Here is a 57671-nt window from a genome sequence, read left to right as displayed (position 1 = left end):
TCAAAGTAGGACCTATACCCCTGCGTATGTTAATGGGTTTTTGCCAGAGATCAACTCCAAAATCACCGATCAATCGATTTCTATGGGAATTAAAGGTGTGATTTCAGATTGGAATGTTGATTTTAGTAATACATACGGAAAAAATGCTTTTTTATACACTATAGGAAATACATTCAATGCCTCATTGCTTAATGCTTCACCGACTATTTTTGATGCCGGGGGGTTCAATTTTATGCAGAATACCGTCAACCTGGATATTTCAAAATTCCATGATGATATTATGTCCGGTTTGAATATTGCTTTTGGGGCGGAATATCGTTTGGAGAATTATGAGATCGTTGCAGGGGAAGAAGCATCATATGCACAATATACAGCCAATGGACAGGCAATAACAATTGCTACACAACAAGCTTCCCAGGACTTTTTTGGGGCTTCAAGGCCTGGGGGTTCGCAAGTATTCCCTGGTTTTAGTCCAGGCAATGAATTGTCTAGGGGAAGGAGTAGTGTCGCTGGATATTTTGATGTGGAAGCGGATATTACGGATTCATTTTTGGCGAGCTTCGCAACACGTTTTGAAAATTATTCAGATTTTGGGTCAACAATCAATTTCAAATTGGCAACCTTGGTCAAGGCTACCGAAAACCTGAATCTGAGGGCGGCATTGAATACCGGGTTCAGGGCACCATCCTTACATCAGCTTAATTTTAATTCAACATCAACTATTTTTGATCAAGCGGGAAATCCGCAAGAGGTTGGCACCTTTGCGAACGATAGTAGGGCGGCACAGTTACTTGGGATTCCTCAATTAAAGGAAGAAACCTCCAAAAGTATCAGTGTTGGTTTAACCACTAAATTTCCAGAGGCCAATGTAACGGTTTCCCTAGATGGTTATTTTGTCAGTATTGATGATCGGGTGGTTTATACAGGTCAGTTTAGTGGTCCGGGAACCGGAACTGAATTGGATAACCTTTTGCGACAGGCAAATGCCACGGCGGCATCCTTCTTTGCCAATGCAATCGATACCGAATCGAAAGGAATTGATGCTGTCGTAACTTGGGACCTTGTAGTGGCCCATAATGCGAAATTGAAAAACACATTATCCGCTACCTTGTCCAAAACGAAACAGGTGGGCGATATTAAAGCCTCGCAGGTTTTGAAGGATGCAGGTTTGGTCGATACCTATTTCCCAGAGGATAGTAGGGTGTATCTTGAGGAAGCCGTTCCTAGGACCAAACTCAATCTTTCCCATATGGTAAATGTCGATAAGTTGAATATCTTTTTAAGGAATGTTTATTTCGGTAAAGTTACTGAGGCGACAACCAATGTGGGCTTACAACAGGAATTCAGTTCCAAAGTAGTAACGGATTTGTCCATTGGTTATAATTTATCTGAAAGTACTACCATAACGATTGGTGCAAACAACTTATTGGATATATTTCCGGACAGGGCCGAAGAATCCATAAGTTATATAGATTCGAACGGAAATCCCCAAACCGGTACCAATAGAAGTAGTGGACGTTTTGATTGGTCACGTAGGGCACAACAGTTCGGAATAGGAGGAAGGTTCTTATTTGCTCGATTGAGTTTCACCCTTAAATAGGCGTAAAATTATTTGATAGGTAAAGGCCGCCATTTTGGTGGCCTTTATTGTTTCATATGGCAAGTACTACAGGTACTAATGTGGTTCCCGTACCTGCAGTTAGGGGGGAGGGTATTTGAATTAAGTTCGGTTTAGTGCCATTTGGGGCGCTCCTTAGTACGGTCGATAAGTTGTTGTATAAACTTTATGTATCTTTAATTTTAAGGATAATTATTAGTATTTTGCTTCCATATTCTTTACGATTGAAAAAGTATGCTGGAAAGAAAATTGTTGTTATTGTTTTTTGTGTTTGCTACTCCGTTCCTAAGGGCTCAGGATGATTGTATCCTAGGTGTCGGTATTACTCCCGATTCTACTTTGGTCGAAATTTTCCAACTCAATGAGGAACAAACGGAAAAGGTCAGGAATTGGAGTGCTGAATTGAAATACAGGAATGAATTGTTGAATAACCAGGCTGATAATCTTTTGAAAAGACACCCGCAAAATTCGCCAGGGGAATTAGGTGTTTTGGCTGAAAAGTATAAGGTGATCAGTGATAGTATGGAAATAGTCCAACGGCTGGTCGATATACGCACCTTAAAAGTATTCAATGAAAAACAATACGAACTTTACCTGAATCTTTGTGAAAAGGCGTATCGGCAGCCCTATAGGGTTGTTCCTACGAATTATAGGGACAGTATTCCCGATAAATGATATTAACTTAAAAGTGTTGACAAATTTAGGTTGGTAAGCCGGATTACTAGTGTTGAGTTTGTACTTTTGCCTAAATTTCAAGTAATTCATGTACAAACTACTAATCCGCCCAATTCTTTTTTTAATAGACCCTGAGAAAGTCCATCATATCACTTTTTCACTCCTTCGTTTTTTAGGTAGATTGGGATTGACAAGTTTGTATAAATCGACCTTTGTCTTAGAAGATAAGGCATTGGAAAAAGAGGTTTTTGGACTTAAATTCAAAAATCCTGTAGGGCTAGCTGCTGGTTTCGACAAGGAGGCCAATTTGTTCAATGAGCTTTCCGATTTCGGTTTCGGTTTTATAGAGATAGGGACACTTACCCCAAAACCCCAAAGCGGCAATCCTAAAAAACGGATTTTTAGACTAAAGGCCGACCAAGCCCTTATTAACCGTATGGGTTTTAATAACAAAGGGGTATTTGATGCTGTTGATCGTTTAAAAAAGAAACATAAGGTTATTATCGGGGGAAATATCGGTAAGAACAAAGTGACGCCAAATTCAGAGGCTATCAAAGACTACTTGATCTGTTTTGATGCACTTTTTCCCCATGTTGATTATTTTGTGGTGAATGTAAGTTCACCCAATACCCCGGGCTTACGGGAATTGCAAGACAAAGAACCTTTGACGGCTTTGCTAAAAGAGCTTAAGCATGAGAATACCAAAATAGCGGCAGCACACCCTGATTTTTCGGAAAAACCAATATTGTTGAAAATCGCGCCTGATTTGTCCGATGCACAATTGTTGGATATCATTAAAATAGTTGAAAATACAAAGATTGATGGTATCATAGCGACAAATACGACCATTGCCAGGGAAGGGCTGAAATCCTCCCTATTCCTAGTAGAGGAAAAAGGGGGATTAAGTGGTAAGCCGGTAAAGGACCGAAGTACGGAAGTAATACGGTTTTTGGCGGAAAAAAGTAATAAAGCTTTTCCTATTATTGGGGTGGGAGGTATCCATTCAGCTGAGGACGCCATAGAAAAATTGGAAGCAGGTGCGGATCTCGTACAATTATATACCGGTTTCATCTATGAAGGGCCGGCCCTGATCAAAAGAATAAACAAAGCCCTTTTGGCTAAAATTAAGTAGGAGGACAGTACAACGAATTTCGGTCTAAGGCTAAACTAAAGGAAACCAAATACGATGTTATTTTTACTGGGAATCTTTTTCTATGGTACAATTTGTATTTTTCAGTCCTAATTCTTCATGCCATTGAATTACGATATCCTTTCAACTTTTATTATAGCTTCCGCCGCATTGGCGATAGCACCTGGTCCCGATGTCATCTATGTTTTGATGCAGAGCATCGTAAATGGTAAAAAATATGGCATGGCCACGGCAGCAGGTTTGGTTTCTGGCTGTTTGGTGCATACATCCCTTTTGGCCTTTGGGGTCTCGGCCGTAATAAAGGAAAGTGACCTTGTTTTCTTTCTTATAAAACTCTTTGGGGCACTATATCTATTTTATTTGGCGTATAGGGTTTTTAAAAGTGATGCACAATTGCAATTGGCCAGTGTCGAACTTCCTAAAAACGGATTCTTTAAGTTGTTTAAACAGGGCTTCCTGATGAACGTTCTGAATCCCAAAGTGGCCATTTTTTATTTGGCCTTTTTTCCTGGTTTTCTTTTTAGTGATACTCTAAGTACCGTTGTCCAGTTTTATGTGTTGGGCTTGATATTTATGTTGGTCGCATTCGTAATCTTTAGCTTTATTGCCGTACTCTCTGGCGCTATTTCAAAATATATAACAGGACATTCCAGCCTTGGTTTTGTGCTTAAATGGCTTCAGGTTGTTGTATTTATCGGGATAGGACTGTTTATATTATTATCAAATAAATAATAGTAATTTTGGGAAGCGCTGAATGCCGATAAAATGACCGATAAGGTAAAAATAATAGAATGTCCGAGGGATGCCATGCAAGGCATTAAGGACTTCATTCCTACCGAACAAAAGGCAAAGTACATCCAGTCCTTACTCGGATGTGGTTTTGATACCCTGGATTTTGGAAGTTTCGTGTCGCCAAAGGCCATACCTCAAATGGCCGATACGGCAGAAGTTTTGGCAATGTTGGATCTATCCCGTACCACTAGTAAATTATTGTCTATCGTTGCCAATGTAAGGGGGGCTCAGGCAGCCGTGGAACACGATGAAATCTCTTATTTGGGATATCCGTTTTCGATATCGGAGAACTTTCAAATGCGTAATACCCATAAGACCATTGCCCAATCGGTAGAGACCTTAAGGGAAATTCTACAAATAGCGGAGGCGAACAACAAACAGGTAGTGACGTATATATCCATGGGCTTCGGAAATCCCTATGGGGATCCATGGAACGTTGATATTGTGGGGGAGTGGACGGAAAGATTGGCGGAAATGGGCGCTCGTATTCTGTCGTTGTCCGATACCGTCGGTACCTCGACCCCTGGGAATATCGAATATCTATTTTCCAATTTGATTCCCAAATATCAAGAGATTGAATTTGGTGCCCATTTACATACAACACCTGCTAGGTGGCACGAAAAGGTAGAAGCGGCGTTTAGGTCTGGCTGTAGAAGATTCGATGGGGCCATACAAGGTTTTGGTGGCTGTCCTATGGCCAAGGATGAACTAACCGGTAATATGCCTACCGAAAAAATGCTTTCCTTTTTTACGGCGGAAAAAGTCGATACCAATGTACATTGGATGACTTTTGAGGCAGCCTATAATAAAGCTTCCGAGCTTTTCTCCCAATACCACTGAAATACTTATTTATGGGTGATTGTTCAAGAACGATGATCTTGTTTTACTTTATTATTTAGAATTGGTTTAAATAAAATTTGCAAAATTTAATTCAGCGATTATCTTTGCGCTTTTAATTCCGATATTATTCTTAATGAGTCTAAATAATAACAACCAAACCATGAGAAAGCCTATTCTATTATTAGCGGTACTTTTTACGGTATTTTTATCTGCGCAGACCAAAACCGATTCGATAACCTTAAATCCCCAAAAGCAATTGAACGCCGCACAGCGTTTATTGTCCGGAAATTATGGCTCTGCTGTTACCATGGGGGCTTATGGCGAAATGTTGTATAACCAACCGGAAGGTGACAACGGGGAATTGGATGTGCAAAGACTGGTTTTGCTTATGGGATATCGATTTAATGACAAAACCCAGTTTGTAACGGAAATAGAATTGGAGCATGTAGAGGAGGTATTTGTTGAGCAGGCCTTTGTAAATTATAATGTGGCCAATAATGTTAACCTAAGGGGTGGACTTATGTTGGTGCCAATGGGTATTGTTAATGAGTTTCATGAGCCTACTACCTTCAATGGAACGGAAAGGCCCGCCATGGATAATGTCATTGTGCCTACGACATGGCGAGAATTAGGGGTTGGTGTCAGTGGTCGTTTCAATAATATTTCATTGGGTTACCAGGCTTATTTGTTCAATGGTTTCAAATCTACCCTTTCCGATGGCGAAGGTGGTATATCTGGGGTGTTGAAGGGGTCCAACGGTTTGCGTGGGGGACGTCAAAAAGGGATAAAATCCACAATCGATAGTCCAACACTTTCAACAAAATTCGATTATTATGGTATACCGGGATTGCGTGTAGGTCTTTCTGCCTATTTTGGAAAAACACAGGCAGAGGATGATATTGAAACGGTCGAAGGGGCGAATATTGGAATTTCGATGTTTGGACTCGATGCACGTTATGCGTACAATCGGTTTACGGCACGTGGTCAATTTATCCATGCATCCTTATCGGACACTGAGAAATACAATGCTTTGACCGGTTCTGATCTAGGAAGTGCCCTACAGGGTTGGTATGTAGAAGGAGCCTTCAATGTATTGCCTATTCAAAACGAACAAAAATTGTTTGCTTTTGTCCGCTATGAAATGTACGATACCCATGCTTCTACAGCAGGTACTTTGGTAGAGAATGAGACATACGACCGTACGGATGTCACTACGGGATTAACCTATCATATTGCTCCCGGTGTAGTTTTGAAAGGGGATTATCAATTCCGAAGTAATGCTGCCGATAATAGTGATCTTCAAAATACGTTGAATTTTGGAATTGGCGTTTGGTTCTAGTGATATACAAGGTGCAATTCGAAAAATAAAACCATATTACTATTGAGATTCATTCTAAATTGATATTTTTACCGTATGCGGAAGTCAAGTCTATTTTTTGGATTAGCAATTGTAACTTGTTTATTATTGATGGGTTATGGGTTGCCTAAAAATATAGAGAAGAAAGTACATAAGGAACTTGAAAAGGTTTTTACTGAGACCGGTATTCAGTTGAATGCGATAAACGTTCCTGCGGAATTGAATTCAAAATTGCCCAAGGAAATCAATAGGGATAATTTTTTCAAGGTTTCCAAAGGTACTACTGATTTTGGATATGTTTTTATAGATAAGGCTCCTAGCAAGACGGCCCAGTTCGATTATATGGTGGTTTTTAATGGGGATTTATCGATTGTACACGCCAAGGTGTTGGCCTATAGGGAAGAATATGGGGGCGAGATCGGTAGTAAGCGCTGGCTGAAACAATTTATTGGAAAAACGATTGGTGACCGTGTGGATCATGAAAATAATATTGATGGTATAGCAGGAGCAACGATTTCAGTAAGATCCATGACCTCTGCCATAGATGAAATTCTACAGTCGATGACCATTTTGAAAGAAAACAATGTTCTGTAATGGAGTTCAATGGTGCTATATCGACCTTGCCTAAGGAAATCAGGATTTTCGTAGCCTCTTTTGTGGTAGTACTTTCTATTGGCTTTTATACAGGGTTGTTGTTTGTGAATGAAACCAGTTCGGCTTCTTCAAAGGGAATCGAAGAAAATTATTTGGGCAATGAGGATGATGAGGATGCGGAGGTGATGAAATTCAAAAAAAGTGATCGGGAAATGTTGACCATCGTTCATACCCATATTCTTTCAATGTCCATGATATTCTTCCTTTTGGGTATTTTGGTATGGATGACCGACATTTCCAAAAGGTTGAAATTATTTTTAACCGTTGAGCCCTTTTTGTCCGTTATACTTACGTTCGGGGGTATCTATTTTTTGTGGAACGGAGTTGTTTGGATGAAGTATGTTGTTATTTTTTCAGGGATGCTAATGACATTGACCTTTGTGGTTTCCTCGTTTGTTGTTCTCTATAAGCTTACCCAAAAGTCGGCTCCAGTGCATTAAATGGTACTGTTTCCGAAAAATAGGTTAAAAAGTAGTACATTTGCACGCAATTAATCCTTAATTGCATGGAAGCTCACCAAAACAAAATTCTCGGGGAAGGTTTAACGTATGATGACGTTTTACTTGTACCTGCATTTTCAGAAGTACTGCCCAGAGAGGTAAGTATCAAATCAAAATTCACACGGAATATTACAATCAATGTGCCCATAGTTTCCGCTGCTATGGATACCGTTACCGAATCCAGAATGGCCATTGCCATTGCCCAAGAAGGAGGTATTGGCGTTTTGCATAAAAACATGACCATTGAACAGCAGGCAATGAAAGTCCGTAAGGTGAAACGTGCCGAAAGTGGCATGATCCTAGATCCGGTGACCTTACCTTCCACAGCCTTGGTGAAGGATGCCAAAGCCAATATGAAGGAATTCAGTATAGGTGGTATCCCGATCATTGATGACGAAGGTAAACTGATCGGTATTGTTACGAATCGGGACCTTCGGTTTGAAAAGAACAATGAAAGACCGATTGCCGAGGTAATGACTTCGAAAAATCTGGTAACCGTTGGGGAAGGAACTTCATTGGAACAGGCTGAGGATATCCTGCAAGAAAGGAAAATAGAAAAACTTCCTGTCGTAGGTCCGGACAATAAATTGATCGGCCTTATTACTTTTCGTGACATTACGAAACTGACGCAAAAACCCAGTGCCAATAAGGATCAATATGGTCGACTTCGGGTTGCTGCCGCTTTAGGGGTTACCGAAGATGCCGTCGATCGGGCCGAAGCATTGGTCAGTGCGGGTGTTGATGCCGTTGTCATTGATACGGCCCATGGTCATACCAAAGGGGTTGTCACTGTACTTAAGGAAGTGAAAAAGAGGTTTCCACAATTGGAGGTCATCGTAGGTAATATCGCCACAGGTGAAGCTGCCAAGTATTTGGTTGAAGCAGGTGCCGATGCGGTAAAGGTAGGTATAGGACCGGGTTCTATCTGTACCACAAGGGTGGTTGCAGGAGTCGGTTTCCCTCAATTTTCTGCCGTACTTGAAGTTGCTGCGGCCATTAAGGGTAGTGGTGTTCCTGTTATCGCAGATGGTGGTATCCGTTATACTGGGGATATCCCTAAAGCGATTGCTGCAGGGGCCGATACGGTGATGTTAGGGTCTTTGTTGGCCGGTACCAAGGAATCTCCAGGGGAAACCATTATTTATGAAGGAAGAAAGTTTAAATCCTATCGGGGTATGGGTTCTGTGGAAGCTATGAAAAAAGGTTCTAAAGATCGTTACTTCCAGGATGTAGAGGATGATATTAAAAAATTAGTACCAGAAGGCATCGTTGGACGGGTACCTTACAAAGGGGAGCTATATGAAAGTATCCACCAGTTTGTAGGAGGTCTTCGTGCAGGTATGGGGTATTGTGGTGCAAAGGATATTGAAGCCTTAAAGGATAATGGAAGATTTGTCAAGATAACGGCTAGTGGAATTAACGAAAGTCACCCACATGATGTAACCATTACAAAGGAATCCCCCAATTATAGTCGATAGATGATTATAAGGGATTATCGGAACAAAAAAAAAGAGCTGTTTAAAACAGCTCTTTTTTTTGGTGTAAACCAATTACTATTTGCTTTGGCCACTATAGGTTTGCCAATCTTTTTCCAAATAAATATTATCCCCAAAATAACGTGCTATGTTCAAAAAAGGTTCCGGTTTCTGATATCCGGGAACAGGGGAGAGCATATTCATTTTCTCATCAAGGAAAATCGTTGTCGGGTAACTCATACGACCTTGCATCAATGCGGCCGCAAACTCGTGGTACCCCTTTCTTCCTGAAGGGACGAAATTATAGGTCTGTCCTTTAAACTCTATGGGGTCCTTACCTTCGCCATCCATTTTGACCATATAGAAATTATCGGCCATATAAGCCGCTACATCGGGATGTTGAAAGGTGTCCTTGTCCATTTTCTTACACCATCCACACCAATCGGTGTAAACATCGATAAATATTTTCTTCGGATTTTTATCGGTCTGTGCACGTTCCACGGCTTGGTCCCAGCTCATCCATTCAACATCTTGGGCATTCCCAAGCAGGGAGAATAATCCCAGGCAAAGGAAGAGCGTAAATTTATATAAAGGTGTCATTCGTAGTTTCATTACAAGTAGTTTTGCGATTTAGTCGAACTATAGGTACAAAACTAACGATTATTTTCCACCTTTATTTTACGGCTATTTCCTCTTTTGCTGTGGTAAAGAGGTCCTTTACGTCCACTTGGTTCCTGACCAGGTCGTCAAACGATTCGCGTTCACGGATCAAAATGGCCTTTCCGTTGTGCCATAGTACCTCAGGTGGGCGAAATCTTGAGTTATAGTTACTGGCCATTGTAAAACAATAGGCTCCGGCATTTTTAAAGCAAAGGATATCACCTTCCGAGATTTCATTGATCCTGCGGTTGTTTCCGAAAGTATCGGTTTCACAGATGTAACCCACGACGGAATAGTAGCGTTCCCGGCCTTGCGGATTCGAAATGTTTTCAATCGTATGGTTGGCACCGTATAACATAGGTCGAATCAGATGGTTGAATCCAGAATCCACACTGGCAAAAACAGTGGATGTGGTTTGTTTTACGACATTGACTTTGGCCAAAAAGTAGCCGGCTTCACTGACCAAGAACTTGCCAGGTTCGAATGCCAACGTCAATTCTTTACCATATTCCTTGCAGAATGTATTGAACCTATCCGTTAGCTTTTTACCCAATTCCTCAACATTCGTCTCAATATCCCCTTCTTTATAAGGGACTTTAAACCCACTTCCAAAATCGATGAAATCTAGATTCTTGAAGTTTTTCGCTGTCTCAAATAGGATTTCGGATGCGTATAGAAAAACATCGATATCCAAGATATCACTACCGGTATGCATATGTATACCGTTGATATTCATTTGTGTCAATTCAACAATGCGTAGTAAATGTGGAATTTGATGAATACTGATTCCGAATTTTGAATCGATATGCCCTACCGATATATTCGAATTGCCACCCGCCATGACATGCGGATTTATACGGATACACACCGGAATGTCAGGATGCTTACTGCCAAATTGCTCAAGCACCGATAAATTGTCGATATTTATCTGCACCCCTAATTTAGCGGCTTCCTCAATCTCTTCCAAAGAAACCCCGTTAGGGGTGTATATGATCGATTCGGGTTTAAAACCAGCCATCAATCCGAGTTGAACCTCTTGAATGGATACCGTATCCAGGCCACTGCCTAGACTGTTCATTAAGCGTAATATGGATATATTGGATAGGGCCTTGGCGGCATAATTCAATCGCAGTCGCTTAACACCCTTAAAGGCATTCGTCAATCTGTTGAATTGGGAAATGATTTTTTCTGAATCATATACATAGACCGGATTGCCATATGTTTTAGCGATTTTCAATAAATCAGCATTCTTCATTGTATTCCTTATTGATTTTAGACAAAACTAGGATACTATTTCGGTTTAGGCAAGAAAACCAACGTTTGCTTTATAAATAAAACATTATGTTGTAAATATAACAATTATACTGCTGTGTTATATTTGTGGCAATGCAGGTCGAATTGTATTTTTAGCAAAAAGAAAAGCATGCAATTACCTTTATTTCCTTTAAAATCAATTTTTTTTCCGGGCGAGACCGTTCCGCTTCACATTTTCGAGGAGAGGTATAAGCAATTGATAAAGGATTGCCGTAAAGAGGCAATTACCTTTGGTATTCCTGTCTATATCGATCATCAAATGGCCTATGGTACCGAGGTACAGTTGGTAGAAATCATGAACACGTATGATGGGGGCGAGATGGATGTGGTTTGTGTGGGGCGTCAGGTCTTTCGGGTACTGTCCTTTCAAAATACCCTGCCGGGAAAATTATATGCAGGAGGGGAGGTGGAGTTTTTGGAGGATATCCAAGATGCCACCGAAGAGATGAAAATTGGGATCTTGGGTAAGATAAAGGTGCTTTATGATCTTATGGATGTCCCTTTTAAGGCCGTGACCGTTGATAAATTCAATATTTTTAGATTGATACATAAAATAGGGCTTTCCTATGAGCAAGAATATCAAATTTTGCAAATGTCCAGGGAGAGTGAACGGCTAAGGTTTATCAATACCCATTTGTTGACAACCATTGCCGTGTTGAAAGAGGTCGATAGAACAAAAGGGGCCATTAAAATGAACGGGGATTTCAAAAATTTCGACCCTTTGGATTTTGAGGATTTCAAATTACAATAAATCACAGGGGATTCATTAGGGTAAATCCTGTGCGTTTCCTATTTTTGTTTCTGAACTGATAAGTAACTTATATGAACCTTCACGAATATCAAGGAAAAGAGATTTTAGCAAGTTTTGGTGTGCGCATACAACGTGGTATTGTGGCACATAGCCCCAAGGAAGCTGTTGCGGCAGCCAAACAATTGACTGCGGAGACAGGAACTGGATGGCATGTTATTAAGGCACAGGTGCATGCTGGTGGTCGCGGTAAAGGCGGTGGGGTGAAACTGGCGAAGAACCTTAAGGAGGTAGAGGAGATTGCGGATAGTATCATTGGAATGAACCTTGTTACGCCCCAAACTTCGGCCGCAGGAAAGAAAGTCCACCAAGTTTTGGTCGCGGAGGATGTTTATTATCCTGGTGCTAGTGAAACCAGTGAATTCTATATGTCCGTATTGTTAGACCGAAGTAAAGGTCGTAATATGGTAATGTATTCTACGGAAGGTGGGATGGATATTGAGGAAGTGGCGGATAAGACACCACATTTGATTTTTACCGAAGAGGTTGATCCCGCAACGGGACTTCTTCCTTTTCAAGCCCGTAAGATTGCCTTTAATCTAGGTTTGTCCGGTACAGCGTTCAAGGAAATGACCAAATTTGTCACTTCATTATACAAGGCCTACGTCGAAAGTGACTCGAATATGTTCGAGATCAATCCGGTCTTAAAGACTTCGGATGATAAGATCATGGCTGTTGATGCAAAGGTTTCTATAGATGACAATGCTTTATATCGAAGAAAACAATATGCCGAGATGCGCGATTTAAGGGAGGAGAATCCTATCGAAGTTGAGGCAAGGTCTGTAGGTTTGAGTTATGTTGATTTGGATGGTAATGTTGGTTGTATGGTCAACGGTGCAGGTTTGGCCATGGCTACCATGGACCTTATTAAAATGGCCGGGGGTGAGCCTGCGAACTTTTTGGACGTAGGTGGTACCGCAGATGCCAAGAGGGTTGAGGAAGCTTTCCGTATTATCCTGAAAGATCCCGCGGTGAAAGCCATATTGATAAATATCTTCGGTGGAATTGTTCGTTGTGACCGAGTGGCCCAAGGCGTTGTTGACGCATATAAGAATATGGGTGATGCCATTAAAGTACCGATAATTGTCCGTTTACAGGGAACCAATGCGGAATTGGCCAAGGAAATCATCGATAATTCAGGATTGGCTGTACATTCCGCCGTTCAATTTCAAGAGGCAGCCGATAAGGTTAAGGAAGTATTGGGCTAGAAATAAGCTAAAAATTAGAATTATAGAAGAAAGGACGATGTATAATCGTCCTTTTTTTATGGGTATAAATATGTTCTGAAAATCAAATTGGGCATTTTTATTAAAATTGGGGACCTCAGCTTATGCCAAAATCTAACATATCGATAGATTTTACCCCAGTTTTATGATATTAATGTTTTTTAGTGTTAAACTTTGTTGAATTCTAAATATACGAGGCGTAATATGTATTATCTTTAACGTAAATTAATGTACTGAGTAATATATTTCAAATTAAATTTCCATGAAAAAAGCATTTTATACCTTAATTCTAGTGATGCTGTTAGGTGTCAATTATGGTACGGCCAGTACCCCTGAAAATCATGAGCCCAAAGCGGCTAAATTTCTGACTTCGCAAATCCACCATATGCTTGGTGAATTTTCAATTCCAGATGAAATTAGGGGGTCAAAGGCAGAAGTCCGCATGGCGGTCGATAAGGGTAATTATTTAAGGATATTGTCCATTGAGACAGATAATGAAGCCCTTAAAAGTTATATCAAAAGCGCTATAGATTTTGAAAGACTATCAAAAGGTACCTTTGAACAGGGTGTTGTATATAGGATTCCTATTGAAGTAGCGAAAAAGTAATTAAGTATTCCACTTAATGTTGAATGGAACGGCCACCTTTTTAAGAGGTGGCCGTTTCTTGGTTTGGATTGGTTATAATTGGTTAAGGTCTAAATAATAGGCGGGATTTTTTCATGCATAATTTACGAAAAGGATAGGCTATTTTTTTTAATTACGATTAATTTTCTTCGGTTGGTTGGGAGTTCGTATTCAAACCAAGGTATGTATTGTATTGACCGGATATCTCGGGTTTTTTAATGGTTTTTATCTTTTTGATCAGGTAAGGAATAAATGAAACAACGGTCATGCCTACACCGGACAATATCAATATAGTGGGATTTATAAAGTATTCACTAAATGAAAATATACCAATAATCAACACTGTGGAAAACGGTAGCGAGCAGGCTAAGATGTTAACGGCAAAATTAATATCAAACGTCGGGTTCGATTGGTTGTCATTTTCTTCCATGCTACCCACGGCACTCATATGGGCAAAAGGCCAAAAGCTGCAGGCGCTTTGCGGAAAAACCACTAGTAAGAGGATCAAAGGGGTTGATAGTGCCGGGAAAAGTGCGACAAAAAATCCGGTTAACAGAAAAGTGATGCCCGATCGGCGTATCAAAAGGGAGAGAATAAGCCCGAATTCACCTGAATTTATACGTACTGCCATACCTATGAACAATAAAACCAATGGGGTCATTATAGTTTTTACACTTAGTACGGTGTTCTTCATGAAAATAGGTAGGGAATCCAAGTTAAAACCAAAAGTCAATAGTAGTAACCCCACAATCAAAACCATGTTTATCGGTTCTTTAAGTAGGGCGAGCCCTAAGCTTTTGAGTTTATTCGAGGTGGAAGGTTTACTGTCCATTGCCGATCTAAGATGATACCAATTCATGGCCATCATATAGAGCATTATAAGAACAAAGATTTTATTGCCTACATCGGCCAACGCGGCAAGCGCCAAGGAATCGTCATTGATATAGATGGCTAAAAAGGGGAAACAGGAGAGTCCTGGTGCCAGTGAAGGAAGCAACATCATTATCGTGCGTTTTTTAGCGCTGTCCTTTTTTGAAAGGGAGATGGCAAGAATATATTTTGATGCCGCCAACATAATCAGATTGAATGCCAACGCCAAAATTGGAAATATCAGTAAAGAGCTATCCAGCTTAATTTTCAACAATGCGACAAAGATAACTGCAGGAAGGGCGATGCTCAATATGAGTACTTTAACCCCCTTCAGATCTTGTTTGGCGACTTTTTGCTGCAAGAGGAAACCTAATCCTATGACCAACAATAGTTCTAATGTATTCTGCAGGGCGAAATTCATGGATTATTCAATTAAAGGTTCTTGATTTTCAGTTAATATTTTAATTATAAAGGCCCAACGAGAGCAAGAGTATTAGCATCAAAGCAATTGGCGTTAATTCCGCCCTCTGGGCCAATTTATTAAACAAGCACTTTTTGCAAGGCATTGCTAAAGAGTTTCATTTCGTCCATGGTACCCATACTTACCCTACACCAATTTTTACCCATGATGTCAAAGGCGCGGACACCTACCTGGAGTGCTGTCATTTTTTCAAGAAAAGCCTTGCCTTCCATCTCAATAGGGAATAGAATAAAGCTGGTGGAGGAAGGTACATAGCTATACCCCATTTGCTTTAAGGTGGTGTAAACATATTCCCTGCATTCGGCATTTAGTTTTCTTGATTTGTTCTGAAATGCAACATCGTCCATGCTTACTGATGCGGCAAATATTGTGGGGTACGAGATGCCCATTCCACCACGGGTGATTTTCTGGATTTTATCCAATGTTGTTTCTTGGGCAACTATGTATCCCAAGCGTAACCCTGCCATACCGTGGATCTTTGAGAATGTGCGTGCTATAATCACATCTTTTCCTTGGTTTATAAGGGAGACCATGCTTTTCTTTTCTGCATCTTCCAAAAAGCCCAAATATGCTTCATCAATGAAAACCGTAACTTTTTCTGAGACACGCGAGCAGAAATCGATTAGTTCTGCATGATCGGTCATGCTTCCGGTCGGATTGTTGGGATTGCAGATATAGACCAATTTCGTATCGTTATCTATCGCTGCTTCCATAGCTTTTAAATCGTGGGACCAATCTTTTTTAAGGGGAACGGGTTTCCATGAAGCCCCACAAGCTTCAGCTACCTTGATCAATGACATATACGATGGGTCGGCAGATACGACATTGCCACCATTAGCGAAAAGGACCATGGCGGTTTTTTCCAGTAAATCGGAGGAACCTGGTCCCATCATAATATTCTTGGCCGTAACTTTTTCTTGTACAGCTATTTTTTCCATCAAATCAAAAAGCTCCTTCCAAGCATATCTGTTGCCCATATGGGCGGTGTTTTTAAAAGCTTCAATGGCCTTTGGTGATGGACCGTAAGGGTTTTCATTAGCGTTAAGTTTGGCCAATAACTTTACGGTATCCGGGAAAATATCTGCATTATGCTCTTTGAAAAAAGGACTATACAATGATTGGTTCTTTGTGTTCAAGAGGATTGTCTTTCCCTTGGTTTTACCTATGGTATTGCCAAACGTAACGTGTGGAACAACAACAGCCCCAGCTGCGGTTAACATTCCTCGTTTCAACCATGTTCTTCTGTTTAATGTGTTCATAATGTTGTATGTATTTAAGGTGAAAAGTTTAATTTGTTTCTACGGGTTCCGTGTTGATTCCTAAGTTACCTGTAGCGATTATGGTATTGTCGCTCTCGCTCATAAGGATATTTAAGTGCACATCCATTGTAGGTAGGGAGGTGTAAAATTCCGTATCGGCGATGATATGGAATTTATTGGTGTCTAACTCTCCGCTATCCCCGGAAACAACATCCAATTCTAAGGTTGTTGCCGTATCGTCACCCACAGGGCCGTCCATCATCAAAGCAGGATGTTTTATGCCTGGAATGGTGTTGTACAAGGAGATTTGTACAAGGGTTCGGTCTAAATTGTCTTTCCAAAAAACAATTCTTCCATTTACGTTCGATCCACCAGGGTCGGTAGAGGCTATGGTATACGCCATATATTCGGTAAGGGTTCCCCCTCCTTCGGCCGTGGTTAAAACTGGGTCTAACCGCTCTTGTTCACAAGAAATTAGACTGGCAGTCACTATTATTGCTACTATGATATTTTTTATATTATTTCTCATAATTTTATCTTCTTTAATGGTTTCACCGATTTTTATAGTGTGAAGCTTATCCTACCAAAATAATAGGCTCCGGATGATCCTTGCTGATAGTTGGAATATAGATTGAAGGTTCTGAGTTCATATCTAATGATCTCAGGGTATTCATTGAAGATGTTGTTGCCACCAACGGTTAGGCTGATTTTATCGTTAATGTTATAAGTGATCCCAATATCGGTGGTGAATTCTGGTGTAAAATATTGATCCGCGTATCCTGTACTTCCGTCCAATAGTGTTCTTTCACGGCTGTCCCTCGTTTGTACAGACCCATATCTAGTACCTCGTAGCATGGCAGAAAACTTGCCAATGGAATAATTGACCGTGCCGATAAGCTTGCCGCTCGGTGTGCCGGTTTCAAATTGACCGATAAGGCTTCGGTTTACGTAGTTATCGGCGAGTTCTTCGTCGGAAAGGTTCGTGTTAAGATCGGGTAGGTTAACGCCTTCGAATTTATTCTTTCTGAATGTTCCCGATAGGGTAGCGCCCAATTTACCGGCACCAATATGGGTGTTGTAATTAAGAACAGCCTCGATACCTTTGGTACTGATATCCCCGCCATTTATCCTGAAACTGGCAAGACCGCTTCCTATAATCGGTGAAAGTACAGGGGCCTGCCCAGCATCGAATTCACCTGTTTCGAAGATCCTATCGAATATGTCGATTTTATAAGCATCCAAAGTGAAGTTAAGCTTCCCTATTTTGGTCGTGAATCCTAGGCTGAAATTTCGAGACCTCTCTTCTTGTAACTGTCCTACGCCCAAAGTTCTTGCTGCAGAACTGTTATTTTGGTAAAGGGTTCCGTCAAATGGCTCTAAGCCCACGAAAAACGTATAACTGTGTGAATAGTTAAGTTCTTGAAGGGAAGGAGCCCTGAAACCACTACTAAATGATCCACGAAAAGCAAAATTATCTCCGATGGAATACCTTGCGGCCACTTTCCCGGTAACCACATTTCCGAAATCTGAATAGTTTTCCATTCTTAGGGCTCCTGAAACCAAAAAGGCTTCAGTAACATCTAGTTCCATATCCATATAAGCGGCCATCACAGAACGAAAGCTATTACTTTCATTTTCGGGGGCAAACCCACGAAAGCACTGGCAGTTTAAGGCGTAGTTCTTAACCAGTTCCTGGCTTACTCCTGCGTAAGGAAGCACGACGGCAGCGCCAGTACCATCTACAATAGGATTGGCGTTTAAATCCTCCAAGGGAAATCCGTCTGGGCCAACAAGGGCTTGGTTATCCTCTGTAGCGGTTACCACGCCAGCGGATCCGGCAGTCCAGCTTTCTTCCTGACCTGCGACAATAGCGTAATTTTCGACCCTTAACTCACCGCCGAAGGCCAGATTAAGTCCATTTAATATATCCTCATAATAGTTGGTGAAATCAAGGTTAAGCGTATTCTGTAAAAAGCTATGTGTACCCAAATTCATTTCAGTAGGAGAGCCGGTGCCTATACTAGCGTTCCATGTATTGAACATACCGTATTTGGCTGAGTTCATTCCAAAACTATTACTGAGGTCAAAATCAAATTCTCCAAGCTCGCCGGTAATTCCAGTGGATAAGGATAGGTTGTATTGATCGGTATAAATTTGTGGTCTAAAACCATTGGGGTAAAGTTCAAAACTAGTTCGATCTGCTTGGGCAGCCCTTCTGTAAAAGCAACTGTAAGCATCTGAATATTGATAACCGAAATCACCAAAAGCATAAAAATCCGAAGTTTCACTCAACGGATTTTCAAGATTAAAGGCAAAGCCCATGAGTGTCTTGGCCGGCATTCCGGAATAAGTGGCGACATCTACTTGTTCAATATCCCTTGCTGCCATGAGGCCCTCTACCGTTGTGAGGGAACTTATGGACGCGGCATCGCCGCTTGCTTGGGCAGCCACCAACTCTGGGTTTGTTATAACGGGTCTTCCGCTAACATCCGTCGTTTCATTGTTTAGGTAATTGGAACTGTATAAGGGGGCTCTGTCTATCTCGAGAACCGTAGGTCGTATGGTACGTTCTGATTGACTTATTAATGCGGAAACATTGAAGAATCCTCCGTTTTCAAATTCAATGCCGTAGTTGCCATCAAATTGAAAATTAAAACCATCCCAATCGCCTGAGGAACGGTTTAGGGCCTTTTCGCCATCGGTTAGGTCAGAATCACTGAAGTCAGGTGATTTATTAGGGTAGCCACCTACGGTTAATGTTCCTGTAAATTCCCCTGTTCCTTTCTTGGTTACGATATTGATTACACCTGCAATCGCATCGGAACCGTATTGGGCCGAAGCCCCGTCCCTTAGTATTTCAATATGGTCGATGCCTATGGATGGAATGAATTTCATGTCAACTGCATTAGATGCTGTCCCTGTTTGCGATGAGGATAAAATGGCGGAGGTATGTCTTCTTTTTCCATTTACCAAAACCAGCATCTGATTAGGGGCCAATCCTCTAAGACTGGGTGGACTAACAAAGGATGATAGGTCACCTCCGCCACTAGTGTATGCGGTAAAGGAGGGTGCTGATGCGGCTAACATTTGTGATAGGTCTTGCTGGGGCATATTGATGGCTTCCTTCTTAATGTCGATGACATCAACAGGTACTGGGGTGTTCAATTTCGTCCTGGGCTGTCCCCTTGATCCTATAACAATGGTTTCAAGTAGCTGCTCTGCGGCTTGGGCAAGAGTGACATTGATGGTTGCCTTGCCTGAAATGGGTATTTCTGTGGTTTTATATCCTAGGGATGCGAAGATTAGAATCGCATCGGCTGGCGCATCTATAGTGAATTCCCCATCGAAATTCGTAGTAGCTCCCTTTGTGGTACCTTTTATTATAATGTCAGTACCTGGTAATACAATACCTTCTTCGTCTATTACTTTACCGGTAATGGTCTTCTCTTGACCGAATGATATATATATACAGTTCAACAAGAGGAATGATAGTGTTAGAGCTTTCTTCATAAGTGCGTGTTTTGGTTGATACTAAACAGTATTCATTTGTCCAACCACACCTGGTCCTATTAATTGGGGGAACGGTGGTCAAATGCTTATCAAAAGAAAAGTTCCGGATACTTGACTATATCAATCATCAATTATTATGACGAAATGATAGGACAATATTAGGGTGACTTTTTGATAAAAAAAAATGGGGATACATTGTAAAACACTGAAAAATAGATAGATATAGGTCAAAAAATAAACAAATCGACAATAAAACATCTTTTTTATATCAATTAGTCAGCTTTTGCTTTTTTTTCGCTAAAAACCTAACGATGTGTAGAAAATCATTTCAAAATATACTTTTATGGCATTAAAAATTTCAAGCAATGAAAATTTAATTATATTCATAAAAAGAGCCAATATATTAATGAATATAATCAGTTAGTTTAAAAACATTGAACTATTTTTACTTAAAAGAACTAAACAATGAATTAAATGCAAAATATTTTAATCAATTAAAGTTGTTTTAGGGTGTTGTAGCATTTGTAGAAAAAGAACCAACCAAGTAAAAGACTGCCTATGAGGGATAAACTTGATTCAGTGGACCATAAAATATTGACGCTATTATCGGGCGATGCACAAATGCCATATACGGAAGTTGCGAAAAAGGCAGGTATATCTCCGGGTACCGTGCATATGAGAACAAGAAAGATGCGGAATATGGGGGTGATAAAAGGGGCTACGTTAAGTCTGGATTATAGTAAAATGGGTTATAAAATGACCGTTTTCTTAGGGATTTATTTGCGAGAAAGTTTTTTGTACAAAACGGTAATGGAAGAATTGGCTGAAATTCCTGAAGTTGTTAAAATTCATCACAGCACGGGAAAGTATGATGTTTTCATTAAGGTACACGCAAAGGATAGTATTCATTATAGGGTACTTTTTCAGGAATCCATACTTACGATAGAGGGTATTAGGGAAATAGAATCCTTTATTTCCGTAGAAGAGAAAATGAGTCGTCACATAAATTTTGAAAGGTGACATATATGTCCAAATGTGGGGACTACCTAGATAACAATGCCTTGTGTTGGATATGGGGCTATACCCTATTTGGGCTCCTTGGGGTTTTCTATGATATGTCTGCGCTCCGTCGTCCAATTTCAAGAGGCAGCCGATAAGGTTAAGGAAGTATTGGGCTAGAAAAAAGCTAAAAATTAGATTTATAGAAGAAAGGACGATGTATAATCGTTCTTTTTTTATGGATACAAATGTGTCCAAATTGTTATTGGGTTTAAGATTGGGTTAAGCCTTGGAAACCTTCTTTCTATATTGAAAAATCTTGTTTTTCTTTGGTCCGGAATTAAGGAAGTCGCAATGATTAAAATTTTGTTAAATGGAAAGTTCCTTGTAACAAACCGAATTCATAGCCGTCTTTTAAGTATTCATCAATTATTCATCAATCAATAAACAAACAAGTCATGAAAAAATTAAGTTTGGTATTTGTAGCTGCAATGCTACTTTTTACAGGAAACATTTTTGCCAACAATCCGGAAAAAGGCAATTCATTAAAACAACTGTCTGTCCAGATAGGTGAACTTTTGGAAAACACGTCTTTTACCAGTGATTACGTTGATTTAACTGCCCAAGTGAGGTTTACCCTGAATAAACAAGGGGAGATCGTGGTTTTATCCGTGGATACTGATCGTGAAAAAATCGAAATTTTTGTAAAGGCAAGATTGAACTACCAGAAAATTGAAATCGACGATTTCAAGGAAGGTGAAATATACACCATACCCATTAGGATTGCAGGTGCATAACCCTTAACGGTTGTAATTGAATCCTGATTTCGACATCATGTCGGTATCAGGATTTATTTTTTGCCTTTTGTTTGGGAGCCTTTGTTTTTGTATTTCACAGATGAAATATCCGGTTTGTAGCTTTTCCGTTGTCCCGTTTTAAAATCTGTTTTTTTCTTGGGGGCTATGGTTGGTTTTGTTTTTTTCTTAGCGAGTACGTCGCCGGGATTTTTTGGGTTTTCCTTGGTTCCCCTTAAGTGTAGTACAAGTCCGTTAAGGAAATTACGTAGAATTTGGTCTCCACATTCCATATATTTGGGATGGTCCTCATTTCTAAAGAAAGCCCCTAGTTCACTTTTGGTAATATTGAAATCCACTAATTTAAGGATCTCCACGATTTCATCATCCCTTAACATTAAAGCTACCCGGAGTTTTTTGAATATATCGTTGTTTGTCATGATTGCATTTTTTTCAATACGGGTGCAAATTAATGATAGCCAATGGTATTTCAACGGAAAACGGCAAAATATTATACGAAAGAAGGTTAATATTAGTTATACCATTGAATATACAGCAGTTAAGGTGTAAAATTGGAGGTTTTTGGTTAGGAAAAAGCATCCCTGTTTGACGGTTAAGCGCTGTGTACCCCATCTGGGTAGATAAGATGGGTTTATTGTATGGAAGGGAAGATGTTCTGTAATTTAGGTCCGAATGATCGCATATGGGTTGTTTCGGGTCTTGATCATTAAGAAAACTGAATACTAAGGGATTGACTATGAGTTCACTGAAGGAAAAATTGAGTATACTTTCTGAAATGATAGCCTTTGCAAAGGCGGATAATGAGGTAAAGCCCGAAGAATATGGTTTTCTTCAAAGTGTTGCTGAGCAATTGGGTATTAGACAAGAAGCATTTGAAACACTTTTTCATGAAGAGGTCGAGCATGTTATTCCTAAATCGGAAGCGGATCGCATTCTGCAGTTCCATAGGTTGGTATTGTTGATGAACGTAGATAACAAGCAAGAACAATCAGAAATCAATCGAATACATAATATTGGATTGGGAATGGGGTTGCCTCCCTTTGCCATAGAACAGGTGTTATCCATAATGCACCAATATCCCAATAATATTGTTCCTCCCAAAGTGCTGATCGGAATCTTCAAGGCACATCACAATTAGCGTATAATACCACAATGCTATAACGCTTCATTCTTTGATTTTTTAGTGCTAAATAGCAATAATACGTCATTATGACATGGTATTGTGCTAATATAGCGCCATATTGGCATATTGTTTCCATTGGTATGCCTTTTGTCAATTCATAACTGAATTTGAATTTTAACTGGTAAAAAAAATAGAAGTTATGAGTTTAATAAAAAGAAATGATGTTTTGTTCCCTTCAATAATGAATGAAATATTAAAACCTGATTGGTTCGGTGGTATGGTAAATGATAATGCCAGTATTCCTGCAGTCAATATTAAGGAAAACGAAAAGGATTATGAATTGGAATTGGCTGTTCCGGGAAGGAAAAAAGAGGATTTCAAGATAGAGGTCAACGAGAATCTGTTGACAGTTTCATCGGAAACAAGTACTAGTGAAAATGAGGAAAAAGAGAATTATACCCGTAGGGAATTTACTTTCTCATCATTTAAAAGGGCTTTTACCCTTCCGGAAACCATAGACGAGGATGGTATTAAAGCTACGTACGAAAACGGTATCCTAAAATTCAATTTACCTAAAAAGGAAGAGGCATTGCCAAAACCCAAAAGATTGATTGAATTGTCGTAAAAAATTATAATATGTCCTTATTTGCGACATATCATAATGGTTGTTGGTTAGTTGAAAGGCGCCCCTGTTTCAGGGGCGTTTTTTTATTCCATATAAGCAATCCATGAATGATGGGTCAATCCTGTTTTTGCAGCTTTTTGATTTCATCACGTAGCTTGGCGGCTTGCATAAAATCCAATTCCTTGGCGGCCTGCTCCATGGCTTTTCGTTTGTCCCGAATCAATTTTTCAATCTGTTCCTTGGTCAAATAATCCATATCGGGTTCAGCGGCCCGTAATTCCTCTTTTTCAAAATGATAGGTTGAAACGGAATTCTTGGCCAATACACTATCCAGACTTTTATTCAAAGCGGTCGGAACCATGTTGTTCTCCGTATTATAGGCAATCTGTTTCCCGCGTCGGTAATTGGTACCATCAATGGTTTTTTGCATACTATCCGTGATTTTGTCGGCGTACATAATGGCTTTGCCATTGAGGTGTCTTGCAGCCCTTCCAACGGTTTGGGTCAGTGATCGATGACTCCGTAAAAAGCCTTCCTTATCGGCATCCAAAATGGCGACCAGGGAGACTTCGGGCAAATCGAGCCCTTCCCTCAGGAGGTTCACACCAATAAGTACATCGAATATCCCTTTGCGTAGATCCTGCATGATCTCAACACGTTCCAGGGTGTCCACATCGCTATGGATATACCTACAGCGCACATTTATGCGTGTCAAATATTTGGTCAATTCCTCCGCCATTCGTTTGGTCAGGGTAGTGACCAAGGTACGTTCATCCTTTTCTACCCGCTGTTGGATTTCCTCGATCAGGTCATCGATTTGATTCAAACTGGGTCTTACCTCTATGACCGGGTCCAACAATCCGGTAGGTCGAATAACTTGTTCTACATACACCCCTTGACAAAGTTGTAATTCGTAATCTGCGGGAGTGGCGCTAACATATATCACCTCGTTTTGCAATGCCTCAAACTCCTCGAACTTCAAGGGTCTATTATCCATGGCGGCAGGTAATCGAAATCCGTATTCCACTAGGTTTTCCTTTCTTGAACGGTCCCCACCATACATCGCATGTACTTGCGGAATGGTCACATGGCTTTCATCAATGATCATGAGGTAATCCTGCGGAAAATAATCCAGGAGACAGAAAGGACGGGTTCCGGGTTCACGACCATCCAAATATCTGGAATAGTTCTCAATGCCCGAGCAATAGCCCAATTCCCGAATCATCTCCAAGTCAAAATTGGTGCGTTCCTCCAAGCGTTTAGCCTCCAAAGGTTTCCCTATTTCCTTGAAATATCCAATTTGATGCATTAGGTCATCTTGAATAAGATGAATGGCATTTTGAAGAATATCAGGGGAGGTAACGAACATGTTCGCAGGATAGATATTCAGGTTTTCATATACTTCGATAACGGAATTGTTGAAGGGATCGAAGGCTTCTATTTCTTCGATTTCATCCCCAAAAAAGTGGATTCTAAAAGCGTGGTCGGCGTAACTGGGGAAAACATCCACAACATCCCCCTTTACCCTGAAATTCCCGTTCTTAAAATCGGCTGTGGTCCTTGAGTACAGACTTTGAACCAGCATATGTAATAATTTGGTACGGGCGATCACCTGATCTTTGTGTATGCTGATGACGTTCTTTTGAAACTCCACGGGATTACCGATACCATATAAACAGGATACGGAAGCGACGACAATCACATCCCTTCTGCCTGAGAGTAGGGAGGAAGTGGCACTCAACCTCAATTTTTCAATATCCTCGTTGATGGAAAGATCTTTTTCAATGTAGAGTCCCGACGAGGGGATATATGCCTCGGGTTGGTAGTAATCATAATACGACACGAAGTACTCCACGGCATTTTCCGGAAAGAATTGCTTGAATTCCGAATACAATTGTGCTGCCAATGTCTTGTTATGGGCAAGCACCAATGTTGGGCGTTGCACCTCTTCAATGACGTTCGCCACGGTAAACGTTTTACCGGAACCCGTTACCCCTAAAAGTGTCTGGTAAGGTTCTTTGGATTCTATACCTTTGACCAATTGACGAATAGCCTCAGGTTGATCGCCTGTTGGCTTAAAATCGGATACTACCTTGAATTTCATTTTTTAAAAATACAAAAGGCCTGTGATTAAATAGGGACTGGTCGTCTTAAAATAATACTAGCGTTTTGTTAAGTGAACCGAAAACCTCCACTTCCTTGCCGAAAGTAATACGGCAATGCATGGGAAAGATTCCCTCAACTAAAATAAACCTTAAGATCTTTGGGAATGCCCGTTTCTACTGGTTAAAGATCTCGCTTCTTCAACAGGGCATATGAACCATAGATGAAAATGGCCGTCCAACCTAAAACAATCAAGATTTCGTACCATTGTACCCCATAGTCCAATTCGAATTTTTCCCCGATTTGATCGGCCACGGATTGTACGGCTCCCAACCGGGAGAAAGGTTCATCGATGAGTTTCCACATGGCATTGAGGGGAAAGAAGCCCATAACGATATCGGTAGTGTCCCCATCAAAAAATTTCCAACGTATCATACCCCTGACAAAACCTTCGAATACCTGCCATAGAATTAGGAATCCCAAGGCGAAGGCTGAACGTTTTACCAATATGCCTAGAAAAAGACAGAAGGAGAAAAAGCCCATTAGTTTTACGAAAAAGGCCAGTAAAAACTCCAAATCGGAAAAAATAATACCCGGTTCATTGTAATCGGAATATATAAGTCCCAGAATCAAGGAGACCACAAAAACGAATAGTGTCGATAGTATGGAAAAGGATATCACGGTCAAAAATTTGGAAAGAATGAACTCCTTTTTCGACAGTCCGTCTATCAAATTTTGTTTTATGGTCTTGTTGCTATATTCATTGGCCATCATCGAGACAATGACGATCGCCAAGAACAGCTTGAAAAAAGCGGTAATGAATGTGTTGAAATGCCAGATATAGGGAAAATTGAAAATACCCTGATCGGCCAAATGGAATTTTATGGGACCTATATCAAATTTAATCGCCGCCACTAGGGCTATGGAGGTAAGTAAGACAAAATAAGCAATAATCAATATCTTGCTAACCCTGTTGTTCCAAAGTTTTATGAATTCTATCTGTAATAATCGTAACATGGCTTTTTCTGGTTTAGTTGGAGGCGTTATTGGTCAAGGCAAGGAATTGTTCCTCAAGACTTTCCTTTCTTTTCACTAAATGGGAGAGCACTATGCCCTTGTCCATAAGGCTTCTATTCAATACTTCCGAATTCATTTCCTCGCTCAGAAAAGCTGTGATAAGGCCATTTTCCTGGGTTACCTTGCTAAAACTAGGGTTGTTTTCCAAAAAAGTTAAGAGCATATCGGTATTGCTCGATTTTAATTCAAAAAAACCATAACTGGCCATCATATCGTCAACACGTCCGGAATATAATTTTTGTCCCTTTCTAAGGATAACGACATGGGTACACACTTTTTCGACTTCATCCAAAAGGTGCGAAGCCAATAAAATGGTCGTGCCTTTCGACGCTACTTTTTTTATGATCTCCCTGATTTGGTGAATACCTTGGGGGTCTAAACCATTGGTGGGTTCATCAAGAATCAGGATTTCCGGATCGTTCAATAGGGCAGAAGCAATGGCCAATCGTTGCTTCATTCCTAAGGAGTAGGTTCTGAATTTACTGTTTTTACGGTCGAGCAATCCAACCAATTCCAATTTTTCCTCAATCTTGTTTTCGGGGACCTCCTTGATTTTACAGACCAGTTTCAAATTTTGGATTGCGGTCATATAGGGGTAGAAATTAGGGCGTTCAATGATTGCCCCTACCTTTTTAAGGGCTTCATGGGTAGAGGTTTCACCCCCAAACCATGAAAATTCCCCGCTAGTGCGGTTTACAACATTGAGAACAATGCCCAGAGTGGTTGATTTCCCACTGCCATTCGGCCCTAAGATGCCATAAACATTACCCTTTTCTATAGTGAAGCTGAGATTCTTGACAGCTGTCAAGTACCCAAATTTTTTGGTTAGGTTACTAACGGTGAGAATTGTGCTCAAGTCAAGTGATTTTTGATGGGTTATGTACTACTTGACGAGAAACTTAATCGAATGTTACAATTAAATTTTAATTTTTGTTGACCCTATATGTAATTCTTCTGTTGGTTATGACCGTGGTGGTGGCTATCTTATTCACCGTTACCGTTTCTGAAGGGTCGTCCGCGGTAGTGTTTGAATCTATCTGATCTTGATTATTGGTTACCGTATTGGTATAGTCTACGGTTGGGATATGAATATTGTTCAGGCTAGCCTTGGTCACCATGGTCAATGTTTCCAAATCACCAGGGTCCATGCTGCCAACGTTCCAGTCAGGATAGGTAAATGATCCTTTGGAAATCGAGGAGGATATCAATTCGAGTCCTGCAGGTAAAAGATCGGTCAAAACCAAATTGGATACGGGGTCTATGCCCAATGTTTCAACAGTGATGGTAAATGTTACGGTATCCCCATCATTGACCGTATTCTGGTCAGCGTCTTTGTTCAGTACAATATCAGGGTCACAGTAATAGGCCGTTAAAGGTTGGGAGTCATACGTACAACCTCCTTTGGTTACACGGGCATAATAATCCCCTGCACTGGTCGGCGTATAAGTTGCACTGTTGGCACCTGCGATCAATTTACCATTTTCGAACCATTGGTAATCGTCGAAATTAGGGTCTACTACCTCTACTTGTGCGTTAGGTAGACACCCACCTCCTGTAACTTGTAGGTCTACGACGGGTACGGTATCGAATCCTGAAAAGTAGCCTGCAATTCCACGAGCACCATTATACCCAAAGAAGCCGACTGCGATCGGTCCTGTCGATTCGACGCTGACATTACCTGTCAAACCAGGGATGTAATAGGTTTTCCATAAACTTGTTCCTGCTACGGACGATGGACTTGTAAGTGTTACCACCCCAGTGTCATCCGTTACTTGAATATTCGAATCAGGTGTCGAAGTTGAGGCTATTATTGTTACTCCCCCAGAAAGAGTGGAACCGGCAACATCGGTAATATTGGGTATGTTATCCATAGTATCCGGTAAAAGACAGTTAACTGGAGCGACAAAGTTCAATCCTTGTGTATAAATTGCATTTGAACCTGCCAAGCATTGATAAGCGTATGCATCCTTGGATGTTGTGACATACATATTGGCCCCTACTGAATTGGAAGAATAATAACTACTGGGTATCTCAAAATAATCCCCGTTATTGATTGTTGCAATGGCTGTGGTAGACCCATTGACGTAAATTTCGGTATTGTTTTGAGTACCTATGATTATCGGGAATTCGGTAGGGCCGGTAGTCCCTCCATTTCCTCTTACAAATACATATTCCTTTCCCAATCTATTTTCCGGTACGGGTTGATCTATACCAGCATCCCTGTTCGATGAGTTGGCTTGTCTACCGTAGTTCAAGGATCCATTACTTATTACGATATTTTTGTCCGAAACTATGGAGGCACCTATCCAACCTTGACTCTGTGCTGTTGAAAAAGTGTTGCCAAGATAGGCCTCAAAAACAAAGGATTCATTGGCGTCCAATGTAATTTGATATGAGTCGTCCGTCATTCCTGAAGCATCACTACCCAATCGAAATACACAGTCAGGGTCATAACCCGAAAGGGTAACCGTTGTACCATCTTCCGTAGCCATGACCCCTACGGTATTGGATTTGGATACATGGGTACCTAGGTTGGGAACACCACCCCATTTAAAACGCGTGCCCATGGCCGCCCTGCCTTTAGATGTCAATGAAGCTGCTTGTGAACCCGAAATACCTCTATAGTTTACATAAAACTCTTTGCCGCTGGGGGCTTCAAATCTTAACCCCCCCCTTTTTAATACAACACCCGTACTGTCGTTTTCTACCAAGGTGATGTTATTATCTCCCTTGGCAAGGTTATATTTGATCGGAGTTGTTTTTGATAATGAAAAAGTTGTGAACGGAGTAGTGGAAGTGCCTAAATAGGCATTCACGGTAAAAGCAGTTACTTCCGGAGTGGACAGATAGATGGCTTGTTGTTGGATAGCTTGGTTGTTTGCCCCCTGTTTTAAGGGAGGTAAGTAATGTAGGTCACTTAATTGGGCGTATCCAACATGAATGAAAGCAAATAGAAAAAGGGGGACAAGAAACTTAAGTTTCATTTTTATGTGCTTTAAAACATTAATTTTTAGGGTTAAATGGAGTACGAATTAACGAAGCTTTTTTGCCGAAGGCAATATTAAGTTGTGAAATACGATACGGCCGTTGCCAAAGTGCCATTTATGGTGTTTACAATAAATGCCTAAGGCAGCATTTCTTATTGCTGCCTTAGGATCTTATTTGTTATCTACGCTATCGGTATAATGTAAAGTGGCCAACAAATTCCCTTTCATCCGCTTCACCATTTAGTTTTATTATGTACCAATAATCACCTGAGGGTAATTCGGTGTTGTTATAAAGACCGTCCCATCCATCTTGATTGTCTTTGAACCGGTAGATGATACGACCGTATCGGTCATATATCTTTATGAAGATGTCAGGATAAATTTCTATGTTGATAGGGGTCCACATATCCCTAGTGCCATCACCATCCGGAGTAAAGAAATTTGGAATCTCAATATCAATGAATTCGATGTAAATTTCTGAAATTGCTTCACAACCATTTTCATCAACGACACGTACTTCATAAGTATCCGTTCTATTGATCATAAAAGTATTGTCATCACCATTTTCCACGCCATCAAAATAGTAGGTGTAATCCTCTTTTCCGCCAGAAGCATAGGCCGTTATTTCATTAATGCCTTCCTGGGTTGTAACGAGTGTCAAGGCTGTGTAGCCGATTACTTCAAAATCAAAAGTGCGTAGACAGCCATTGGCATGTGCTATTGTTAGGTAGTGGTCCCCAGCAGTCATATCAGTGAAGTTGGGTTCTAGTACAAAGTCTGCGGGATCAGTGGAATCCAATGCATAAAGTACATCACCACTAACACTTTCATCCTCTAAGGCAATACTAAGGCTATTGTTAGGGGTGTCACCGGTACATTCATAGATGACCTCAGTTGTGGCATTGAGGTTGGCACCTACTTCAACGTTGATTAAATCATTGGTTGTACAACCATTGGCATCTTTTATGTATACGGTATAGTAACCTGCCGAAAGGTTTTCATATAAAAGTTTATCTTGGACAAAATCACCGGATTCGTTAGAATTCAAACTTGTAAAGTACGGTGCGGTGCCCCCGGTTATGTCCAAAGTGATTGAACCATCGCTGCTCTCAAAACATATTTCGTTCTGAACGGTGTAATCCATCTCTAGAATCGTTGGTTCTGTTATCGTAAATTCAATTACTTCATAACAACCCAAACCGTCTTGGGCAATTACCGTATAATCACCCGGGCTTAATTCATCAAAAGTATTCTCATCTACAAATTGATTGAGATTTGGGGAAATTGCATATAAGTAATCCCCTGTACCTCCGCTTAAGTTTATAACAATACTACCATTATCTTCCCCATTACAGGTAACATCCGTTATTTCATAATCCAAGGTAAGCGGTATAGGCTCTTCAATTACAATTGCTTCAGACACGATTTCACAATCCCTACTTTGAACCCTTACATAATACGTTCCACTTGGCAGGTCGGCAAAGGTTCCATCATTTTGGTTCGCCCTTATTTCCGTAGTCAATGTAGCATCCCCAAATAAAGCATATTGATAACTACCAAGTCCACCATCCGCATCCGCTATGATCAAAGCGGAACTATCACCGGAACAATTTACGGTCGCTGCTGAGGTATCCAAGGTCATGGTCAAATCTTCAATAGCGTTTACGGTTATTTCGTTGGAAATAACGGATACACAATTGAAGTCATCTTTAACATAATAACTATAATTGCCAACAGCCATATTTTGGAACAGGTTGGTATCTGTACCATTGGTCTCGTTCATGCTGTTGTAAGTAATACCATCCTCACTCCAGGTATAAGGGGCCGTTCCACCGGAAGCAACAAGTAAAAGGTCTGCTCCTGTAAGGCAACTATTGGGAGTTTCCGTAATTAATAGGGCATCGACATCTGTTGGCTCTACAATTTCAACAATTGCGGTTTCGTGTGCACAACCAATATCATCCGTAACACTAATACTGTAGAAGCCGGCACTAAGATTATGGAAATCAGGGCTTGTCTGGGCTGCAGCGTTACGCAAGAGTGTCGTGCCTGCCGCATCGTCATAGGTATTAAGGCTGTAGCTATAATTCGGACTTACATTTCTTGTTGGGTCGATTATAAAAGAAACCGAAGCGTCTGTGTCGCCGGTACACACTAATTCGGTATTTGTAATCGTACCTGTTAGGGCATCCGGTTCTACGAGCTCAAAGGCATCCGTAAAGATCTGGGAACATCCAAGCGCATCCGTGACCTGAACATCATAATGACCGGCTTCCAACCCTTTGAAAAGATTAGCGTTCACTTGAAGGCCATTGTAAACGGAACTGGTGTTGGTATTGGTTAAAACGATGTCATATAAAGCTTTGCCTCCAAGAGGGGTGATTTTGGCCGTGCCTTCACTATTGGAGCATCCTACATTGGAGGTTTCTATGGTATCCAACGTTATTGCCGCTTCTGGTGTTGTAATCGTAAATGTACGTTCCTGGCTACATTCCGGGAATGCCACTTGTACGGCTCTAACGATGTAATTACCTGCGGCCACGGGTATAGCGGCAGATGTTCCGGTGCCAGCGTATACGCCTTCGTCATCGGTTCTACTTGTTGAAGTACCATCAGTATTTAGGACTTCCCACGCAAAATCCCCGGCATAGGTGTCATCCGCGAAGGTTATTTGGATACTGCCGTCATCACCAAAGCAAACAACATTGGACAATACATCAACGGTTATGTCGAACGTATTGGGTTCTTCAACAACATGATCCGTTGTGATTGAACATCCCGTCGTTGTATTGGTTATTTCTATCGTATGGGTCCCGACTTGTAAATCTGGAAAAATATTGGAGGCCTGTGCCGTTCCTGAAGGTAATAACCTATATTCAAAATGTCCGGGATTTGCAGTGTATGTGGTACTGTTAGTCGTAACATCCACCCTAATTGCTTCACCAGTATTCGTAGTGGCGCAACTGATTTGGGTAATTACATCTGCTGAAGCCGAAATGAAGGGGTCATAAGCATTTACAGTAACTGTTTGTGCTGCACTACATCCTTTATCATCAAAAACACGGACAATCACATCACCACCGGCATAATCCGTATACATATATGATGCAGTTGATCCACTTTGCAATATAGTACCTGTTGCCACATCCTCAAACTCGTAACGGGAATACGTTAAACTACCACCTACTATACTTGTTTCGTCTAAAACAATAGTAGCGTTGTCCGTCGTATTGTCTGTGGAACAACCAAATTGATTTACGTCTGGCGTATCGAAAGTAATAACATTAGGCTCTCCTACGACAATAGTTTGGATTGTTGTACAACCATTTGGCCCTGTACCGGTTACTAGGTAACTGTCACCAGGTAAACCAGAGAACGAATTGGTTACGGGGTCATACGTAGCGTTGTTGGGTGTTATCGTATAATTTAACGGATTGTTTCCATTATTTACCTCCGCAATTTTTATGATACCATCGGAAGAACCATTACATGTTACATCTGTTGGGGTAGCGGTAAAGTCAGGTTGAATCGCAATTGGCACATTTACCGTCAATACGCGCTCACATTGCGGTGTTGCGGTATTCGTATCGTAAACAGTAATGGTATATGTGTCAGCTACTGTTACCATAGCGGTAACAGGTGTGGTAAATGCTGTTCTTGGAACAACTTCCGTACTTCCTGAGTCTTCGATTTTGTACTCATAACTACCAGAACCTTCTGAAGCACTGATTAAAATTTCCGCATCATTGGTGCATCCTAGATTTTCTTCTAAAGTTGCCGTAGCTTGCAGTGTTGGGTATACTTCAATGGTGCCGGAGTCCGTACAGCCATTGCCATCTTTTACAAAAATGGTATATGTGTTAACAGCTACATTGGTAAAAATACCTCCGTTGTCTATATATGTAGTTCCTCCATCAATAGAGTATAATAAGCTTGAAGAATCACCTAATGTTGTATTAATGGTTATTGTTGGCGATGTGCTACAATTATCAACCTCAATACTATTGATAGTTGGATTGGCGGATAATGCCATTGTTATGTCTCCTAAAGGATATGAACAACCATATTGGTCACTAATACTTACTGAGTAGTCCCCAGCAGCCGAACCTGCCGGTATTTCTAAAGGATTGTCCGTTGTACCTGTTGCAACAGGGTTTCCTAAATCATCTGTAACGGTGAAAGTGTAAGTTCCTCCTCCACCTTGGATATTATCAACTTTGATAAGACCAGGGTTTTCACAAGAAATATCTTGCAATTTATTTAAATCAGCCGATATAACATTTAGTTCTTCTATCAATAAGTTTTCCGAAGCAGAGATACAAGCATCTAAACCTCCATCTATTTCTGTAATCTTAATAAAGTATTCCCCTTCATCCAATGTGTCAAATTTTACTTCTTGAGGTGATGTAAAAGATACATTTCCTCCACTATCAGTTACTAGCGTCGCGGTTCCAGTGGACATATCATACAATTCCCATCTAAACTCAGTGCCATAAGGAGCTTCGTTATCTGTAATTGTATAGGTTATATTGCCGTTAGATGCTCCATTACATGTAGGTCTAGAAGTAAAATCAATATCCAATGGAAGGGGGTCTATAATATCATTGACGTTTCTATTACTTTGTCGTACGCAACCATTAAAATCTTTAACGTAAAACATATATGTTCTACCCGGAATTAAACTTGACCAAGTATGATTACCGTACCCTGCAGGAACGGTGACCGTAGTGCCTGATGAATCGTCTTCAGTGCCACCGGCAATCCAAATTGCAGTAGCAGGGTCAAAATTAGCTGGATTATCAGAGTACGCATACTCGTAACCGGGAGTACCTTCAGTGCCTTGGACTTTAACTCGCAGTTCATTACAATTAACCACGATTGCAGTTAGTTTAATATCCAAATCATCCAAAGGATAAGGGATTGTGAACCTTGGGAAATCCGTTTGGCAAATAGTATTTCCGGAACCATCTACTGTCCTCATTGACGGGTCAACGTTTTCTCCTGATAAATAACCGGTTATTCTATCCGATGTACCTGGGACAGAATTGTCCGCAACCCATGTGTTTCCACCATCGGCACTAAATTCTATCATACCCAATGTAGTTGGATAGTTAAAAAACTCGAAGCCATAATCATTAGGGTCCACACTGGAACAAGAAGAAGGTAAAACACCTCTATATTCAGATGTTAATTCTATAGGGTTATTAATGGTTATGTTGGGTGTCGTCGTAACTATACAACCGCTAGCATCGGAAATGTTTATCGTATAATCACCCGGAGTTAAATTATAAAACGACTTTATGTTATTTATTACATTGGGTATGGTTTCATTGGAAGCGCCACCATTATCTAAATCTATGATTTCATAAGTGTAAGGCGCAATACCAGAAGTAACTTCTACAGCAATACTTCCCAATCCGTCATGACATTCTGGGTCTGTTGGCGTTGCTGTGAAAGTTAATGGGGTTGCAGGGTTTACAGTGACCGTTTCCATAAATTCACAATGTGGATCCGCTGCACCGTTGTCCCATACATAAACATCATACGCGCCAGTATCTGCCGCTGCAACTGCAAATGTGCTTGTAGCACTAAAATCTACTGCTGTTACAGGGGTTGTTGTCGGAACAAAGGCATACGCCAAGTTTCCGTCACCACCACTGGCTGTAACCGTAATGTTGCCATCTCCACAAGAACTAACATCCATGACATCCACGGTAGCATTTAAATTAGGTTGTATGACGATTGTTTTTTGTACTGGTCCACAACCAAAAGTGTCATCTACATCAATCGTATATGTCCCGTTGGTCAAACCTGTAAATGTATATGTCGTTGGAGTGGCTGATGCAGGAGTAACCCATCCACCATTATTGATTCTAAAGGTGTAGTCACCATTGCCCGAAGTCACATCAACCGTAATGGTGGCATTGTTTCCTCCATCATAACAAGTTGTGAATGTTGGGTCGAAATCTATTGTTTCCGGGGTGGAAACGGTAACCGTTGCTGTTGAAAGTACCTCACAACCGTTGGCGTCCTTTACACGTATTAGGTAGTCACCATCGGTAATATTGTTAAAGGCCGCATTGGTTTGATAAGTTACCACAGGGGTGCCCGAAGTATCTTCCAATTGATATTCATATCCCGGTGTGCCCCCAGTAGCGGAAGCCTCTAAAGTGGCCCCTGTATTGAAGCATGTATATTCGGCTGTTTGTTGCAAATCGGGAACAATAGCCGTCGGAGCGGTCAACGTAACCGATGTGGCCGAAGTTGCCGTACAGGTATTGTCACTTACCTTACGAACCATTATATCATATATGCCGTCTGCCAATGTTGAAGGTGTAGTGACGATGGCTGCAGTTTCTGTAGTCCAAGTAGTTCCGCCATCCGTTGAATATTCATAACCTGTGGCCGTATCGAAATTCTTCACTTCAAACCTGATGCTACCATCGGTGTCACCATTACACGTTGGGTCGGTACTACCTAAAATGCTGACAGTAAACTCTTTGTTGTCTTCAACGATAATGGTAAGGTCCTGGGATGTTTCACAGACTTCTGGAATTTGGGAAGCTTGGATGTCATCCAAAACCAGGAAGTTACCATCGTCGCTATCCAAGTTGGTACGTAATACAACGCCAACAACCGTATTTGCTCCGGGATTAAAGGTGACCTCCCGTAGATGCCAATCATCGGCATCGTTATTTTGAGGAATTGCCGAAGTGGCAGCGCTACTGATTAAAGTTCCGGAAGCATCCACTAGTTCTACAAGTACTTCAGGGTCATTGCCCGAAACACCGTTTCTTAATAAGTTATATGCATAAAAGGAAATTGTAATATCTTGGTTTGACAGTACTTCCAATCCGGTTCTGGACCATAAAACATTGTTATTGCCTGCTGAGGTACTTACCCCAATGGCCATGAACCTACCATCCGTTAAGCCGGTATGGTCGTTAGGTGTTCTCCATGATGTATTAGGGTTGGTAACCGTATGCGTGACCGCGTATTCGCCATTGACCAAAATACCGGCAGGACCTAAATTGCAAGGAGTATCAGTGCCATCTTGCGGTTCGTAACAATATCCTGGGCCTATTTCCCCTATTTTAGTGGTTATTCCTGTTCCAAAATCCTCCAAGAAAAGGGTGCTTTGGCTAGGTGTAATAGCGCTGGAATACCCTACGGTAACCGTATGTGTTCCAGGAGCTACATTATTGAATATGTTATTATCCACAGGGGTGTTGTCCGTGCTATTTAGACTATAGGTGTAGCTAAAGTCCGTAGTATTGCTCGGAGTAATGGTTATTGTGCCCGATCCATCACAGTTATAATCGATATCATTAGTGAAACTTGGATCGGCCATTGGGGCGTCTACGGTGATGTCCATGTCATAAGTACAACCTAGGTTATCCTTTATGGATAGGTTGTAAGTACCTGCTGTCAGTCGTTGTTCATTTGTACCGTTATAATTGGAACCGCCATCAAAACTATAGGTGTATGGAGCTTGACCGCCATTTGGATTTAATATTTTAACCAAGGCTCCCGAAGGATCACAGGAAGCATCTTCTACAATTGCGGCGGAAGCTGTCAATCTAAAAGGTTGGTCTATCTCATACTCTTGCGTTCCAATACATCTTGATGTTGCAGATCCACTAGAATCCCTAACGGTAATCGTGTAGGAACCGCCACCCAAATTGGTAAATGTATTCGTCGTTTGGTAGGTCGTGCCACCATCTAAACTATATTCGTAGGGAGCTGTACCTCCGCTTGCTATTATCGTTAATGTTGAGGTAGCGGAATCGGCGCAAACAATATCGGTGTGAGACGCAGAGATGGTAACGGGACCCAAATCCTGTAAGGTCACACTATTTGATAGTGAACTACATCCATTGTCATCAAAAACGATAAAGACATAGTCATTGGCATCACTACTATCGGTAAATACGAAGTCGTTGGTAGTTTGAAGTTCGGAGGCTGGTACGTCTTCCGGACTTGCGTAAAGTCCAACCCCGCCAATGCTCCAAATGGCCATGTCGTAATTTGGATCAGGATTACCCCCACTAGGTGTTAAGGTTATCATACCTGAATTACAGGTAATGTTTTCGCTTACACTAGCCGTTAAATTAAGGGTAGGATATTCGTCTACTGTAATATTTTGGGAATCCGTACAACCATCTTCTGTAGTGGTAATCACAATATAGTCCCCAGCGGGTACACTATTGAAAGTGTACGTATTGTCTTCGATGGCCACCTTTTCTTGGAAAAATGTTCCCGCACCACTATTGGTGCCGTCATCGAGGCGAAGTTCATAAGTGTAATCCGGCAATACGTTCAGGGCTTGAATTGAAATGGTTCCAAAACCACTACAGTCTGCAGGTGTCGTTTCAATGTTCACCTCATAATCCATTTCCTGGATACCGATATCCTCAGTCTCAAAAATACAGGCGTTGTCTATGGGGTCTCCCGTTATTGGGTCAAGTGTAGTGATCTGCACTTTATAGGTGCCACTGGTGGTAATGTCAAAATTAGGTCCATTGTTATCGGAAAAAGGTGTCACAATAGAATTTGTGGTAGCGTTTACCAACTGAAATCCGTAATCCGTTCCAGGGTTTGTAATTCTAATGTTTCCTAAAGTATTACATAAAATATCAGAGGAAATGTATTTTATGTCCAAGGTGTTTTTAAAAACATTGAAGTAAAAACGACTGAAACAACCGTTTTTATAGTTGATGACCACTCTGTATTTACCGCTATCGGTTACCGTATAATTATCTTGCTCAATAATATTGTTCCAAGTGCATCCAGAATTGGTATTGGCACAATCATCCCCTATATCCGTACAGCTTGTTTCATCCAATTGTTGCCAAACAATACTATCCGCATCCGTTATTCCTAATTGTAATGTGGCATCATCGTTTTCGCCACATAAAAATATTTGCGGTATTTCGCTACCGTCGATTGAACAATTTACAATTTGCCCTTGTAGGTCATTGTCTGGGTTTGCATCTGAATTTACCCGATTGAAATACGATAAAATGGGGTTGGTCTGTGTGGTTCCAAAACGTTCTACGGTAATAAGTTCCACTAAATCGGCACATCCTGTCGCACCACTTTTTTCAACGATGTAATTGCCAATTTCGGTAATCAATAATGTACTAGGGTCACCATCGGGATCTCCATCGTCTATTACCGTCTCAGTTGCATCTATTTTACTGTTTCCATTGGTGTCCAATGCCCATTTATAGGAAGCAAATCCTGTTCCTGCACTTAAAATAACGTCATCACCACATAATTGTACCGTTCTGGCTATATTACAATTCTCTAGATCGTTTAAGAGGCTGTTTGTTGCCACCGATGTGGTTGAACTACAGGTTGGGGTTAAGGTTGACCCTGGTTCATCGCTATATGTGTTGGTGTTTGTAACTCCTTGATAGGTGGAGTAGGCAAAATTTTCAATGGTATCCGAGCATGCATTTACGAATTCAGAACAGTTTGAGGATAAGGTTACCGTGATCCGGATCGTATATTTTGGGTCATTTACCTCGACCAGGTTATCTGGTATTTGGAAAGTAATGATATTGCTGACAGGGTCATGGTTATAAGTTACCGTGTTGGACGCACCTGATAGATCAACATTGTCTACACTTACATTGGATGGCAATACGTCCCTTATGGTAAACCCTGTAACATTATCATTTCCTGTATTTTGGAAACGGAGGACATAATCAAAAGTATCACCAAGGCCAATCTCTTGTCCGTTAATATCGTTTGTGCCCAAATCTTCGGTAGTATTCCCTAAATCGATCTCCGGAGCTAAAACCAAGGTGTATGACGCATCGATTACGGCACCCGAATTGGAATCAACTGCAGGTATACCTGTTCCGTATTCCCCACCATCATCACCATCGGCACTGTTGTCCTTATAGAATTCATCGGCATCGGTACAACCATCATCATCACTATCCAGGTCAATGTTGTTTGGATACCCGTCCCCATCGGAATCTATACAGTTTTCGGGAACAAGAATGTTGATTTTGACATCATCGATAAAGTTACCGATAGAAATACTACTATTGGCCGTGGATATAGCCTCAAAAACAAAAACTGTATTCGTTTGGCCTACGGGTACGGTGTAGGTTCCGGAATATAATACCCAAGCCGTATTATCGGTGGTCATTGTTTCTTGTACGGTAGCACTGGCAAGGTCCCCTCCAATCCTCAACTGCATTTTATCGGTGCCGGCCCTTCCTCTATGTCTTACTGACCAACTCATTTCAGTACCTGGTGTCAAACATAAGTTTTGGTAAAGCGCACCATAATTATTGGCATTCAGTTCCACATGTTGGTTACCATCATATGAATTTACCCCTAAGAAACCTGATTCCCATATTTCAATTTTCTTATCGGTTGCAGTTGTATACCATCCGGGGACACTACTTTCATTGAGAATCGAAAAATTTGAAACGTCTGGGTCTTCAAAACTTTCGTTGATAATCGATTCAAAACAAAATGCCCCTTCGCATTCATCACTGTCATAAATACCGTCATTGTCATCATCTACATCGACTATATCCACCACACCATCATGATCAAAATCATTGTGTACGATAATACTGGCGGAAAGAATATCCTCAGTAATGTTTTCATCTACTTGGTCCTGTGTATGTGAAACGGTATTGGTGACATTGATTAGGGGTTCGATATCAATTTCATCCCCTACTACTTCCAATTCCAAAAACGCCGGTTCACCAGGTTCAAGGGTGCCTATGTTCCAAACACTACCATTCCAGGTTCCGGTTGTAGTGGAGCCTTTGACAAGTGTTAACCCAGCAGGAATATTATCTGTGAGCTGAAAGTTAGTTACGGGTTTAAAGTTTTTATTCTCTACCCTAATGGTAAAAGTTGCCGTTTCCCCTTCTGTGATTTCAGGCTTGTCTACGGTTTTGTTAACTACTATGTCACCTTCGCAGTAGAAAACAGTAATCCCTTGTGAATCATACGTGCAGGGTCCTTTGGTTCCCCGAACATAGTAGTCTCCCGCTACGGTTGCAGCGTATTCGAATGTATTGGCACCTTCAATGAGTTGGCCATCAAAAAACCATTGGTAAGCATCAAAATTATCATCTGAGGCTTCAAAAATGGTAGATCCAGAAAAACAATCCCCTACGGTTCCCCCATTAATTTTAAGGACTACCTCTGGGACGGTATCAAAACCGGAAAAATAGCCAGCGACACCTTGGGCACCGTTATAACCGAAAAAACCAATAGCCATTGGGCCAGTTGATGTTACGCTAATATCACCATCTAGATTGGGTATAAAGAATGTTTTCCAATCATTGGAACCTGCCACTGCATCGGATGCGGGTTTGGTGATTTCTATCCCATCTTGATATACCTTGATGTTTTCATCTGGTGTATTTACCGATGCGGTGATCGTTAAACCTCCGGTAACTGTGGATCCTGCAATGTTTCGGATATCCGGAATGTTATCCATTACATCGGGTAATAAACAGTTTACGGGAGCCACAAAATTCAGTCCCTGTGTGTACAGGGCACTTGATCCCGCCATGGATTGATAGGCATATACATCTTTTGATGTTTGTACAAACATGTTTGCACCCACCGTGTTGGAGGAATAATAGGAGCTAGGTATTTTATAGTACTCACCATCATCTATGGTGGCTATTGGCGTTGTACCGCCATTTACGAATATTTGAGTGTTATCTGCGATGGCAATGACCAGAGGAAATTCCGTAAGTCCATTCGTATTGCCATTACCCCTTACAAAAACATATTCCTTACCTAATTTGTTTTCAGGTACAGGTTGGTCTATACCGGCATCCCTATGGCTTTGGCCAGATTGACTACCAAAGTTGATCATACCGTTACTTATAACGATATCCTTATTCGAATCGATCGAGGCGCCGATCCAACCATCCTCATGGGCTGGGGTGGGCGATGTGCCTATGTAGGTTTCAAAAACAAAAGATTCGTTGGCGTCCAATGTTATGGTATATGAATCGGCAGTAATACCAGCCCTGTCGTTGCCTACCCTAAATTCGCAATTGGAATCATAACCCGATAATGTTACCGTTGTATTGTCCTCAGTAGCCATGATACCCAAGGTGTTGGATTTCGAAACATGACTACCTAGGTTAGGAACACCACCCCATTTAAATTTGGTACCCATGGCTTGTCGACCCTTGGCGGTTAAGGAAGCGGCCTGTGAACTGGATTTTCCTCTATAGTTTACGTAGAATTCCTTACCACTAGGGGATTCAAAACGTAATCCACTATTATCAAGTACAACCCCTGTATTGCTATTGTTTACCAGGGTAATGTTATTGTCTCCGTTGCCCAATGTCCAGACTGCTGGATTGAGATTGTCAATATTGAAAGAGTTTACAGGTGAGGTATTTGTTCCCCGATATACATTTACCGTAAAAGTGGTTGTTTCCGGAGTTGACAAATATATGGCCTGATTTTGTATACCTTGATTATTCGCACCCTGCTTCAAAGGCGGTAAGTAATGCAGGTCACTTAACTGGGCAAACGTATTTAATGAGGTAAATAATACAAATAATAACAGAAGAAGACTCCTACTGTTTTGTTGGTTGGTTTGAAAGGATATGTCCACGTGTGAATTAATTATACTTTCCTACGAAAAAACCACCTTTTATTGGTCTTTACAGATTTTTGTTGCCAACGGGAAAAATATATAGGTAAACGTTAAGGAATACGTAGTAATGACTTTGGTGTAGATACCTGTTTTTTTGATAAAGAGCGGAATCCGTTTTTTGTATCTTTAGACAAAACATTGGAGATGATTGACGAAAAAATGATGTCGAAGAAGAAGCCGACCTATCCAGTCAGTAAAGCGTTGGAAGCTTATCTTGAAAGGTATAGTAGAAAAATTGAAATACCTATTTGTTATGATGATTTGTTACGTTTTATTGGTTCCGTAGTGGTTTATGATTCCAATGACGAGGATACCCTTTGGGTAAGGGTCTATTACAATGAATATGACCGTCAAGAAATAGATACAAGTTTAAAGCGGGTGTACTCACTTTTACTTTCCGATGGTAGCGGACATATTGACCAATATTTGAATGTTGACTCGGTTGACTACTGTACTTTCGGAAATTCCAAACCTTTTCGTATTAAGGTTAGGAATGTCCTTAACGATAATTTCACCTATTTCTATGTAAAGAAAGCTGATGCATCAAGAATCTATGGTTTGGAGTTGGAACATATGCTTTCCCCTTATAACCTCAATTTTATGGTGTATAAGGATACTTTGATCGAAGAACATATTGCAGGAATTCCTGGGGATGTGTTCATCAAGGAGATGTTGCCCAATTGTACCGAATTCGAAAAAGCCCAATTGGCCAAGGAGTTTGTGAAATTCAATGAGCGTTGTATGATTCGATTGTTGGGCGATATGCGTTCATACAATTATGTGATCGTAGCGACCCACGATTTTGATCATGTCGTGTATAGGATCAGGGCCATAGATTTTGATCAACAATCCTTCGAGGGTAAATTGAATGTTTATCGTCCCCAGTTTTTCAAGGAAAATTATAAAATGGTAGAGCTGGTCCGTAGTAAATTATTGAAAGATTCCATAGACCAGTACAAGTTGGAGGAAAGATCCATTGTCGCCAAGCGAATCCTAAGTTCGGGAAACCGGATTAAATTGTTGGACAAAGTCTGTAAAAAAGACCACATATCCTTACCTGAAAATGTAGAAAAGCTTAAAGGGCAGATTTACGATTTAACCAAGGATATCCAATTTAAAAAATGCAAGACCATGGGGGAAATCCTGAATCTTGCCTTGGATTTTGTGAAACGTAACTATCAAGGGGTCAGTATGAAACAGATTCTTGAGCACAAAATCAAAATATAGTCGGGCTTCTTGAAATAGCAAATCACAAGTGCCAAATCACAAGTGCCAAATCATAAAATCAAAACACAAAGTGTTCTCTTGGTGGTATTTGGGATTTTAAATTGGAATAAGGTCTAGCTTTTCTCTTCCTTGTTGAAGTATACTAGGTAGTAGTACATCTGACGCTCTTCGTCCCATCCTTTTTCAACGAATTTTTCTGCAGATTCCGGATTGATGAAATCCATTTTTATCTGGATGTTGGTATCCAGGTTGATGACGTTTTTTATCTTCTTTCTGGCGTCGGACACGGCTTTGTTGGCGATGTCAAAGGTAGAGACATCCTCAATACTGTATTTCGGTCCCTTTTCTACCTTATAGTGTTTAAACTCGGGAATAAGTTCCGGATTTTCCAAAACCTCGTTCAAGAAGTTCGTTTCCTCAAAGGAGTCGTTTTTCGCGAAATGGTTTACGGCCTTGTTCATAAACAACACTTCCTGTTGTTTGTCCTCAGCAGGCAAGACAACATCCTTGGCAAAATTCTGGCAGAATTTCAAGTAGTTTTTGGTGTAGAAGTTTTCATCGGCCAAGGCATCAACATCCAAAAAATTCTCAAGCCAATATTTGGCATCATACCGATTACTGTCAACGGAAAGTACTTTGTATCCCTCTTCCTTGTTCACATTGAAAATCAGGCAGCCTTTATCCAATTTATTGATATTGATACCTTGTTGGATGACAATATCCAAGTTGCTGCCATTTTCCTCGAATTGAAGAAAATCATGCTTTAATTCACTTTTGAAGATACCAATGGCATCCACTTTTTTATTGTCGAGAACAACATCGGTCAGATGGGCTACATAGACTTCCCCACTTTTGATATGCGGATGGTTGGATTGGTCAAAAAGATGTGTTGCTATTCTTTTTGATTGATCATGGGCGCATGCAGGGTCATTGAATATTTCTGTTACGATCTTATGTATTTCATTAAACTCAACATCAACCTCATTGGTCAGTTTAAAATAATTTTCCTCTTTCTCCCTAAAGGGTTTGAAAAAATACTCTTTCAACAACCCTGTGGTCTCATCATTAAGGATAAAGGGTTGTTCCGATAAAAATATACCTTCGTTTTTGTTCTTGTTGCCAACGCGGTGCAAAGAAATACTTTCAATTTGGGTAGGGTATAGGTTTATCATTTCTAATTATGGGTTTCGTGTTACGTGTTATTTGTTCAATGGATTTTTCTGAAGTCAGTTTCAGAAAAGCAATCTTAAGGTCTCAATTCCAATTTTCATCAAAATCCAGGTCATCATAATTGTCAAAGGTGTCGTCAAAATCGATTGACGTATTTTCCGCTTCGAATTTTCGTTCTGGTGGTGATTCGGGCAATTCCCCAAAACTAAAAAGGACATTGGGATAGGAACGACCGGGTTCTTCCTCAACAATATCGGCCAATTCAACAAAGAACGTCCACATATTCAAGAAATCATAAACATAAATAAGTTTAGGGGTTTTCTCGGTAAGAATGTCCTCGAGATACGTTTCGTTCATTAATCGAAGATCGGAACCGTTTTCATTCATATCGAACAATGCGATTTCCTCATCTTGTTTCCAGTTTTCATCACAGGTGTAAAATGAGGCCATTTCATTACCCAAAAATCCAAAGGACTGTGCAATGGTATTATGGAATTCCTCCATTGAATTATGCGCCTCGATTTCAACATCCCGGAAGATATCCTCATGGGCATCCAAGATGATCCGGATTTTATATATCATTGACTCTATTTTTGAGAGAGTGCAAAGTTACGAAGATTTCTGACTTCTATCCGCATTATAGGATTCCAATAGCAAATAGAATTGAACACCAAAGAGTAATGAGGCCAATACCAAATGTAAAGTCTGGCTCATAAAAGGGAAATTCCAATAGAACATGGCCATGCCTGAAATGACTTCAACAAGGAGAATGCTCAATATCCAATTGATTTTTGTGAGACCAAGATTCAAATTGTAAATCCTGTATGCCAAATAAAGATTGACCAGAACCACAATAATTGAAAATGTTCGATGAATGTAAAAAGCGAGGATAGGTTTGTTTAGCCATAGGTTTTTTGCCGTTTCCCCAACCAGGTCGATCTGTTCGTCAACAAACTGTCTAACCTGGGTTCCGAGAATTATCTGAATCAGGGTCAATCCAAAAACCGTGGACAAGATCACCATCGTTTTTGAATCATAGATGTATGTTCTTTTATGCTCATTGGAGCGAAAAATAAGGTAGAGCAATATGGCGACTATCAATAGGGCCATAACCATATGCAGGGTAATCTTAACGGGTTCAAGAACCGAATAAACTACGGTTGCACCCAGCCAGGCTTGAAAACCCATACCGAAAACCACTATCCAGGACAATAGGGTGATGCTTTTCTTTTTTTTCCAATACCCAAAAGATACGAAGGCTAAAACCAATGTGCCTAAACCTGCCAAGGCACCAAAAAGGCGATTCACAAATTCAATCCAAGTATGCCATGGATTGAATTCTGCATAGTCATGTTTTGTATAGGGTTCCCAATGGTTCAACTTCAGTTCGTTACCACTGGTAAAATCTTCCTTTGCCACTTGCAACGATTCATTGAGGATAATGACCTGGCCTTTATGATAGCTTTGTCCAGGTTTCCATTGTAATTGGGACTCTTCTGTTGGTGGTATCAGGTGGCCAAAACATTTAGGCCAATCCGGACATCCCATTCCACTTCCGGTCATTCGAACAACAGCTCCTGCAATAATGACCAAATAAACCAAGACCAATGTAATTTTGGCTATTGAATGGTATTTTTTGAACATGTATGGTATAGTTAACAAATGCAAAATTAGTGTTCTTTTCGAATATTCATATGTTTATCGAAGAATTAACCCATAAAAATAGCAAGGGGATTTATATCCCTTTTCATAGCCAAATACCACAAAGTCTTTTTACGACAATGAACTGGGCCGATCTATTCATTCGGGCAACGACCACGATTATTAATTTTTTTTTGGCCAGTTCTGTATCGCCAGTATCCCTATACGGAAAAACAGATGTATTACGGTTTAGGGGTTAAACCCAATTTTATTCCTTTTTGGACCATGAATTCTTTGGCAGCCTCATATTCATTGGGGATTTCACCCTCCAGAATGGCTTCTTTGATGGCAGCTTTTATAATCCCGATTTCCTTGGAGGGCTTAAGGTCAAAGAAATTCATGATTTCCTCCCCGGAGATGGGGGGTTGAAAATTTCTCACATGGTCCCGTTCCTCGACCTCGATGATCTTAGCCCGAACCATTTTAAAATTATTTTTGTATTTCTTTTGCTTTTTTGGGTTTTTGGTGGTGATATCCGCCTCGCATAAGGTCATTAGGTCATCTACAAAATCACCAGCATCGAACACCAATCTCCTAACAGCGGAATCGGTTACGAATTCTTCGGCCAATACAATGGGCCTGGAGCTCATCAATACCATTTTTTGAACGAACTTCATCTTGTCGTTCAATGGCATGCGCAATCTTTTAAAGAGTTTATAGACCATTTTGGACCCTATGAATTCATGTGCGTGGAATGTCCAGCCAATTTTTTTATGGAATTTTTTGGTAGGGGCCTTGCCAATGTCATGTAGTAAGGCGGCCCAGCGCAACCAAAGGTTTTCTGTGGTCTTGGCTATGTTGTCGACAACTTCAAGGGTATGCCAAAAATTGTCTTTATGGCGTTGGCCTTCAATCTCTTCGATGCCCTCCAAGGCAGTAAGCTCGGGAAGTATGTAATCGAGAAGTCCGGTCTTATGGAGTAAGGACAGACCGATGGAAGGTTTAGGGCAAGCCAGTATTTTATTCAGTTCATCAACAATCCGTTCTTTGGAAACGATTTGGATACGTTCTTTGTTTTCCGTTATGGCCTGTAAGGATTTCAACTCGATCACGAAATCCAATTGGGTGGCAAAACGTATGGCCCGCATCATACGCAATGGGTCATCGGAATATGTGATGCCAGGCTCTAAAGGGGTTCTGATAATTTTGTCTTCCAGGTCAATTACGCCATTGAAGGGGTCCAATAATTCCCCGAAATTTGATTTATTCAACGATATGGCCAAGGCGTTGATGGTGAAATCCCGTCGTTCTTGGTCTTCTTGCAAAGTGCCATCCTCAACAAAGGGCTTTCGGCTATTCCGGTCATAGCTTTCTTTTCGTGCCCCTACAAATTCCAATTCCAAATCGCCATGCTTTATCATGGCTGTTCCGAAGTTCTTGAAAACTGATATTTTGGGATTTCCGGACAGTTTATGAGCTACTTTTTTGGCCAATTCAATACCGCTACCGACAGCTACCACATCAATATCCTTAGGATTGCCTCGTTCTAGCAAATAGTCGCGCACAAACCCACCAATCACATAACTCTCCATATTAAGCTCATCTGCGGCTTCTGAAAGTATATTGAAAATCGGATTCTGTAGTGCTTGTTTATGGTTTTGTTGTGGCATTTTATGAAGGCATCTCCCCCGGAATTTCGAGGCGCTTAATGTGACAGTGAATACTGTTTGTTACTTACTCCCGGATTACTTTAACCGTACCATCATTTCCTAATTTGATAATCGATGAAGGTGGTCCGTTTTTTTTATCGTGGTGCAAATTTACAATATAGTCGACACCTTTTAAAATATGGTCCTTTATTTCATTAAAACTTCTGGGTGTTGGGTCACCGGTTATATTCGCGGATGTAGAGATTATGGGTCTCTTGAACTTGTTGGTCAAGTATTGGCAGAATTTGTCCGAAGCGACCCTAATGGCCATGGTGTTGTCCAAGGCAATGGCATTTTTGGCCAAGCCTATGGGACTGTCATAAATAATCGTCGTTGGTTTGGTCGCCAGGTCTAAAATATCATAAGCAACCTCTGGTACCTTTTCTACATGCCGTTCAAGCATGGCATCATTGGCCACCAAACAAATCAATGCCTTGGAATCTTCACGTTGTTTTAAGCGATACACCTTTTTTACCGCGGTTTCATTAGTGGCATCACAACCAATACCCCAAACCGTATCGGTAGGGTAAAGGATGAGTCCGCCTTGTGTTAAGACCTCGATACAATTATTTATTTCCTTGGTAAAATCGGTCATTGACTTTATTTTTTGTCTAAACTTCTAAGACGTTTCAATTCTTTATATCTCGAATACACCCCAAGGGCATTCAAATAACAAATGGTTATTCCTTTTCGTCCATCCAGGAACCCCAATCGCAAGACGTAATGGTTTAGAAATTTATAAAGGGGTCTGAAAATGAAATGATAAAAATAGGGTTTCTTGTTTTTTTCGTACTCCTCAATAGCCTTCATCTGACCGTATTTGACCATCTTGCCCTTATAGTCCTCGTAGCTACTGTAGGAATAATGTATCAATCTGTTTTTTAAGACACTTGATTTTCCGTCGATAAGTAGTGTTTCGTGAACAATCCGTTCTTTGTCGAATTTAACTTTGCTTTTTCTGAAAAGGCGATAATTTTTGTCGCTTTGCCATCCACTAAACCGTAAAACCTTGTCCTTGAACATAAAGGTTCTTAAAAACATGAATGCTACGGGCTCTTCCTTATTGGAATTGACCGTTTTTAGGATTTCGTTTTTAAGGGGGTCCGTTAGCCGTTCATCTGCGTCCATGAACAATATCCAGTCGTTGGTAGCCTGGTCCATGGCAAAGGATTTTTGATCGGTATAATTTTTAAAAGGACGTAGTATAAGTTTAACGTGCGGGTATTTTTTTATGATATCAATAGTGCCGTCGGTACTATTGGAATCTACAACGATGATTTCATCGGCAAAGCTTATGTTCTCCAAAACTGCTTCGATATTATTGATTTCATTGTAGGTAATCAATAATGCTGTTAGTTTGTTCCTTTTGTTTCCGTCCCATGGTTGTGCAACCGGTTTACCGAATAAATTGTTGATTTTCAATTTTCGGGCCAATGATAAATCCCTGGTTTCAGGTACTCCGTTTTTTTCAATGTAAGCTTCAACAACATCAACCATACGTTGTGCGGAATTACCGTCCCTATAGGGATGGTATTCTTGATTGACAACATCGCGTTGTGATTTAAACGGGTCATTATGAATATTGTCAAGTACTTTTTTTGTTAGTTCGGTATATTCCCTCGAATCATCCCATTGGATGTTGTCGGCGATATTCCTAAAGGAAATTACAGGTTTGTCCAAGAGTAGGAATTCATAGATTACCGATGAAGTATCGCTGATCAGAATATCGGCCTGTAATAAAAATTTAATGATGTTCTTCTCTTCCTGAAAGATGATGTTCGGAATTCGAAGGCTAAGGTTTTTATAGGCTGTGATCCATTTCGGATCCATTAGGTCATGGAATTTTACAAAGATCACATAGCCTGTGGATTGGGCAAGATCTTCAATTTCATGCAACAAAAAGGGGGCGGCAGTGAGCCTAGGGGAAAATGTAGGGGCGAAAAGTATGATTTTATCCGTATCAAATCCCTTTAAAATATGTTCCTTATCCTTTTGGTAGACATTACGGCTTTTGCCATAAACATCCAATTTGGGCCAACCGGTCTCATGGACTTCGAAATTCTTGTATTTGGCCTTTAATTCATTGAATTTTTTAGTGAAGTAGGGACCTTGGGTCAAATAAAGGTCAAAATAATTCCGAATATGGAAATGACCTTTTTTTTCTCCGGCCAGGCCGTGGAATATCTGTACTTTAAGGCCCCTTAGGTAATAGGGTACCTCGTTGCCAGGTACAAAAATGGCATCCGCTTTGAATAATTGCAAATCCAAAATGCTAGTGGTGAATTTTTCCGTCTTGAACGGAAACCCACCAAAAAGTTTTTCGGGAATATACCAAAGGTATTCATGGGATTCTGATTTCAGTACTTCCTGAATGGGGTCCATGATCCCGAAAGCATAGGCATTTTGGCAAAAAAGAATGACCTTCATTAACGAAAAAGATTATTTACATTGTCTAGATCCTCCTTGAAATCTACTTCCATACAATCAAAAGCGGAGATGTCAACAGCACTTATCTGAAGTTGGTCTTTTTCTATGGCCAGTTCCAAACCGCGCTCAAAATAGTCATTGTCATCACATTCTTCCAATCTTGTAATGAAGTTTTGAATGTCTTTTTTTGCGATAAAGTTTATGCCAACGGCCTCGCCCAATCCATTTTTCACGGTTTTGGAAAGCTCGTTGATATAATCGTTTTTTAAAGTGTATTTTACTTCTTCTTCAGCCACTTTACTGGTGTTTACGGCGACAAAGGATTGTTCTTTTTGAATATAGGACGATAACTCCTTCAATAAACGGGCATCAAAAACTACATCCCCGTTTAACCAGAGAACCGATTGGTCCTTGTTCTTTTTTAGGGCTTTTAGCAAGCTTTTTGATGTATTGGTCCTATCAAAAAAAGGGTTGTAGATGTAAGTGACTTCAGGAAAGCGTTCCATAATCAGGTCTTTTTTAAAACCGACTACAATATTGATGTCATCTACATTGAAGTATTCCGTCAAATTATCCAATTGCATACCCATGATACTCTTTCCGTTATTCAAAGGGGTCAAGGGTTTAGGAAATGGATTGCCCAATCGGGAGCCAATACCAGCTGCTAATATTACGATTTTCATAATTTATTCGGTTTTAAAGTGTTTTGCTTTGTCATAAAATCATCAATGGCAATTGCTCCTTTTTTACTTGCGGAATAGTGCTCGTCAATATAGAAATTATCTGTGAAAATTTGTTTTTGGGTTGCTAAGTATTGGTCTTTTTTTTCTTCAAATTTATGTAAAGCGGTTTCAAATTCATTAATGTCTTCGATGACTTCCCCAGTTTTCCAAAATCTATGGTTAAGGTCGTCCTTCCATTTGTCTTTAGGAATCTTCAAAGCATTGATGAATACTGAAGGTCTTGGTTTTATCCCAAATTCGAAAATTTGACTGGACACATCGCCGAGATAAATATCGGAATTTAGGGTATAGCTCATATTTGAACTCTTTATACTTCCCAAATCAATATGGATGTTCTGAGCATTGAAATATTTTTCGTCAATGATACTTGGTTTTAAAAAGCCTTTTCTATTAAAGAGATAGATATGTGGGGCAAAAACCAGATTGTAATCCTTTGAATTGTAAAAATACTCAAGGACTTTCAAGCCATGGGTGTACCAAGAGGAATTTATTTTGTTGAAATGAGGATTATATAAAACAATGGGTTTGTTGTCTGGGAAAGGACGGGTGTCTTGTTTGTCCTTGGATATAACATCGAATTTTGAATACCCGATAACCGCATGGTTTTCTATTAGAAGATTTTCCTTTTTCAAGCGATCCACATAAAAATTGCCACATAAAAGTGCTAGGTCGAATAGTTTTACTGCGGGTTGAAAGGAGTAGCCTCTGCCAGGAGCCCCATGATTTGCTATAATTAGGAAGGGTTTCTTTTTTTTACCTCTCGCCTTGTGGATAAATGCATGGTTTTTTTCTGTGAACACCAATGCATCATAAGTTAGAAATAGATTTTTGTGTTTTCTGTATAAATAGACAGAGCTAGGCTTTTTTCTGCCTGTTATTCGATCAATAGCCTTTCTGTATAAAGGTTGTTCCAAGGTTTTGACATGGATGTTCTTGGCATTGAGAAGTTTTATTAATCGATATAGATAGGTGTGGTCTGAAGTATAGGTAAGGACATCCACTTCATATTTTCCATTTTTCGAAAGTTCTGATGCTATTCCGATAAAATGGGGTATATGATGGATTTCCTCAAAGTATAAAAATCCAATTCTAATTTTTTTATCAACCATTTTATCCAAAACAAATAATTTTAAAAAATGATAAATCCTTTAGGCCTTATTCACCATAATAAAATTTCAACCAAAAAATCATTTTAGGATATTACCGATCTCTTTGAGTAAGTTCGAGAGTGATCAAGTAATCAAATCCAATAGGTGCTTTCGCAAGTAGCAAGAACAACAATTACGCAATATAACAGCTCTTTGACCTGAAGTAAAAGATCCTTCAAGAGTAAAAAAACACTACATATACGATAGTAATGATTGAATGAGACAAATTTCATGCAAACCTACCAAATTAAAACGTTGAAAAAAACAAGGATTGGATTTCTATTGTTCGAAAAGGGGGTAAAAGATCTAAAAAAGGAATTATGGCATCGTCTTGAAAACCCCAGACCACTGTTCTTCCCTTTCAAGTCTTTGAAGTTCGCGATAGCGCTCCAAGTCGCACAAGGCATCGAGATGACAAATGATAATACCTTTGGCGCCATCCAAGAATCCTAATCTGATAATATAGCTATTGAAGAATTTCCATAAGGGTTTAAGAAGCAGTAAGGCGTAACTGAATTGTTTACCCTTGGAAAATGCTTCCTTGGCTTTCAGTCTTCCATACATCATCATTTTGTTTTTGTAAACCTCGTAGTCTTTATAACAATAATGTGTGAGTCTATTTTTGAATTTACCCGATGTACCGTTGATGTCCAAAGTCTCATGGACAATTCGTTTATCGGAGAAGTTCACTTTACCCTTTCGGAACAAACGATAATTTTTATCGGTTTGCCAACCGCTAAAATGCAACCGTTCATTTTGGAACATGAATTTTCGGTAGAACCAATAGGCTACGTGTTTGGGATTGTTGTTGATGGTTTCCTTTATTTCGTTTTGAAGGTCTTCCGAGACAACTTCATCGGCGTCCAAAAACAAAACCCAATCATTACTCGCCTGTTTTAATGCAAATGATTTTTGGGCGGTAAAGTTTTTGAACGGATTTTGGATAACCTTGACCTTTGGATGGTTCAGAAGGTATTCATAGGTGCCATCGGTACTGTAAGAATCCACTACAATGATTTCATCCGCAAAGGAAACGGATTCAATACATTTTTCAATATATCCTACTTCATTAAAAGTGATCACTAATGCGGTTACTTTTTCTTTGGTTAGAGACATAGGTTTGTTTTCATCGGATGGTTAGACCAATTGGTATTTCTAATTAACAGAAAAAAAAGGAAAAAAGTATGTACAATACATAAAATTCCTACAATTTTTCGAATCAACTAATATTTTTCAATTTAATTAGGGCATTCACAATAGATTGAATTCCTATCGATAATTGTATTGGTTAACAACCGGAAAAACAAAAACCCTACTCAAAGGCAGGGTTTTATAATAATTAATTTTTAAATAGGAAATCAAACCGCTACATCGTACTCACGAAGTGCATCGTTCAATGATGTCTTTTTGTTGGTACTTTCCTTTCTTTTGCCAATAATCAATGCACAGGGTACCTGAAATTCCCCTGCAGGGAATTTTTTAGTATAACTTCCTGGGATAACTACGGACCGGGCAGGAACAACACCTTTTGTTTCTACAGGTTCATCGCCGGTTACGTCTATAATTTTCGTGCTCATGGTTAAAACTACATTTGCACCTAGAACAGCTTCTTTTTCAACCCGAACGCCTTCGACAACAATACAACGGGAACCTATAAAGGCACCGTCTTCGATAATTACCGGAGCGGCTTGTAAGGGTTCGAGTACCCCTCCAATTCCAACGCCACCACTTAAGTGTACGTTCTTTCCGATTTGGGCACAACTACCGACGGTGGCCCATGTATCAACCATAGTGCCTTCGTCAACATAGGCACCGATATTCACGTAACTGGGCATTAAAATCGTGCCGGCCGAAATATAAGCGCCATGCCTTGCGACGGCATGGGGTACGACCCGAATGCCTTTTTCCTTATATCCTTTTTTTAATGGAATCTTATCGTGGTATTCGAAAATGCCCACTTCCAAGGTTTCCATCTTTTGAATGGGAAAATACAGAACAACCCCTTTTTTCACCCATTCATTGATCTGCCAACCATTTTCACTTGGTTCGGCACAGCGTAGTTTGCCGGCATCCAATAAATCGATTACTTCCCTAATGGCTTTTTGGGTAGCAGCTTCTTTCAACAGTGATCTGTCTTCCCATGCTTTTTCTATCGTCTTTCTGAGTTCAGTCATTTTGTTTCTTAAAATTTTGACAAATATAAGGGCAGAAACCTTAATTGATCCTGTGTTTTTATAGTTATAACAATTTATGGTTTATTTTTGCCAAAAACATTGGAATTGGGTCGGATTGTTGCTTTGGACTATGGAAAAAAACGCACTGGGATTGCAGTTACGGATGAATTGCAGATCATTGCTTCAGGTCTTACGACCGTAAATACCCAGGAACTCGTCGCTTTTTTGAAGGAGTACGTAGCAGCGGAAAATGTAGAGCGTTTTGTCGTTGGGGAACCCAAGCAAATGGATTATACACCCTCCCAAGCCGAGGAGTTGATAACTCCTTTCTTGAAGCATTTGGGTAGGACATTTCCCGATATTCCCATTGAAAGGCAAGATGAACGTTTTACCTCAAAAATGGCATTTCAATCCATGATCGATGGTGGAATCAAGAAAAAACAACGCAGAAACAAAGCGTTGATCGATGAAATAAGTGCAACCCTGATTTTACAGGCTTATATAAATAGAAAATAAATGGTATTACCTATTGTCGCTTATGGTGACCCCGTGTTACGTAAAGTAGGAAAGGAAATTGAAAAGGATTTTCCCAAATTGGATGAATTGATCGAGAATATGTGGGAGACGATGTACAATGCAAGTGGAGTAGGATTGGCTGCACCACAAATAGGACTGCCCTTGCGGTTGTTCATCGTCGATGCAACTCCTTTTGCAGAGGATGATGATCTAACCGATGCAGAGCAGAAAACCTTGGAAGGATTCAAAAAAGTATTTATCAATGCTAAAATAAAGGAGGAAACCGGAAAGGACTGGGCCTTTAACGAAGGTTGTCTCAGTATTCCGGATATCAGGGAGGATGTTTCCAGGAAAGATACGATCACAATCACCTATTGTGATGGGAATTTTAAGGAGCATACAGAAACCTATGATGGGGTTTTAGCGCGTGTCATCCAACACGAATATGATCATATAGAAGGTATATTGTTTACCGATAAATTGTCTTCCTTAAAAAAACGCCTTTTAAAAGGCCGATTGGCCAATATATCCAAGGGTAAAATAAAGGTGGAGTATCGTATGCGGTTTCCAAACATGAAAAAAGCCAGATAATTTAACGCAGTTATTTGGGTAATTATAGCATCTTTGCATTTGAAAATTTTTTAAGGAATGAGTTTAGAGAAAATTTTGTCGATAGGAGGAAGACCCGGACTTTATCATTTATTGACCCAAACCCGATCGGGATTTGTGGCCGAATCATTGTTGGACAAGAAACGTATCACCATTAGTGCACATAGTAATGTGAGTGTTTTGTCCGAAATAGCCATTTATACCTTGGAAGAGGAGATACCTTTGGGTGAGGTGTTCCAAAAAATATTGGTAAAGGAGAAAGGTGGTAAAACCTCTGTAGGGCATAAGGAAGATAAATTGAAATTGGAGGAATACTTTTTTGAGGTATTACCGAATTATGATGAGGATCGCGTATATCCTAGTGATATAAAGAAAGTAATCCAGTGGTACAATATTCTTCAAGAGAATGGAATCACTGAGTTTATCAAGGACGCTGAGGAAGCCTCGGAGGAAGAATAAGGAACCTTGTTATATTAAAGTTTAAAGCCCGGACCAAAACAGTCAGGGCTTTTTTATATTCCAACGGTACCGCTACTTGGATGTGGTCTTTATAAATTCGGAAACATCATTCTTAAACTTCACCAAAGAAGGTTCATGGGTATACATCATATGTCCGGCTTCGTAATATTTCATACTTATGTTGTCCTTGATTTCTTTTGTAAGGCCCAAATGGTTTATGCTGTGTTCCACACCATAGAATACCGTGGCAAGGTCATAAACGCCATTTAATATCAGAACTTTCATATTGGGGTCTCTTGAAAGGGCTTCAGCCATGTCTATTCCCGTATTTATGGCCGCTTGGGTGCCCCATCGATGATTCCCTTTATGGGACCAATCCCATTTAAATCCTTCACGGCTGCTCGCAGTAATGGTATAGGTGAGCTTTTTGTTCACTTTGAGTGTTCTGTGTAGGTAATCCAGGAAACCGGTAATATAGGCTGGTGAAATGGCCGTGCTTTGTGGGTCGTGGCTCCCTTCCTGTGCCAAAAGGTCTTGGTTTATACCTGTAAACCTGGAATCCAAACGCCCAACGATTTCCCCTTTGTCCCTCAAAAATTCCGCAAAAAATTCACTGGCGGTGACCCTAAGGTCCGCTTTGATCCAGAAAGCTTCCGAGGTACCCGTATAGGCAGCCAATTTAGAAGCCATTTCTTGTTTTTCGTTACGGGTCAATTGGTCGCCTTTGAATAGGGCGGGAGTGTATTCGTTTTCGGTGAAACTGCGAATCCCATCCAAGAATGTATAAACATCCTCCGGTTTGTCAGCAATCTTATCATGGTACCAAGCGGTAGCCGCATAGGTGGGAAAATGTACAATGTAGGGCAAATCATCATTGGGTGGAAATAATAACGTTCTTAGGTCAAAAACAGCGGAAACCATGATTACCCCGTTCATAGCGATACCTTGGTTCAAAAGTTTGTTCATGACCCCGGCATTCCTAAAGGTCCCATAACTTTCCCCTAAAAGATATTTAGGGCTGTTCATTCTATCATGGGCGATTAAGAATTGGGTTATGAACAAGGATAGGCTTCGTATATCTTGGTCAACGCCCCAAAAATCCTTGAATTTGGCCTTACCAATAGGTCTACTGAGTCCGGTTCCTACGGGGTCTATCATGACCAAATCCGCGACATCTAAAATAGAATGGTTGTTGTTCATGATCTTATAGGGTGCGGCAGGTGTTGCTATAGGATCGTTAACGACAATACGTTTTGGTCCAAGGGCTCCCATGTGCAACCAAAAGGACGACGATCCGGGACCGCCATTGTACGCAAATACAATGGGTCTTCTCCTAGAGCCCGAAGAACGTTTGTCCTCACCCTTTTCGTAATAGGTATGTCCCATTAAGGCAATGGGCTCGTTGTTTTCATCCCTAACTTCAAAAGTGCCCGCTTCCGCAGTCAAATAGATGGTTCTGCCGTTGATGTTGACACTTTGCATCGTTTTTGAAATTTCCGCTTTAGGAATGGTGTCATTTGCTTTTTGGGCAATTGTCGCCATTCCTACAAATAGGAAAACCAATAGTACTGTTCTTTTCATTGTATAGTGGTTTTGTTGGTTTTGGTGATAGGCTAAGGGAGATTAGTCTTTCTTGAT

General features: G+C 40.5%; 44 protein-coding genes (2 of these 44 running past the window's edge). 20 read left to right on the top strand and 24 right to left on the bottom strand.

Annotated features, from left to right (window positions below; all coding sequences use genetic code 11):
• From LX92_RS05565 to guaB, 9 genes are all read left to right on the top strand, one after another.
• Positions 1-1600, top strand: partial view of a TonB-dependent receptor gene (locus LX92_RS05565; RefSeq protein WP_109649649.1) — the 3' portion only. The gene continues 1292 nt to the left of window position 1, outside the view; only the last 1600 of its 2892 coding nucleotides appear in the window; its start codon lies beyond the left edge, outside the window; it ends in the stop codon at positions 1598-1600.
• Between the two features lie 252 nt (positions 1601-1852).
• Positions 1853-2293 (top strand): hypothetical protein, encoded by a 441-nt coding sequence (locus LX92_RS05560; protein ID WP_109649302.1) that lies wholly within the window; start codon positions 1853-1855, stop codon positions 2291-2293.
• An 88-nt stretch (positions 2294-2381) separates the two neighbouring features.
• Positions 2382-3425: a quinone-dependent dihydroorotate dehydrogenase gene (locus LX92_RS05555; protein ID WP_109649301.1), complete on the top strand. Its 1044-nt coding sequence runs from the start codon at positions 2382-2384 to the stop codon at positions 3423-3425.
• 123 nt (positions 3426-3548) lie between these two features.
• Positions 3549-4175, top strand: coding sequence for a LysE family translocator (locus LX92_RS05550; protein ID WP_170117804.1), 627 nt, complete (start codon positions 3549-3551; stop codon positions 4173-4175).
• Positions 4176-4208: 33 nt separating this feature from the next.
• On the top strand, positions 4209-5075 hold the full coding sequence (locus LX92_RS05545) for a hydroxymethylglutaryl-CoA lyase (protein ID WP_109649299.1): 867 nt from the start codon (positions 4209-4211) through the stop codon (positions 5073-5075).
• Positions 5076-5235: 160 nt separating this feature from the next.
• Positions 5236-6414, top strand: coding sequence for a hypothetical protein (locus LX92_RS05540; protein ID WP_109649648.1), 1179 nt, complete (start codon positions 5236-5238; stop codon positions 6412-6414).
• 75 nt (positions 6415-6489) lie between these two features.
• Positions 6490-7026, top strand: coding sequence for an FMN-binding protein (locus tag LX92_RS05535; protein WP_109649298.1), 537 nt, complete (start codon positions 6490-6492; stop codon positions 7024-7026).
• Positions 7026-7526, top strand: a complete 501-nt coding sequence (locus LX92_RS05530) for a hypothetical protein (RefSeq protein ID WP_109649297.1) — start codon at positions 7026-7028, stop codon at positions 7524-7526. The genes LX92_RS05535 and LX92_RS05530 overlap by 1 nt, the downstream gene beginning before the upstream one ends.
• A 65-nt stretch (positions 7527-7591) precedes the next feature.
• A complete protein-coding gene (gene guaB / locus LX92_RS05525) occupies positions 7592-9064 on the top strand; it encodes an IMP dehydrogenase (protein ID WP_109649296.1) in 1473 nt (490 codons plus the stop codon).
• 75 nt (positions 9065-9139) lie between these two features.
• On the opposite strand, the gene LX92_RS05520 is transcribed toward guaB, so the two are convergent.
• Positions 9140-9673: a thioredoxin family protein gene (locus tag LX92_RS05520; RefSeq protein ID WP_109649295.1), complete on the bottom strand. Its 534-nt coding sequence runs from the start codon at positions 9671-9673 to the stop codon at positions 9140-9142.
• Between the two features lie 61 nt (positions 9674-9734).
• Positions 9735-10976, bottom strand: a complete 1242-nt coding sequence (gene lysA, locus LX92_RS05515) for a diaminopimelate decarboxylase (RefSeq protein ID WP_109649294.1) — start codon at positions 10974-10976, stop codon at positions 9735-9737.
• A 168-nt stretch (positions 10977-11144) separates the two neighbouring features.
• Between lysA and LX92_RS05510 the strand changes: the two genes are divergently transcribed.
• The 3 genes from LX92_RS05510 to LX92_RS05500 all read left to right on the top strand — a co-directional run bounded on the left by LX92_RS05510 (position 11145) and on the right by LX92_RS05500 (position 13676).
• Positions 11145-11786 carry an LON peptidase substrate-binding domain-containing protein gene (locus tag LX92_RS05510; RefSeq protein WP_109649293.1) on the top strand — a complete coding sequence of 214 codons (642 nt, stop codon included), beginning with the start codon at positions 11145-11147 and terminating at the stop codon, positions 11784-11786.
• A 71-nt stretch (positions 11787-11857) separates the two neighbouring features.
• Complete coding sequence (sucC, locus tag LX92_RS05505) at positions 11858-13051, top strand: ADP-forming succinate--CoA ligase subunit beta (protein WP_109649292.1); 1194 nt, start codon at positions 11858-11860, stop codon at positions 13049-13051.
• A gap of 280 nt (positions 13052-13331) precedes the next feature.
• Positions 13332-13676, top strand: coding sequence for a hypothetical protein (locus LX92_RS05500; protein ID WP_109649291.1), 345 nt, complete (start codon positions 13332-13334; stop codon positions 13674-13676).
• Positions 13677-13833: 157 nt separating this feature from the next.
• Here the strand turns inward: LX92_RS05500 and LX92_RS05495 are convergent, their stop codons facing one another.
• From LX92_RS05495 to LX92_RS05480, 4 genes are all read right to left on the bottom strand, one after another.
• On the bottom strand, positions 13834-14985 hold the full coding sequence (locus tag LX92_RS05495; protein WP_109649290.1) for an AEC family transporter: 1152 nt from the start codon (positions 14983-14985) through the stop codon (positions 13834-13836).
• Between the two features lie 119 nt (positions 14986-15104).
• Positions 15105-16304: a pyridoxal phosphate-dependent aminotransferase gene (locus LX92_RS05490; protein ID WP_109649289.1), complete on the bottom strand. Its 1200-nt coding sequence runs from the start codon at positions 16302-16304 to the stop codon at positions 15105-15107.
• Between the two features lie 28 nt (positions 16305-16332).
• The gene (locus LX92_RS05485) at positions 16333-16833 is read right to left on the bottom strand and encodes a hypothetical protein (RefSeq protein WP_109649288.1); all 501 of its coding nucleotides are present in this window, start codon (positions 16831-16833) and stop codon (positions 16333-16335) included.
• Positions 16834-16865: 32 nt separating this feature from the next.
• On the bottom strand, positions 16866-19814 hold the full coding sequence (locus tag LX92_RS05480; RefSeq protein WP_109649287.1) for a TonB-dependent receptor: 2949 nt from the start codon (positions 19812-19814) through the stop codon (positions 16866-16868).
• Between the two features lie 558 nt (positions 19815-20372).
• Between LX92_RS05480 and LX92_RS05475 the strand changes: the two genes are divergently transcribed.
• Complete coding sequence (locus LX92_RS05475) at positions 20373-20834, top strand: Lrp/AsnC family transcriptional regulator (RefSeq protein ID WP_109649286.1); 462 nt, start codon at positions 20373-20375, stop codon at positions 20832-20834.
• A 437-nt stretch (positions 20835-21271) separates the two neighbouring features.
• Positions 21272-21610: a hypothetical protein gene (locus tag LX92_RS05470; protein ID WP_109649285.1), complete on the top strand. Its 339-nt coding sequence runs from the start codon at positions 21272-21274 to the stop codon at positions 21608-21610.
• A gap of 53 nt (positions 21611-21663) precedes the next feature.
• Here the strand turns inward: LX92_RS05470 and LX92_RS05465 are convergent, their stop codons facing one another.
• A complete protein-coding gene (locus LX92_RS05465; protein ID WP_109649284.1) occupies positions 21664-22047 on the bottom strand; it encodes a DUF1456 family protein in 384 nt (127 codons plus the stop codon).
• A 317-nt stretch (positions 22048-22364) separates the two neighbouring features.
• Between LX92_RS05465 and LX92_RS05460 the strand changes: the two genes are divergently transcribed.
• Together LX92_RS05460 and LX92_RS05455 are read left to right on the top strand one after the other, a co-directional pair.
• Entirely contained in the window at positions 22365-22766 is a 402-nt protein-coding gene (locus LX92_RS05460) for a TerB family tellurite resistance protein (protein WP_109649283.1), read from the top strand.
• Between the two features lie 184 nt (positions 22767-22950).
• A complete protein-coding gene (locus LX92_RS05455; RefSeq protein ID WP_109649282.1) occupies positions 22951-23376 on the top strand; it encodes an Hsp20/alpha crystallin family protein in 426 nt (141 codons plus the stop codon).
• A gap of 115 nt (positions 23377-23491) precedes the next feature.
• Here LX92_RS05455 and uvrB read toward each other — a convergent pair whose 3' ends face one another.
• The 5 genes from uvrB to LX92_RS05430 all read right to left on the bottom strand — a co-directional run bounded on the left by uvrB (position 23492) and on the right by LX92_RS05430 (position 42168).
• Entirely contained in the window at positions 23492-25480 is a 1989-nt protein-coding gene (gene uvrB, locus LX92_RS05450; RefSeq protein ID WP_109649281.1) for an excinuclease ABC subunit UvrB, read from the bottom strand.
• A gap of 182 nt (positions 25481-25662) precedes the next feature.
• The gene (locus LX92_RS05445) at positions 25663-26496 is read right to left on the bottom strand and encodes an ABC transporter permease (RefSeq protein ID WP_109649280.1); all 834 of its coding nucleotides are present in this window, start codon (positions 26494-26496) and stop codon (positions 25663-25665) included.
• Positions 26497-26509: 13 nt separating this feature from the next.
• Positions 26510-27412, bottom strand: a complete 903-nt coding sequence (locus tag LX92_RS05440) for an ABC transporter ATP-binding protein (protein WP_109649279.1) — start codon at positions 27410-27412, stop codon at positions 26510-26512.
• A 67-nt stretch (positions 27413-27479) separates the two neighbouring features.
• Complete coding sequence (locus tag LX92_RS05435; protein ID WP_109649278.1) at positions 27480-29540, bottom strand: DUF11 domain-containing protein; 2061 nt, start codon at positions 29538-29540, stop codon at positions 27480-27482.
• Between the two features lie 190 nt (positions 29541-29730).
• The gene (locus LX92_RS05430; RefSeq protein WP_244915921.1) at positions 29731-42168 is read right to left on the bottom strand and encodes a T9SS type B sorting domain-containing protein; all 12438 of its coding nucleotides are present in this window, start codon (positions 42166-42168) and stop codon (positions 29731-29733) included.
• Positions 42169-42354: 186 nt separating this feature from the next.
• Between LX92_RS05430 and LX92_RS05420 the strand changes: the two genes are divergently transcribed.
• Positions 42355-43437, top strand: coding sequence for a hypothetical protein (locus LX92_RS05420; protein WP_109649277.1), 1083 nt, complete (start codon positions 42355-42357; stop codon positions 43435-43437).
• Positions 43438-43550: 113 nt separating this feature from the next.
• On the opposite strand, the gene LX92_RS05415 is transcribed toward LX92_RS05420, so the two are convergent.
• The 10 genes from LX92_RS05415 to LX92_RS05365 all read right to left on the bottom strand — a co-directional run bounded on the left by LX92_RS05415 (position 43551) and on the right by LX92_RS05365 (position 54449).
• Positions 43551-44609, bottom strand: coding sequence for a nucleoid-associated protein (locus LX92_RS05415; protein ID WP_109649276.1), 1059 nt, complete (start codon positions 44607-44609; stop codon positions 43551-43553).
• An 82-nt stretch (positions 44610-44691) separates the two neighbouring features.
• Positions 44692-45189 carry an IS1096 element passenger TnpR family protein gene (locus LX92_RS05410; RefSeq protein ID WP_109649275.1) on the bottom strand — a complete coding sequence of 166 codons (498 nt, stop codon included), beginning with the start codon at positions 45187-45189 and terminating at the stop codon, positions 44692-44694.
• Between the two features lie 27 nt (positions 45190-45216).
• Entirely contained in the window at positions 45217-46251 is a 1035-nt protein-coding gene (locus LX92_RS05405; protein WP_109649274.1) for a COX15/CtaA family protein, read from the bottom strand.
• Positions 46252-46490: 239 nt separating this feature from the next.
• Positions 46491-47918 (bottom strand): CCA tRNA nucleotidyltransferase, encoded by a 1428-nt coding sequence (locus LX92_RS05395; protein WP_109649272.1) that lies wholly within the window; start codon positions 47916-47918, stop codon positions 46491-46493.
• A gap of 64 nt (positions 47919-47982) precedes the next feature.
• The gene (locus tag LX92_RS05390) at positions 47983-48552 is read right to left on the bottom strand and encodes an L-threonylcarbamoyladenylate synthase (RefSeq protein ID WP_109649271.1); all 570 of its coding nucleotides are present in this window, start codon (positions 48550-48552) and stop codon (positions 47983-47985) included.
• 5 nt (positions 48553-48557) lie between these two features.
• Complete coding sequence (locus tag LX92_RS22975) at positions 48558-50384, bottom strand: CDP-glycerol glycerophosphotransferase family protein (protein ID WP_109649270.1); 1827 nt, start codon at positions 50382-50384, stop codon at positions 48558-48560.
• Entirely contained in the window at positions 50384-51067 is a 684-nt protein-coding gene (locus LX92_RS05380) for a phosphocholine cytidylyltransferase family protein (RefSeq protein ID WP_109649269.1), read from the bottom strand. Before LX92_RS05380 ends, LX92_RS22975 begins: the two co-directional genes overlap by 1 nt.
• Positions 51064-52245, bottom strand: coding sequence for a CDP-glycerol glycerophosphotransferase family protein (locus LX92_RS05375; protein ID WP_146197803.1), 1182 nt, complete (start codon positions 52243-52245; stop codon positions 51064-51066). Before LX92_RS05375 ends, LX92_RS05380 begins: the two co-directional genes overlap by 4 nt.
• Before the next feature lie 348 nt (positions 52246-52593).
• Positions 52594-53391, bottom strand: coding sequence for a glycosyltransferase family 2 protein (locus LX92_RS05370; protein ID WP_109649267.1), 798 nt, complete (start codon positions 53389-53391; stop codon positions 52594-52596).
• Between the two features lie 242 nt (positions 53392-53633).
• Positions 53634-54449 (bottom strand): 2,3,4,5-tetrahydropyridine-2,6-dicarboxylate N-succinyltransferase, encoded by an 816-nt coding sequence (locus LX92_RS05365; protein ID WP_109649266.1) that lies wholly within the window; start codon positions 54447-54449, stop codon positions 53634-53636.
• A gap of 105 nt (positions 54450-54554) precedes the next feature.
• Between LX92_RS05365 and ruvX the strand changes: the two genes are divergently transcribed.
• The 3 genes from ruvX to LX92_RS05350 are packed head-to-tail and all read left to right on the top strand — an operon-like array spanning position 54555 to position 56033.
• Positions 54555-54965, top strand: coding sequence for a Holliday junction resolvase RuvX (gene ruvX, locus LX92_RS05360; RefSeq protein ID WP_109649646.1), 411 nt, complete (start codon positions 54555-54557; stop codon positions 54963-54965).
• Positions 54966-55556, top strand: a complete 591-nt coding sequence (gene def, locus LX92_RS05355; RefSeq protein ID WP_109649265.1) for a peptide deformylase — start codon at positions 54966-54968, stop codon at positions 55554-55556.
• A 57-nt stretch (positions 55557-55613) separates the two neighbouring features.
• Positions 55614-56033, top strand: a complete 420-nt coding sequence (locus LX92_RS05350; RefSeq protein WP_109649264.1) for a DUF5606 family protein — start codon at positions 55614-55616, stop codon at positions 56031-56033.
• 72 nt (positions 56034-56105) lie between these two features.
• On the opposite strand, the gene LX92_RS05345 is transcribed toward LX92_RS05350, so the two are convergent.
• Together LX92_RS05345 and LX92_RS05340 are read right to left on the bottom strand one after the other, a co-directional pair.
• Positions 56106-57614 (bottom strand): S10 family peptidase, encoded by a 1509-nt coding sequence (locus LX92_RS05345; protein WP_109649263.1) that lies wholly within the window; start codon positions 57612-57614, stop codon positions 56106-56108.
• A 42-nt stretch (positions 57615-57656) separates the two neighbouring features.
• Positions 57657-57671: the final stretch of a family 20 glycosylhydrolase gene (locus LX92_RS05340; protein ID WP_109649262.1), read on the bottom strand. 1602 nt of this gene lie beyond the right edge of the window; only the last 15 of its 1617 coding nucleotides appear in the window; its start codon lies off the right edge, out of view — the gene reads right to left on this strand; its stop codon occupies positions 57657-57659.

The sequence above is a fragment of the Maribacter polysiphoniae genome (assembly GCF_003148665.1).
Taxonomy (GTDB): Bacteria; Bacteroidota; Bacteroidia; order Flavobacteriales; family Flavobacteriaceae; genus Maribacter_A; species Maribacter_A polysiphoniae.
Note: the sequence above shows the minus strand (reverse complement) of the source record. Positions and strands in the feature narration are given on the sequence as shown.

Bases quoted from the DNA above. Each gene is read 5' to 3' on its own strand.
- LX92_RS05510 (WP_109649293.1), top strand. From the start codon at position 11,145: ATGCAATTACCTTTATTTCCTTTAAAATCAATTTTTTTTCCGGGCGAG.
- LX92_RS05495 (WP_109649290.1), bottom strand. From the start codon at position 14,985: ATGAATTTCGCCCTGCAGAATACATTAGAACTATTGTTGGTCATAGGA.
- LX92_RS05535 (WP_109649298.1), top strand. From the start codon at position 6,490: ATGCGGAAGTCAAGTCTATTTTTTGGATTAGCAATTGTAACTTGTTTA.
- LX92_RS05465 (WP_109649284.1), bottom strand. From the start codon at position 22,047: ATGACAAACAACGATATATTCAAAAAACTCCGGGTAGCTTTAATGTTA.
- LX92_RS05445 (WP_109649280.1), bottom strand. From the start codon at position 26,496: ATGTTACGATTATTACAGATAGAATTCATAAAACTTTGGAACAACAGG.
- LX92_RS05520 (WP_109649295.1), bottom strand. From the start codon at position 9,673: ATGAAACTACGAATGACACCTTTATATAAATTTACGCTCTTCCTTTGC.
- LX92_RS22975 (WP_109649270.1), bottom strand. From the start codon at position 50,384: ATGAAGGTCATTCTTTTTTGCCAAAATGCCTATGCTTTCGGGATCATG.
- LX92_RS05380 (WP_109649269.1), bottom strand. From the start codon at position 51,067: ATGAAAATCGTAATATTAGCAGCTGGTATTGGCTCCCGATTGGGCAAT.
- LX92_RS05390 (WP_109649271.1), bottom strand. From the start codon at position 48,552: ATGACCGATTTTACCAAGGAAATAAATAATTGTATCGAGGTCTTAACA.
- LX92_RS05485 (WP_109649288.1), bottom strand. From the start codon at position 16,833: ATGAGAAATAATATAAAAAATATCATAGTAGCAATAATAGTGACTGCC.
- LX92_RS05435 (WP_109649278.1), bottom strand. From the start codon at position 29,540: ATGAAACTTAAGTTTCTTGTCCCCCTTTTTCTATTTGCTTTCATTCAT.
- LX92_RS05405 (WP_109649274.1), bottom strand. From the start codon at position 46,251: ATGTTCAAAAAATACCATTCAATAGCCAAAATTACATTGGTCTTGGTT.
- lysA (WP_109649294.1), bottom strand. From the start codon at position 10,976: ATGAAGAATGCTGATTTATTGAAAATCGCTAAAACATATGGCAATCCG.
- LX92_RS05560 (WP_109649302.1), top strand. From the start codon at position 1,853: ATGCTGGAAAGAAAATTGTTGTTATTGTTTTTTGTGTTTGCTACTCCG.
- uvrB (WP_109649281.1), bottom strand. From the start codon at position 25,480: ATGAAATTCAAGGTAGTATCCGATTTTAAGCCAACAGGCGATCAACCT.
- def (WP_109649265.1), top strand. From the start codon at position 54,966: ATGGTATTACCTATTGTCGCTTATGGTGACCCCGTGTTACGTAAAGTA.
- LX92_RS05410 (WP_109649275.1), bottom strand. From the start codon at position 45,189: ATGATATATAAAATCCGGATCATCTTGGATGCCCATGAGGATATCTTC.
- LX92_RS05530 (WP_109649297.1), top strand. From the start codon at position 7,026: ATGGAGTTCAATGGTGCTATATCGACCTTGCCTAAGGAAATCAGGATT.
- LX92_RS05475 (WP_109649286.1), top strand. From the start codon at position 20,373: ATGAGGGATAAACTTGATTCAGTGGACCATAAAATATTGACGCTATTA.
- LX92_RS05345 (WP_109649263.1), bottom strand. From the start codon at position 57,614: ATGAAAAGAACAGTACTATTGGTTTTCCTATTTGTAGGAATGGCGACA.
- LX92_RS05540 (WP_109649648.1), top strand. From the start codon at position 5,236: ATGAGAAAGCCTATTCTATTATTAGCGGTACTTTTTACGGTATTTTTA.
- sucC (WP_109649292.1), top strand. From the start codon at position 11,858: ATGAACCTTCACGAATATCAAGGAAAAGAGATTTTAGCAAGTTTTGGT.
- LX92_RS05480 (WP_109649287.1), bottom strand. From the start codon at position 19,814: ATGAAGAAAGCTCTAACACTATCATTCCTCTTGTTGAACTGTATATAT.
- LX92_RS05470 (WP_109649285.1), top strand. From the start codon at position 21,272: ATGAAAAAATTAAGTTTGGTATTTGTAGCTGCAATGCTACTTTTTACA.
- guaB (WP_109649296.1), top strand. From the start codon at position 7,592: ATGGAAGCTCACCAAAACAAAATTCTCGGGGAAGGTTTAACGTATGAT.
- LX92_RS05490 (WP_109649289.1), bottom strand. From the start codon at position 16,304: ATGAACACATTAAACAGAAGAACATGGTTGAAACGAGGAATGTTAACC.
- LX92_RS05395 (WP_109649272.1), bottom strand. From the start codon at position 47,918: ATGCCACAACAAAACCATAAACAAGCACTACAGAATCCGATTTTCAAT.
- LX92_RS05545 (WP_109649299.1), top strand. From the start codon at position 4,209: ATGACCGATAAGGTAAAAATAATAGAATGTCCGAGGGATGCCATGCAA.
- LX92_RS05500 (WP_109649291.1), top strand. From the start codon at position 13,332: ATGAAAAAAGCATTTTATACCTTAATTCTAGTGATGCTGTTAGGTGTC.
- LX92_RS05370 (WP_109649267.1), bottom strand. From the start codon at position 53,391: ATGTCTCTAACCAAAGAAAAAGTAACCGCATTAGTGATCACTTTTAAT.
- LX92_RS05555 (WP_109649301.1), top strand. From the start codon at position 2,382: ATGTACAAACTACTAATCCGCCCAATTCTTTTTTTAATAGACCCTGAG.
- LX92_RS05415 (WP_109649276.1), bottom strand. From the start codon at position 44,609: ATGATAAACCTATACCCTACCCAAATTGAAAGTATTTCTTTGCACCGC.
- LX92_RS05460 (WP_109649283.1), top strand. From the start codon at position 22,365: ATGAGTTCACTGAAGGAAAAATTGAGTATACTTTCTGAAATGATAGCC.
- LX92_RS05420 (WP_109649277.1), top strand. From the start codon at position 42,355: ATGATTGACGAAAAAATGATGTCGAAGAAGAAGCCGACCTATCCAGTC.
- LX92_RS05365 (WP_109649266.1), bottom strand. From the start codon at position 54,449: ATGACTGAACTCAGAAAGACGATAGAAAAAGCATGGGAAGACAGATCA.
- LX92_RS05350 (WP_109649264.1), top strand. From the start codon at position 55,614: ATGAGTTTAGAGAAAATTTTGTCGATAGGAGGAAGACCCGGACTTTAT.
- LX92_RS05455 (WP_109649282.1), top strand. From the start codon at position 22,951: ATGAGTTTAATAAAAAGAAATGATGTTTTGTTCCCTTCAATAATGAAT.